The sequence below is a fragment of the Pseudoalteromonas sp. XMcav1-K genome (assembly GCF_044005875.1).
GTDB lineage: Bacteria > Pseudomonadota > Gammaproteobacteria > Enterobacterales > Alteromonadaceae > Pseudoalteromonas > Pseudoalteromonas spongiae.
The window spans coordinates 1-57,671 of sequence record NZ_JBIPJE010000025.1; the positions used below are offsets into that span (position 1 = coordinate 1).

Sequence of the window (57,671 nt, forward strand, 5' to 3'; positions counted from 1 at the left end):
AAAACGCTTAGAAATTGGCGGCACATCACCTGTTATACTTGCTGAAGTAGAGTTGATTACAATATCGTAGTCAATGTCAGGTTCGTGCTCGAAGCCATAGGCATCGATATCACCATATTTCGCAAATTCGTCTCTTAAGGTTTGCGCTTTCGCTTTTGTTCTATTTATTACTGTTAGCTTAGCTGGATGTTGTTGTAATAGAGGTAGCAATGCACCTCTTGCTGCACCGCCTGCACCAATTACCAATACTCGTTTTGATTGCAGCGTAAAGTTATTACTTAAAATGTCGTTTACTAAGCCAATACCGTCTGTGTTATCACCTAGTAACGAACCATCTGAGCTAACCTTTATTGTGTTAACTGCGCCCGCACATTTAGCTCGTTCCGAAAGCTCATCTACTAACGCAAATGCTTGCTCTTTGAATGGCACAGTCACATTTGCTCCTTTGCCACCACGTGCGACAAACTGCTCTACCGATTCCTTAAAGCCGTCAATCGGTGCTAAGATTGCGCTGTATTCGATTTGCTGATCTAGTTGGCTAGCAAACTCACTGTGAATTTTCGGTGATTTTGAATGCTCTATCGGGTTTCCGAATACCGCGTATTTATCCATTAGTTTTCTCGCATTGAGTTAGAGTTATGAAACAAATTTTAAGACGTATGTTTGGCACGACACAAAAACAAGATGAATCTCATCAATCTCCCTCTCCTGAAAAAACACCTTATGAGTTAATAGGACAAGAACAGGGTGCCCGCGCGCTAGCTAATCGATTTTACGACATTATGGCTGAAGAGGAATACGCAAAACCATTATATGATATGCATCCTCAACCTTTAGATAGAATTAGACAAGTATTTTTCGAGTTTTTATCAGGTTGGCTTGGTGGGCCTGATTTATTTGTAGAGAAGTACGGGCATCCTATGTTGCGAAAGCGTCATATGCCCTTCCCTATTGATCAAGACTTAAGAGATCAATGGATGTTTTGTATGAACAAAGCACTTGATATTGAAGTTGATAACCCCGTATTGCGCGAAGGGCTTAAACAATCACTAGCGCAACTTGCGACACATATGATTAATCAGGGACGTTAACACTCACCATTAGATTGCGTTAAATCAATGCAGCTTCGTTGATAATTGCGCATACTCAGTTTACTTAGTGCTTGAGAAAACTGTTATGCGTCACCACTCTATTCAACACAAAATTTTTGCATTACTTACGGTTACGGGTATTTTGGTACTTGTTGCTAGCTTGCTTACTGGGCAAAAGCAACAAAGCGAACTTGCTCATCAAACCATTGAGCAAAATATAAAAATACTTGCCGACAACTATTTTGACTCGATAAACACCATGATGCTTACTGGCACTATGGCAAACCGAGAGATTTTGCGTCAAAAAATACTCAGTGAAGAACAGATAAAAGATATTCATATCATTCGCGGAGATAAAATAAATAAATTTTTTGGCCCCGGCGAAGCAAATCAAGCACCACAAAACCAACAAGAAAACGAAGCTTTAAATGGCACCGAACAAATTCACTTTAGCAAAAGCGAAGACGGCAGTAATTTAATTACATACTTAAAACCAGTTGTTGCCAGTGAAAATTATCGCGGCACTAATTGTTTAGGTTGCCATCAAGCCACTGAAGGCGAAATACTCGGTGCGGTGAAGATCAGTTATTCACTTGATAAGGTAGATGCGGCAGTCACTCGTAATTCATGGATTAGCTTTGCCATTCTGACAACAATATTCGTTATTACCTTTGCTACACTTGGCTGGTTATTTAGAAAATTCTTAATTGAACGTCTTCGTGTAATTGGCAAATCAATGCGCTTAGCATCGCAAAATAACGATTTAACCATTCATGTGGAAGATAAAACCAATGATGAACTTGGACGTTTAGCGAATAACTTTAATCTTATGATGGCTGCGTTTAAAGGAAATATTAGTCAGTTATCAGAGTCGTCCAAGGTGCTTATTCACAGCGCCGAAAAGATTTATGCATCAGCTGAAACAACAGAGCAAGCTATTAATCAACAAAAACAAGGCACAGACTCAGTTGCCGCTGCAATTAACGAGTTAGAATCTTCGTCTTCTGAAGTACGCAATACCACACATTTTGCATCGGAGCGTTCGGATACCAGCAATCATTTAGCAGAAACTAGTTTAGAAATAGCAGAAAGTACCGAAGAGAGCATTAACGGCCTTGCGTTAGAAGTGCGTACTGCAGCAAAACAAGTCAGTGAGCTACAAAACCGGACATTAGAAGTTGGCAAAGTACTGGAAGTGATCAGTAACATTGCTGAACAAACCAACCTACTCGCGCTTAATGCAGCTATTGAAGCTGCACGGGCAGGTGAAGCTGGCAGAGGATTTGCCGTTGTTGCTGATGAAGTACGCACACTCGCAAATCGTACCCATGACTCAACCGATGAAATAAAGCGCACCATTGAGAATTTGCAGTCTGAAGCGTTGGACACTGTAAATACCATGAATCGCTCTAGTGAAGATGCGGATAAGCGTGCTGAGCAAGTAAAAAAAGTTGCGTTGGCGCTGAAAGATATTTCAGAGCATATGAAAGAAATTAACCAACTGAATACGCAAATTGCTGATGCAACAGAACAGCAGAACTTAGCAGCAGAAGAAATTAATCAGAGTGTGATTGCAATAAGTGATAACGCAGAGACCTCGCTTGTGGATGCCCATGAAAGCAAACAAGTAAGTGAAAGCTTATTATCGCTGGCAAGAGAGCTTGATCAGCAAGTACGTAAATTTAAATTATAAGCACAAAAAAAGCCGCAGAATTGCGGCTTTTTATTAACCTCTTATTTTTATGAAAAGTTATGAGGTTATTATTAAATTTGCAACCAATCCTTTGGCGACAAGTAATTCTCGTAAAGGTTTGCTTCTAAGCTATTTGGCTCAGGTTTAAAGTCATACTCCCAACGCGCAAGCGGCGGCATCGACATTAAAATAGACTCAGTACGACCGCCTGTTTGCAACCCAAATAGCGTGCCTCTATCCCATACCAAATTAAATTCCACATAACGACCACGACGATAGAGCTGGAATTCACGTTGCTGCTCGGTGTGTGGGAAGTCTTTGCGTTTTTCTACGATTGGTAAGTAAGCATCTAAGTAACCATTACCTACGGCACGCATAAAAGCAAAACAGCGGTCAAAGCCCCATTCATTTAAGTCATCAAAGAACAAACCGCCTACGCCACGGGTTTCACCGCGGTGCTTTAAGTAAAAGTATTCGTCACACCATTTTTTGTAGTCATCATATACGGTTTCACCGAATGGCAAACATAATTTACAGGCTTCTTGGTGCCAATGTTTTACGTCTTCAAGCACAGGGTAAAAAGGTGTTAAGTCAAAACCACCACCAAACCACCAAATCGGGTCTTCACCTTCTTTTTCAGCAATAAAGAAACGAACATTGGCATGTGATGTGGGTACATGAGGGTTTTTTGGGTGAATAACTAACGATACACCGCATGCATGAAAACTTCGACCAGCAAGTTCTGGGCGATGTGCAGTAGCAGAAGCTGGCATTGATTCACCATACACATGAGAGAAATTCACTCCGCCTTGCTCTATTACGGCACCATCTTTGATCACTCGTGTGCGGCCGCCACCACCTTCTTCGCGTTGCCAAGCGTCTTCGACAAATTTAGCGCTACCATCAGCTTGCTCTAAAGCATCACAAATTTTGTCTTGTAAGGCCAATAAAAACTCTTTTACTACTTCTAAGTTAACGTGCGACATAATTACTCTCTAAACAACTTACCTGTAAATGCATCTTTAATCTGGCTTGGTTTGGTGTTGCCACCAAGTGGACCTTCAACATAAGCTGATACCTTATTGCCAAATGCACTTTTTGCTTCTTCTAATGTTAAAACAGGCTCTTGTCCCGTTAGATTTGCGCTTGTTGATACTAATGGTTTACCAAACTCTTGGCATAACTGTTTTACTACTGGATGAGCTGTAACCCGAACTGCGATTGTATCAAACTGCCCCGTTAGCCATTTTGGTGTACTTTTTTTCGCTGGCATTACCCAAGTTACTGCTGCAGGCCACGACGAAAATATATCAGCGCGTTTATCCATGGGTATTTTATCATCATCGACATACTCTAACAGTTGACCATAATTATCAGCGATAAGGATTAACCCTTTTTCTACTGGGCGTTGTTTTATATCTAATAGATTCATTACCGCAGTTTCGCTGTCAGGGTCACAACCCAAACCGTAAACGGCTTCTGTAGGGTAAACAATTACACCGTCACTTTTAAGTACAGAGACAATTGGGTTTTCTAATAACTCGTTACTCACAACTCACTCCAATTCATAACGAGACTTTGTGGTTACAATGCTTTTGTGGGCACTGTAACATTAAGCCTTTTGCTGTTTTTTTCTCAACCATCACTTGCCAACCACATTCAGGGCACGATTGTGCAACTGGTTTATTATTTAAAATATATTTGCATTTGGGGTACCCCCCACAGGAGTAAAATGTTTTACCCGATTTATTGCTGCGCTCAACTAGTTCAGACTTATTACAGCTAGGACAAGTAGGTAATGACTCTTTAGATTCTTCTTGTGCGACATAATGGCACTCAGGAAAGTTAGTGCAGCCAATAAACATGCCAAAGCGGCCATTTTTTACTGCTAAAGGCGATTCACAAAGAGGACATTCGCTGTCATCAAGCACTTTAAGAAGTGTTTCATGGTGTTCGACTAATGGGCGAGTATAATCACAATTAGGATAGTTATTGCATCCGACAAACGCACCTTTTTTACTGTGCTTCACACTCGTTTCAGAGCCACACTTCGGACACACTTCATGCTCTTTTTCTAAAGCATGTTCGTGAACAGAAAATAAAGAATGATCAATTTTGCTCATAATTGTCAAAACGCAGGCGTAAATTTCGCAGAATTATACCATGCAAGCCTTGGCAAGATACAAATTTAAACATTCTCGCTAGTGAATGGTACCGTTTTGCTCCTCAAACAATAGGTCTTCCATTTGCGCATAGGCAATTTCTTTGCCTGGCACGTTAAACAACACCATTAGCACAACCCACTTTAAATCATCTAACTCGATAATTTCTTTATCAAGCGCAAAAATACGATCGATCACCATCTCACGCGTGGTTGTGTCGATAACCGAAATTTGCTCCAAAAACATTAAAAAGCCGCGACAAGTCAGATCCAGTTTGTCGCATTCTTGCTGCGTATAAATACGTACTGACTTGCCAGGAACGCGATTTAAGTAAGGGCATTCATCGCTGTGTTGTAGATCTGCTAATTGCTCAAGCCAATCGAGCGCTTTATAAATTTCTCGATGATTAAACCCGGCTCGTAATAATTCATCTGTTAATTCACTTTGTTCAACGAAAATTTCTGTTTCACTGTGAATATAGTTCTCAAACAAGTACATGAGGATATCAAACATTTTCAACTCCTCCCTATTCGGGTGTAACCATCTAGTACACGAACAACTTGACCAGATAGCTCTAGATCTAATAATCGGGATAGCAATTCATCCATTTGAATCCCTGAAAGTTGTTGTAATTTGTCTACTGACGTCACTTCAAAAGTTAGGTGCTCTAAAACAGAATCTGAAATCACATTTTTTTCAGTCTCATCTACTTTATATAGACAACTTTTTGGTAAAACGCTTAATTCTGAAAAAATATCATCGCAATTCTCTATTAATTTAGCGCCTTGTTTTATTAACGCATGACACCCTTTTGCTAATTCGTTATACACAGAACCTGGTACAGCAAAGACTTCCCGATTTTGCTCTAGCGCATACTTTGCGGTAATCAGTGAACCGCTCTTTTGCTCTGCTTCAACTACAATGGTTCCCATGGAAATCCCTGAAATAATGCGATTTCTACGTGGAAAGTTTGCCGCTTGTGCGAGAGTTCCTGGTTTATACTCTGAAATTAACAAGCCATGCTCTGAAATGTTCTCATACAATTTACTCGCACGTTTGGGGTAGCATAAGTCAACGCCAGTACCGAGAACTGCAATAGTTTTACCCTTTGCTTGCAATGCGCCTCGGTGCGCACAACTATCGATACCTCGGGCCATACCAGAAACAACACAGAATTCATTAATCGCAAGACTATGTGCTATATCAAAGCTGACTTGCCTGCCGGTTTCAGTTGCATTTCTAGAACCAACAATTGCCAACTTAGGTGAGTCAAGTAATTGGATATTACCTTTACAAAAAAGCACCAAAGGTGGAGCGGGAATTTCTTTTAGTAATGCGGGATAATCAGAATGAGATAAATGGATAATTTGAATGTTCAACGCTTTGCATTGTTGAATAATTGATTCAACTTGCTGCCATTCAAAAGTCTTAATTGCGTTGGCTACTGCAGATTTGAGTCCTAATTCGCATAGTTCGTTACACGAGCGAGAGAAAAGCGCGTCGAAGCTTGTACGCGTTAGTAACTGTTTAGCAGTTTGAAAGCCTATTCCTTTAATCAAATAAAAAGCGAGCCAATATTCAAGCTCGCTTCTTCGTGTAGTTCTTTGCATCTTCCCTCCTTAGAAGACGCGCCAAATATTTTTAGTTATCTACATGGATTGTGTCGCCAACACGAACAGGTTCTAATGTTTTAGTAACGATCGCATAACTTACTTGATCGTAAACTTTAAACACCATTAGCTCGCCTACTTTCTCTTTTGGCATCTCCCATTCGCGACTATCTTCTCCGTCACCAAAAATACTCATTGCTCGTTCATATCGTGAAGCAGAATCTTTATATTTAGGTCCATCTTTGCCTACTACAACTGTAGGTGATGCTCTGCGAATGTCCAATATATGACCAGGTTTAAGTGAATTAACTTCACCGCGGTTAATTACAACCACATCCATCGTACTAAATTCACGTAGCTTAGAAGTAGTATCAATAATCGTTCCCGAGATTGCAGAATCGGGACGTTGCATCATAAAGAAGGCTGGTAAGGTTTGCCCTTCTAACGCTGGCATTAAGAAGTCACCTTGGCGAACTTCTCGTTTTACATTTTTTACACGAACAGATGCAGGTACGGCACTTGCTTCATCACCGGTTCTAAACGCACGGCCTGTACCAACTAAAATAGCTTCGTGACCTAGCACTTCGTCTGTATCTGGATCAATATAAGAGTCACCTTGACGATAGATGCCATAGTACTGTGAACGCTCTAAATTGCCTTTCACATAAATAATATGGTCTGTCTTCATATTTTTTACGCTGTGGTTTGCACCTAAAACAACTGGCCTTGCATCGATATCTTCTTTATCTAACGCTTGCTCATAGGTTAAGAAAGGACGAATCACTTCCAAAGGTAACGTTGGAATAGCATCACCTTTTTTCATAGTTTTACGAACACCCGGAGACAATCGCTTAAACTTTTGATTAATCACAAGCATAGGACGACCCTGTGAATCATAAACTAATGAAAGTTTATCACCTGGGTAGATAAGGTGAGGGTTATCAATTTGTGGATTAAGGCGCCATAGCTCAGGCCATAACCATGGCTGATCAAGATAAATGGCTGAGATATCCCAAAGGGTATCGCCTTTTTCTACAACATATTCTTTTGGGGCGTCCTTTCTGATCTGAAGCACATCAGCAAGAGTTGGAAACGCCATAGTTAATGCGACTATCGCAGCTGTCAGCTTTTTGACCATAACTAGCTTCCTTGAGCTGTTTTTTATTATTATTTACTTAAACCTGTAAAAGGTGAAGACAAATGGCTAAAATAAAAACATATCATAATTTGATGATTTTCGCATAGTTAAAATTAAGGTAAATATGGCTATTTTAGAAGTTTTACGCTTTCCAGACGAGAGATTACGCACAGTCGCACAAGAAGTTGCGCAAATTAATGATGATACTAAGAAAATTGTATCAGACATGCTTGAAACCATGTATGACGAAAACGGCATTGGTTTAGCCGCAACGCAAGTCGACATCCACCAGCGCATCGTTGTTATTGACGTATCAGAAGAAGGTAATGAGCCTCTAGTGCTCATTAATCCAGAAATCATCAAAAAGGATGGCAGTAAAATTAGCGAAGAAGGCTGTTTATCAGTACCAGGTTCTTATGCAAAAGTAGACCGCGCAGAAACGGTTACAATTAAAGCGTTTGATGAGAATGGCAACCAATATGAAAAAGATGCTGATGGCTTGCTTGCTGTATGTATTCAACATGAATTAGATCATCTAAAAGGCGTACTTTTCATTGATTACCTTTCACCTTTAAAGCGTCAACGTATTCGTAAAAAGCTAGAAAAAGAAGCAAAATTAGCAGCGCGTGCTGGCTAACCTACCTTGGAGTTAAAACTTGAGCAAGCCTTTAAAAATTGTATTTGCGGGTACCCCTGATTTTGCCGCGCAGCACCTCGATGCTTTAATAAAATCGCACCATGATGTGATCGCTGTTTACAGTCAGCCAGACCGCCCTGCTGGACGCGGAAAAAAGCTAAAAGCAAGTGAAGTAAAACAACTAGCTTTAACCCATGACATTCCAGTGTACCAGCCAGAGAATTTTAAGTCAGACAATGCCAAGCAGCAGTTAGCTGATTTGAATGCAGATATTATGGTAGTGGTTGCGTATGGCCTACTACTACCAAAAGCAGTTTTGGAAACACCTAAACTAGGCTGTATCAATGTGCATGGTTCAATTTTACCTCGCTGGCGTGGTGCTGCACCGATTCAACGCGCTATCTGGGCTGGTGATGCCGAAACAGGTGTAACCATTATGCAAATGGATGAAGGTTTAGATACCGGTGATATGATTTCCATAGCCACCTGCCCAATTGAGGCGGCAGATACAAGTGCAAGCCTTTACAGCAAGCTTGCTGAACTTGGTCCCACAGCACTCATCGACACGTTAGCCACTATTGCCGATGGCACTGCAACTCCTGAAAAGCAAAATGATGAGCTTGCCAACTATGCGAAAAAGCTAAGCAAAGAAGAAGCGAATATCGATTGGCACATGCCTGCCCAACAAATCGAACGTAATATACGCGCATTTAACCCTTGGCCAATTTGTTTTACGCAAATGCAAGGAAACACTGTAAAGATATATGCTGCTGAATTAGTTGAAAGCGCTGGTAACCCGGGTGAAGTATTAGCAGCTGATAAAACAGGCATTACGGTTGCGACCACTGAAGGCGCACTAAAGATCACGCAGCTTCAACCACAAGGTAAAAAGCCAATGTCGGCACAAGATTTTTTAAATGGTCGTGCTGATTGGGTAGCGGTTGGTTCAACTTTAGGTGACAACAATGAGTAGTGTTCGCGCTTATGCAGCTGAAACACTGCATCTTGTGGTTGATAAAGGCCATTCATTGTCGCAAATATTGCCAAGGTACTCTGATAAACTACCTCCAAAAGAACGCCCGCTTTTACAGCAACTTTGCTATGGCGTATTACGCTACTTACCAAGCTTAGAAAACTACTGTTCTCACTTGCTTGAAAAACCACTGAAAGGCAAACAGCGTCCTTTCCAATTTTTGCTTTATGTGGGTATTTATCAACTTCAGCACATGCGTATTCCAGCACATGCGGCACTTGATGAAACAGTAAATGCGGTTAAAACAATGCGTGCACCAGGCCTTAAAGGCTTAGTAAACGCAGTGCTGCGTAACTTTCAGCGCCGCCAAAGCGAGCTGGAAAATTTAGCCGACCAAATTGATGCCTGTAAATACAACCACCCTGGTTGGTTCTTGAATAAGCTAAAAACTGCTTACCCAAATAACTGGCAAGATATTGTTGAAGCAAACCAAGTGCAAGCACCAATGTGGCTGCGCGTTAATGGCAACTACCATTCGCCTAAAGAGTACCGAGAACTATTGCTTGATGCAGATATTGAAGCACATTTAGTTGATCAATTTGATGATGCACTGGTACTTGAAAATGCAGTAGATGTGTTTAAATTACCAGGCTTCGAATTAGGCCACAGCTCAGTACAAGATGGTGCAGCGCAACTTGCAGCTAGGTTACTCGAGCCAAAAGATGGCGAAAAAATTCTTGATGCTTGCGCAGCGCCTGGTGGTAAAACATGCCACATTTTGGAGCTAGCGGAGTGTGATGTTACCGCCCTTGACCATGACGCAACCCGTCTTGAACGCGTACAACAAAACCTAGAACGTATTGGCCTAAGTGCAAAGCTAATTAGTGCCGATGCCAGTCAACCCGACGACTGGTGGGATGGCGAGCAATTTGACCGTATTTTGTTAGATGTTCCCTGCTCTGCAACTGGTGTAATTCGTCGTCACCCCGATATTAAGTGGTTACGCCGAGCGTCTGATATTGAGCAACTTGCACAATTACAAAAGCAAATACTTGAGCAAATCTGGCCATTATTAAAATCTGGTGGCACATTGGTGTATGCAACATGTTCTGTTTTACCGGAAGAAAATACCGACCAGATAAAACGGTTTTTAGCACAGCATGCTGATGCTAAGCATATCGCACTCAATTTAGCAGATACCATCGAACAACCAGGCTGGCAATTACTGCCAGATGAGCATGATGGCTTCTTCTACGCGAAAATTGAAAAATTATAATTAAGGCGAAGCTCGCCAACTAAGCGATTGACAGTATGAAAATTATCATTTTAGGTGCCGGACAAGTTGGCGGCACCTTAGCAGAAAACCTTGTCGGTGAGAAAAACGAAATCACCGTGGTTGATATTAACCGAGAAAAGCTACGCGTATTACAGGACAAATATGACCTGCAAGTCGTATCAGGCCACAGCGCCCACCCTGAAATCTTACGCCAAGCAGGTGCTGAAGATGCCGATATGATTATCGCCGTTACTAGCTCTGACGAAGTTAATATGATTGCCTGTCAAATCGCTTACAGTATTTTTAATACGCCAACAAAAATAGCGCGTATTCGCTCTGAACAATACCTCAAATATAAAGAGCAGCTATTCCATAATCATGACCTACCAGTTGACCACTACATTGCACCAGAACAACTTGTGACCCGTTACATTCATCGCTTAATTGACTACCCAGGTGCACTGCAAGTACTGCAATTTGCCGAAGGTAAGCTATCACTAGTAGCGGTAAAAGCGTATTACGGTGGTTTACTTGTTGGTTATGCACTATCAGCACTAAAAAAACACATCCCTAATGTGGAAACACGCGTTGCTGCAATTTATCGAAAAGGTAGACCAATTAAACCACTTGGTACTACCGTAATTGAAGCCGATGACGAAATCTTTTTCGTTGCAGCAACTAAACATATTCGTGCGGTCATGAGCGAACTGCAAAAGCTTGAACAATCGTACAAAAAAATAATGATTGTAGGTGGTGGTAATATAGGTGCGGGTCTCGCTCGCACGCTAGAAAAAAGCCATAGCGTAAAACTAATTGAACGCAACCCAGAACGAGCAGAATACTTATCAGGCAGACTTGATCGTACCGTGGTTTTTTGTGGCGATGCATCAGACCAAGAACTGTTATCAGAAGAGCATATCGAACAAGTTGACGTATTTATTGCCGTTACTAACGACGATGAAGCAAACATCATGTCTGCCATGCTAGCAAAACGCATGGGCGCACAAAAAACCATGGTGTTAATTCAACGTGGCGCATACGTTGACCTAGTGCAAGGTGGTGAAATTGATATTGCTATTTCTCCACAACAAGCAACTATTTCAGCCTTATTAACGCATGTCCGACGCGGTGATATTGTTAACGTATACTCGCTGCGTAAAGGCGCTGCAGAAGCAATTGAAGCGGTTGCGCATGGTGATGAAAACACATCAAAAGTTGTCGGCAGAGCGATTCAAGACATTAAATTACCAGCAGGCACAACCATTGGTGCAATCGTACGAAACGATGACGTGTTAATTGCACATGACGATACAGTGATCCTCTCTGGTGACCACGTCATTATGTTCCTTATCGATAAAAAGCAAATTCACGTAGTTGAAAAGCTCTTCCAAGTAAGTGCTATTTTCTTATAAATTTAAAGTAAAAATAGCACTTCACTGCAAAGGTTTATTTATAAGCATTTCATTATAATTTCTGTTTATTTATTAACCTTTCGTTACATTATTGACTATTTACTCTAACTTGGAACTAATATAGGTACACATGAATGTGTAATACTACTATTGGAGACAAGTGAATGAATAAGAAAATAAAATCGTTACTACTGAGTGCACTCGCACTACCATTTGTTAGCGCTGCAGCAATGGAAACGACAAGCCAAGAGCGTTCAGTACAAATCGCTGAGCAAAAACGCGCTCTAGCACTGTCATTTGCAGAAAGCTACGCAAGGCTAAAACCAAGCATTTTAGCATCAACATCAAGTTATGATTTAACCATTGAGACCTCTGAGCTGTCGTTAGCAAACAAAGAGATTCAAACTCTTAAACAAGTTGAAACTCGCATTCGATCGGCAAAAGGTCTACCGTATAACCCTAGCTCAATTACCCAGCTAAGAGTTGCTGACTCGAGCATGCTTAACTCATTAATGTCTGAAACACCTTTATTTGCATGGGCTCCAGCGGGTAATGAGAAATCATGGCAATTTATTGAAGCATTTGATACCCAAGGTAACACCTATCACTTACCCGTAAATGAACTACCTGAACGCCCTGTGTTAATTGTTGAGCTAGACAACAAACAAGCGTTATCGGAAGGTATTTCAGTACTAAAAAAAGCGCTGAAACCATTTAGCAGCGAACCAAAATTAGCATTGAATTCAACAACTCAATCAACAACAAATCCAATTCAAACCTCAGTGCTTAAATCCATTCATTTACAAGATGATGAAGAGCCATGGGTATCAGGTAAAGCGGAAGTGTATAGCATTGTTACTGGTGTGAGTCCGTCTCGTGATGAGCCAGTGCTAGATATTGTCGATATGCCTTATCTTGATTACGATGGCACGACCTATAACCCTAATCAAATTATCATTTATTGGGACCGCTACCGTTGGCAAGCTGCTGATATTTTAATGATGGAGCAGGATGACAACACGAACTATAAAGAACTAGCGAGCCGCTTGCTTGACGTTGCGACCGAGATTCTAAAAGCGATTCCAGACCCTGAAGTACAAGGCTATGCCATCATCCCACAGTTAACCAATAAAGTACTGGCAGCAATGCCTGACTCATGGTTTACCAATGATGATGACTATGTGGATGTGTATTACACTTTGTTTGAAGGTCAACGCTATTCAAATCACAAAGGCGCTAGCTCAAATGCAACCATCACACTTGAGCCATTAACGATTCAGCCGCGTTAATTAACAGAGTAGATTTAAACCAGAATCAAAGAGCGCTAAATGCGCTCTTTTTTGTTTTTTTGCGAGAATTCAAGTAAATCATTCTGACGTTTAGAAAGTGCTTCAAAATTCGTCCTTGAAGAGATATTTCGTGCGCGGTACGCAGTAATTTTCACCCCTAAAAAGCGTTCGCGCCTAGGGATGCTTAGTTTCGGTCTAGAAGATACGAGCGGTATATTAAGTCATCCTGAAGCAATATTCCGGCTCGAAATCCATTTCTCGCGTTCGACCAGCTGTGACGTACAGGATGTACTAATGCCGCAATTACATGGATGTAAATGAGCGGACTAAATTTCGTTAGGTCTGGAAGAGGCGACCTATATACTAATTCATCCTAGAAGCGATATTCCGGTTCGCCCGTCCAAGGGCTCACATTCGGCTCTAGTCTTGCTGCGCGCACTCGCAAGCCTCAAGACGAGCCTTATCCACGCCAGAATGTTGGGGTGAATAATACGAGTAATGTGAAGATTTCGAGTCGGCCAAATACCATGGCGAGCGTTAGTATCCATTTAGCGGTATCGGTGATATCACCAAAGTGCGCCGCTACATCGCCTAAGCCCGGGCCTAAATTATTTAAGCATGCAGCAGTTGCTGAGAATGCCGTAATGTTATCCATTCCCGTTGCTAATAAACACAGCATAATGATGACAAATACCAAAGCATAAGCAGAGAAAAAGCCCCATACAGCTTCGACTACTTTATCAGGTAACGCTTTGCGACCAAGCTTAATGGAATAAATTGCACGTGGGTGAACCAAGCGGTTTAGCTCGCGAATACCCTGTAAGTACAGCAGGAATACACGCACTACTTTCATGCCGCCACCCGTCGACCCCGCACAGCCACCAATAAAGCTCGAAAAGATCAGCAAAATTGGTAAAAACAACGGCCACTGCGAGAAGCTATCGGTGGCAAAACCAGCCGTCGTACTAATTGAAACCGCTTGGAAAAGGGCTTGGTCGAATGCCTGATCGGTCGAGGTATAAATACCAGCAGAAGTAAGTACAAAGAAACACAAAAGCACTAAACATGTTTGAATAAATAGGAATACTTTGAGCTCTGGATCACGCCAATAAACGCGAAAGTTTTTATTAGCCACTGCCGCATAATGCAGTGAAAAGTTCACGGCCGCGATTAATAAAAACACCACACAAATAATATTAATTAGTGGACTATTAAAGTGGCCAATTGACGCATCATAGGTCGAAAAGCCCCCTATCGCGATAGTCGAAAAGGCATGACAAATAGCATCAAACCAATTCATACCTGCCGCCCAATACGCCAAAGTACAGGCCGCGGTAAGTGATACATAAATGTACCAAAGGTGTTTTGCTGTATCGGCGATGCGCGGGGTCATTTTCGAGTCTTTCACAGGCCCTGGTGTTTCTGCACGGTAAAGCTGCATGCCACCTACACCAAGCATCGGCAGTACAGCAACGGCAAGTACGATGATACCCATACCACCTAGCCATTGCAGTTGCTGGCGATAGAACAAAATTGCTTTCGGTAAATATTCAATACCCGTTAGAACAGTCGCCCCTGTGGTGGTGAGACCGGAGAATGACTCAAAAACAGAATCCGCTATAGATAGATTAGGTTCTTCTAAAAAGATCAGTGGTAACGAACCAAAACTGCCCAGTACCAACCAAAATAAAACCACAATTAAGAAGCCTTCACGGGCTTTTAAGTCCCCTCGTTGTTTGCGGTTTGGGTAGTAAGCTATTAAGCCAATAATAATACTGAAGACAAATGCCAGAACAAACGGCACACCACCACCATCTTTATAGATAAGCGAAACGAGCGCAGGTGGGATCATGGTGATACTGAATAAGGCAACTAACTGCCCTAAAATTTTAATTATTGTTCTGTATTGCATTGCAAGAGTAAGAAACGAGCTATTTTAAGCTATTCTCTTACTGTTTTACTTTTAACTCAACAGCGCCATTGGATATTTCATAAATATCTTTTATTGCTTGCTCTGCATTTCGCTCATCAATAGCAATTTGCCATGCAATATTGGCGGAAAATTCTTTTTCAATATTACTGCCACTAAACTGGCTATTAATATGCTGTTCAATGACACCTTGCAACGCATAGCTTGATTCACCAAGTAACGTCACCATAGGTACGCGAGTTAAGAGCTCTATGTCACTTAACGCATTATTAAGCGAGCCACCATAAGCTCGCACCAAGCCACCCGTGCCTAACTTTATGCCACCAAAATAACGCGTAATTACCGCGGTAATTTCACCAAGCCCTGAGCCCATCAAAACATTCAACATTGGTTTGCCCGCCGTGCCATTGGGTTCACCATCGTCAGAAAAGCCCAATACATGGCTACCGCCAGGCTCGCCCGCGACATGTGCCCAACAGTTGTGACGTGCATCTGGGTATTCTAGATTGATACGTTTAATAAACGCTTTAGCATCGGCAATGGTTGGCGTATGCGCAATATGCACAATAAACGTACTTTTTTTTATTTCTTCACGATACAAGGTTCGTGTTGCTGGGTACTGGTATTCTTGAGTCATAATTTACAAAATAAAAAGGAGCCGAATGGCTCCTTAAAGTGTATCACTTGCTAATTAGATTAAGCTAAACCTAAATCGCGTGTCATATTTTCATTGCGGTCTTGGTGCACAATCACATTATCTTCAATACGAATACCACCAAATGGCTTAAACGACTCAACTGTTTTCCAATTGATATACTGATTGCTATCTGTTTGCGCTAAGTCTGCTAACAATGAATCAATAAAGTAAAGTCCAGGCTCAATGGTAAACACTTGGTTTGCTTCAATTAAGCGTGTACAACGTAAGAATGGATGACCTTCAGGTGGCGCTTGATGCGTACCGCGCGCATCTGCCATAAAACCACCCATATCATGAACTTGTAAACCTAAATGATGGCCTAAACCATGTGGGAAGAAGGTCTTTGTGATGCCTTTTTCAACAATGGCATCAGCCGATAAGTTAACAATATTAAAGTCACTTAGAACTTGCGCTACTCGCTGATGGCAGTCTAAATGAAGCTCACCATACTTGATGCCCGGCTTTAACCCTTCACATAAAGCTTGTTGATGCGTATTCAACGCACTCACTAACTCTGCAAACTGACCTTGCTGTTTAAAGTCATAAGTACGCGTAATATCAGCCGCATAACCGTTGAAATTTGCACCCGCATCAATCAAAAATGATAAATGTTGATCGGGCTTCGCAATATCTAAGTGAGTGTAATGTAAAATCGCGCAGTTTTTGTTAAGGGCAACGATATTGCCATAAGGCATTTGATTTTCAGTATGTTGCGTTGCAACAAGATACGCATGCTGAATATCGTACTCCGAACCACCTGCAAAAAATGCATCGCGCGCCGCTGTATGGCCAAGTACTGCTAAACGGTTTGCTTCGCGTAAACATACTAGCTCGTAATCTGTTTTATAAGCACGGTGATAGTGTAAGTAGTTTAAAACACCTTCAGGGTTAATTGCGTTAAACCCTAATGCTTTCGCTACTTCAATGTATTCACCAATATAAGCAAACCTTTCTTTATCATAAGGCAGTAATTGCTCAACTTGTTCTGGAGATTTTAATAAACAAATATCAAAGTATTCAGCCCAGAAGTCACTTGGCTCGTCTGGCACTTTATGCCAGAAATCTACAGGACGATAGAAAATCAATTTTGGCTTATCAACGCCGTTTACCACTAACCAGCAATGAGGATTATCAATCACAGGTAGCCAAGCTTTAAATTGCGGATTTACTTTAAACGGGTAATCCATATCATCTAAGAATTGGCGTTTTGCTTGACCTGAGTGAATGATCAGACCATCAAGTCCTTCACGCGCTAAAACATCTTTGGTACGTGACTGTAAGGTTGCTATATGCGCTGCATAAGTTGTTGAAAGTTTATCCATTATTAATCCAGTTCAGTGTGTTCTAAAAACAAGTGTATCATCTTGGCCCACCATTCTTAAGGGGTGGACAAAAATCGAGAACATTTACTCTGTAAATTGATTAGCAATATATTTGCCAAAACTACCTTTTGATTTTCATTGAAATGAGTTCATCAAATAGGTTTTCTTTGTTGCCTGAGCGCGTTGCATACACTTGACGATAAGCGTAAACATTTTTTACGTACTCACGTGTTTCACGATACGGTATTGCTTCAACCCATAGATCAAAATCGACCGCTTCTTGAGGTAACCAGCGTTTCACTTTGTGATAACCCGCATTATATGAGGCTGTCGCAATCACCTCGTTACCTTTACTTTTTTTCTTTAAATACTTGAGATACTGCGTACCCAAGCGAATATTAATATGAGGCTTTTTAAGTTGATTACGGCTGACGCTGCCTTTATTTACGTAGCGTGCGGTGCTTGGCAATAACTGCATTAAACCAATAGCCCCCGCGCTTGAATGAGCATCTGAGGCAAATGAGCTTTCACGTCGTGAAATCGCATAAGCCCATGTTTTATCAACCTTACTACGGCTACTAAAACGCTCAAACTGATCGCTGTAAGGCGTAGGAAAACGGTAATCAAGCATATTGTAAGCCTTTAGTTGGCTCATCACGCGAATAACACTATCATGCCACCCCATATCATTCGCTAAACTGGCTGCCGCTAGCTTTTCATCATCGGTAGAGCCTGCTATTAGCGAATTCCATTCACGGCGCGCTGAATAAAAACGATCTAATTCATACAATGCTTTTGCTCGTTTAAAACCAGGGCTTTCACTAACAAGTTTTTGCTTTTGAGGATCAACAACCACAGGTTGGTATTCAAGCGAAACCGCTAAATCTAACCGTGATGCCGCTAAAAAGCCGTAGTAATCGCGCTTTTGGGCCAACTCTTTCCACAACTGACTAGCTCGCTGTGCGTCACCAATCTTATGATATGCATATGCCAACCAGTAGCGATAACCGTTATTCAGTGTTTTACCCGTTGAATAGGCAATAACCCCTTGCCAGTCTTGCTCGCGCAACATATTACTAAGCTGCCATTGCATTAGCTTGCTATCGTGTCTTTCTGGCGCCACTTTATTTAAGTAAAACTTTGCTTCTTTATGTTTTCCCGACGCCAACGAAAGCGCAAAAATATAATACAACGACTGTTTTTGTTGCTCGGTATAATCGAACATGGTTTCAAGCTTTTGCCATGCACGAATAGCTAAATCACGGTCGCGCCACACCAAACGCTTAACGCCATAAAGTGCTATTTGGCCTTCCTTGTCGGTACGTTTTTTAAAGCGATAAAGCCCGGCGGCGGCGGATGGATCTCGTCTTACTGTTTTATACAAATCAGCCAAGTAACGCTCGTTCTTCGGCAGCAAACGACTCAGGTAAGCCAGCAAACTAGTATTGCCTTTCTCCGATACTTTGGTAATACGTTGCCACACCAGTTCTTGATTTAAATGCCCTGCTTTTTTCCATTTTGAAAAAAGTACATCACATTCTTTAGGCTGTGATTTAGCAACGCTCCAAAGCTCATCCACTTGGTTAAAAATGGCCTCTTTGGGTGCACCAAGTTGTAACTGATAGTTTAGGTAGGTGCATTGATACTCCGCTTTTCTGGTCGGACGGTAAGCGTCGATATAAAGTGCTTTTTTATTGCTTTTCTTTAAATTATCTAACCATGCGTAACGCACTTTCCACTCAAGTGGAGTGCCTTGATAGGTATCTAAAAACTTTTTAATTTCTTGCTGGTTAGCAAGCCATGGGGAATTAGCAAGATAAGTGGCCTCAGCATAAGGCGCTAGCGGATGTGACGACTGTTTTAACGCGCGATAAAAATCGCGCTTATCATTTTTCTTGGCGAGCTTTTCAAGTGCCAAGAAGTCTTTGTGCGCGGCTTTATCCGCGCTTGCGTTCAACGCTGAAGAAGAAAGTACCAAGCTAACAAGCGCTGTTAAAATCACCGATTTTTTCACTGTTTTGCTCTCTTTACCACAGAAATAAAAGGCGCTGTGGTTATCTATTTAAATAAATTTAAAAATGCGCTGCATAATTCTAGCGTTTACGCTAACTGCAGTAATGCCATCTTAATCAATGCAAACCTAAACGTCAGCCTTTTAAGCTTAATCCCCTTATTGATACGACCACTGACAACACTTACGTTAATTTTTTTGTCCAGTTTTTAATCTTATGTAAAAAGCCAACTAAAATTTTAATTGCAATTTAATCGCAAAGAAGCGACACTGCGTAAAAACCAAACTCATCGTACCAGTTATAGTGCGAGAAATTAGGGAGCAATAATATGCTATTTCAAAGCGAATCTTTTCAGGTTGCTTTTGTTAAAGACAACATTGCTGAGTTTAAGTTCTGTGTTCCAGGCTCAGTAAATAAGCTTTCTCAGCAAACTCTTAGCGACTGTGGCGCTGCATTAAAAGAGCTAGCTGCTAACAAAGACATTAAAGGTATGATTTTCACCAGTGACAAAGATCACTTTATTGTTGGTGCTGACATTTTTGAATTTTTACCTACCTTTAAAAAATCTGAAGAAGAACTAACTCAGTGGATTAAAAATGCTACTGACGTTTTCGACCTACTCGAAGATTTACCTTTCCCAACGATTTCAGCAATCAATGGCATGGCCCTTGGTGGTGGTTGTGAATGGGTACTTGCTACTGACTTCCGCGTAGCAAGTGAAGAATTAAAAATGGGCTTACCTGAAGTTAAACTAGGCATTATGCCGGGCTTTGGTGGTACAGTTCGTCTACCACGTATTATCGGTGCTGATAATGCCATGACGTGGATTACAACAGGTAAAGAACACCGTGCTAAGCAAGCGCTTGTTGTGGGTGCTGTTGATGCTGTTGTAGCAAAAGACAAGCTGGTTGATTCAGCAATTAAAATGGTTGAACTAGCAGCAAACGGAAAACTAGATTGGCAAACAAAACGCCAAGCGAAGTTAGACCCGCTAGCTATGAACCAAATGGAACAAGGCATGAGCTTTGCGACAGCGCAAGGCATGGTATTTGGTAAAACAAAAGGTCATTACCCTTCTCCGCTGATGGCTGTTGCAACAATTAAAGCTGCTGCAAACCACGGCCGCACTGAAGCAATGGCAATTGAGAATATGAACTTTGCTAAGCTGGCTAAAACTGATGAAGCAGCTGCGCAAGTGGGTATTTTCCTAGCAGACCAATTTATTAAGTCTAAAGCACGCAAACTTGCTAAAAACAGTTCAACTGATATCAAGCAAGCTGCTGTATTGGGTGCAGGTATTATGGGTGGCGGTATTGCATACCAGTCTGCTTATAAAGGCACGCCAATCATTATGAAAGACATCAACCAAGCTGCCCTTGATCTTGGTATGCAAGAAGCATCAAAACTGCTTGGCAATAAAGTTCAACGCGGTCATATGAAGCTTGAGCAAATGGTTGCAACTTTAGGCGCAATCAAACCAACGCTAAGCGATGACGATGTTAAAAAAGCTGACATCATTGTTGAAGCGGTTGTTGAAAATCCAAAGATTAAACAAGCAGTACTTTCTCAACTAGAAAAAGACATGCCTGAAGGCACAGTACTAACATCAAATACTTCAACAATTCGTATTGATGAATTAGCAAGTGCACTTGAAAAACCAGAAAATTTCTGTGGTATGCACTTCTTTAACCCTGTGCACCGTATGCCACTGGTTGAAATTATTCGCGGTGAAAAAACATCTGACGAAACCATTAATGCCGTTGTTGATTACGCATTAAAATTAGGTAAGTCACCGATTGTTGTAAATGACTGCCCTGGATTCTTTGTTAACCGTGTGCTTTTCCCTTACTTTGCCGGCTTTAACCAGTTAGTGGTTGAAGGTGCAGATTTTGCGAAAGCGGATAAAGTAATGGAAAACGTGTTTGGCTGGCCAATGGGCCCTGCTTACCTGCTTGATGTTGTTGGTCTTGATACAGCAAATCACTGTACAGGTGTAATGGCAGACGGTTTCCCTGAACGTATGGCTGAACAAGAAAAAGATCCAGTTGCTCTGCTTGTTAAAGAAGGTCGTTTTGGTCAGAAAAATGGTAAAGGTTTCTACCAATACGCACCAGACCGTAAAGGTAAACCTAAGAAAGCAAAAGATGCAGATGCAATTGAGCTACTAAGCACGATTTGCGATGCACCAAAAGAGTTTAGCAAAGAAGAAGTCATCGACCGTTGTATGATCCCAATGCTGAATGAAGTGCTTCTGTGTTTACAAGAAAACATTGTTGCTTCACCACAAGAAGCAGATATGGCACTTATTTACGGCTTAGGCTTCCCTCCATTCAGAGGTGGTGCTTTCCGTTATTTAGACCAGATTGGTTTAGCTAACTTTGTAGCAAAAGCGGATCAATACGCACACTTAGGTGCGATTTACCAAGTTTCTGATATCACGCGTCAGTGGGCAGAAGAAGGTCGTCAATTTTATTCAGTAGAGGGTGCATAATATGAAAACACCAGTAATTGTTGATTGTATTCGTACCCCTATGGGTCGTTCTAAAAACGGTGTTTTTAGAAACGTACGTGCCGAAGATTTAAGTGCACAATTAATGAAAGGGTTAGTTGAACGTAACCCCGCTTTAAATCCAGCTGATATTAATGATATCTACTGGGGTTGTGTACAACAAACGCTAGAGCAAGGCTTTAATGTTGCGCGTAACGCGCAGCTGTTAGCAGGTATTCCTCACAGCGTACCAGCAACTACAGTTAACCGTTTATGTGGTTCATCTATGCAAGCCTTACATGATGCAGCACGTGCAATTATGACCGGCTGTGGTGATGTTTACCTGGTTGGTGGTGTTGAACACATGGGTCACGTACCAATGAACCACGGTGTTGACTTTCACCCAGGTTTATCAAAGTCAGTAGCACAAGCTGCAGGCATGATGGGTTTAACTGCTGAATACTTAGGTAAGCAGCACGGCATCTCTCGTCAGCAACAAGATGAGTTTGCAGCGCGTTCTCATGCTCGCGCTCACGCAGCAACGGTAGAAGGTCGTTTCAAAAATGAAATCTACCCTATTACTGGCCACGATGCTGACGGTGCAATGATTTTAGTTGAAGACGATGAAGTAATTCGTCCTGAAACAACTGTAGAAGGCCTGTCACAGCTTCGCCCAGTGTTTGACCCAGCAAATGGTACTGTAACAGCTGGTACATCATCAGCGCTTTCAGATGGTGCATCTGCAATGCTTATTATGAGCGAAGAAAAAGCTAACGAACTTGGCTTAACCATTCGTGCAAAAGTAAAAGCCATGGGTGTTGCTGGTTGCGATCCATCAATCATGGGTTACGGCCCTGTTCCCGCTTCGAAAAAGGCTTTAAAAGCTGCTGGCTTAACTATTGATGATATTGATGTAGCAGAGCTTAATGAAGCATTTGCAGCACAAGCTTTACCGGTACTGAAAGACTTAGGTTTAACCGATGTGGTTGACGAAAAAGTTAACCTAAACGGTGGTGCAATTTCACTTGGACACCCACTAGGTTGTTCAGGTACGCGTATCAGCACAACACTTATTAATCTTATGGAAGACAAAGACGCAAAATATGGTCTTGCAACCATGTGTATTGGTTTAGGCCAAGGCATCGCAACCATTTTTGAACGCCCGTAAGATTTAAACAAGAACCGATTTATTCTTGGTGATAAGGCGCTGTCTCGAAAGAGCAGCGCCTTTTTTATGCACGACGGTTTACATCACACGCTTAGCCACCTACAATTCCGCCTCTACTTTTTAACAGGGCTAAATTTTCCATGACTGATTTTTCAAATGCAGATCACACGCTTGATGCAATTGGCTTACGTTGCCCTGAACCGGTGATGATGGTGCGTGGTGCAATTCGAAAAATGCAGCACGGTGAAACTTTAGTAGTGATTGCAGATGATCCATCAACAACCCGCGATATCCCGTCTTTTTGTCGCTTTATGGATCACACCTTATTGGCACAAGAAGTAGAAAATGAACCGTATAAATATTTAATAAAAAAAGGGCTTTAAACGCCCTTTTTTATTGCTTACCGGTAAGACAAGAGCTTGTTTAATTTAGCTCAATTGCCTACTCAAAAATTTGGTTAATCGTAACCAGTGGCGTACTTTTGTTGCGGAAGTTTATTGATACTTCATACCAGCCAGCCTCATAAGGCGTAAAACTAAAATAGTTATACACACTGTCGCAGTTTGCTTGTACTGGAATACCAACTTCTAAAAACTTATCTAAGTCTTCATTTTTAAAACCACAGTTATACCCTTGCGTCCAATTAGCGTCAGCTACTTTAAATTCGTATGCTTTACCAATTGAGCCAAACTTAACTTTTGTGCTGTAAACATTGGCTGTTTGCTGTGTTAATTGATAGGCTTTTTGCGCTTCCCATAAAGTAAAGTCACCACGTAGATATAGTGTGGTATCAACATTACCCACATTACTTGTTTGATCTAATAGGCTATCGTCTGTGCTTGAGCAACCAACTAGTACTAAGCTAGCAAGTGCCATAATTGAAAGTGATGCTCTTTTCATTGTTGTTATCCGCGATTTTCTAAGCTTAATTACTATACTAAATATCGTATAATTTTATGCAAGCGGCTTTTGTACCTGTTGCGAATATTTCCGCTATAACTAAGCTAAATACAGAATAAGTGGCTTTAAAATAAAAAAGCCGGTGATTACACCGGCTTTTTCTGTGCGTTTTGCTTACTTTTGTAACAGTGAAATATCCGCTACCTGTAAGAATAAACTTCTTAACTGACTCAGCATTGTTAAACGATTTAGTTTCACGGCTTCATCGTCAGCCATTACCATTACGTTATCAAAGAAGGTATCAACTACTCCACGTAAATCTGCAAGACTCGTCAAAATAGTTTGGTAATCATGTGCTGCAAATGCCGGAGCTAATTCCACTTGGTAGTGCGCAATTTTCTCTGCTAATTGCTTTTCAGCGTCTTCAGCTAATAGGCTCTCATTAACAGTCTCTGTAAGTTCTGCTTCATTCTTAGCTAAGATGTTACCTACGCGCTTATTAGCCGCTGCGAGCGCTTCTGCTGCGTCTAATTCACGGAAGTTAGATACCGCTTTAACGCGTTGATCAAAGTCCGCTGGCTTAGTTGGGCGACGTGCCAACACTGCTTGAATAATGTCAACACTAAAGCCTTCGTCTTGATACCAAGCACGGAAACGACCAAGCATAAAATCAATTACATCAGATTCAACATTGTCATTGCTAAGCTTATCGCCAAATAGCGATTTTGCTTTTGCAATTAAATCTACTAAGTCTAGGTTATAGCCCTTTTCAACAATAATACGCAATACACCTAGTGATGCACGGCGTAGCGCAAATGGATCTGAACCTTTTGGTGCTTGACCAATACCGAAGATACCCACAATCGTATCGAGCTTATCAGCCATCGCAACTGCAGCGGATACACCTGAGCTTGGTAACTCGTCACCTGCAAAACGCGGCATGTATTGTTCGTAAAGTGCTTTCGCCACTTCCGCATCTTCACCGTCGTGCGTTGCATAGTGCATACCCATAACACCTTGCGTATCGGTAAATTCAAATACCATTGATGTCATAAGGTCACATTTTGCCAGTAGACCAGCACGCTTAGATTTTTCAACGTCTGCTTCGATTTGTTCAGCAATGTAACCAGCAAGCTCGGTAATGCGGTCAGTTTTATCTTTAATGGTACCAAGCTGTTTTTGGAAAATAGCTTGGTCTAACTCAGGTAAGCGATCGATTAACGGGCGCTTACGGTCGGTATTAAAGAAGAACTCAGCATCAGCCAAACGAGGACGAACAACCTTTTCATTACCTTCAATTACATAACGAGGTTCTTTTGATTCAATGTTTGAAACAAAGATAAAGTTAGGTAATAACTTTTTGTTTTCGTCGTAAACTGGGAAGTATTTCTGGTCACCTTTCATGGTGTACACAAGAGCTTCTGAAGGTACTTTTAAGAACTCTTCTTCAAACTTAGCCGTCAGTACAACAGGCCATTCAACAAGCGAAGTTACCTCTTCAACTAAGTCATCTTCTAAGTCCGCAATACCACCTACAGCTTGCGCTGCTTTTTGTGCATCGGCAAGAATAATCGCTTTACGTGCTTCGTAATCTGCCATTACTTTACCGCGCTCTTCTAAAATCGCTGGATATTGCTCGGCAGAATCAATGGTAAACTCTTGTTCACCCATAAAGCGGTGACCACGAATAGTTCTATCTGATGCGACACCTAAAATCTCACCCGCAACTAACTCGTTACCCATTAACATTGTTAATGTTTTAACTGGGCGAATAAATTGCGTTGTTTTATTACCCCAACGCATTGGCTTGGCGATCGGTAATTTAGCAAGCGCTTGCGCTGCAAGCTCAACGATAATTTCGCTAGTCGCTTTACCTTTTACTTCTTGTTTGAATAAAAGCCACTCGCCTTTTTCTGTTTTTAAACGGTCAGCTTGCTCAACGGTAATACCATTACCGCGCGCCCAACCTTGTGCCGCTTTTGTCGCATTTCCGTCTTCATCAAATGCAACTGAAATTGCTGGGCCACGTTTTTCAACGACTTTGTCAGATTGAGATTCAGCAAGTGCCGCTACTTTTAGCGCTAAACGACGCGGTGCAGCGAACCACTTTACGCCTTCATGACTTAACTCAGCAGCTTTTAATTCTGCTTCAAAATTTGATGCAAAGCTTTCAGCTAGCGTACGAAGCTGTGTTGGTGGTAGTTCTTCAGTGCCTAATTCAATTAAAAATTCTTTTGCCATGATTACTTCTCCTCACCACTTTTTTTACACATTGGGAAACCTAACGCTTCACGCGATGCGTAATACGCTTCAGCAGTTGCTTTAGTAAGGTTGCGAATACGAAGAATATAGCGTTGACGTTCTGTCACTGAAATTGCTTTACGTGCATCTAATAAGTTAAATGCGTGCGCCGCTTTTAAGATGCGCTCATATGCCGGAAGTGGTAACGGTGTTTCTAGCGCTAATAATTCTTGTGATTCTTTTTCACACTGGTCAAAGAAACTAAATAAGAAATCAACGTCGGCGTGTTCAAAATTATAAGTCGATTGTTCAACTTCATTTTGATGAAAAATATCACCGTAAGTAACCTTGCTACCATCTGGCGCATGGTTCCAAACTAGGTCATATACTGAATCTACTTCTTGAATGTACATCGCTAAACGCTCAATACCGTAAGTGATTTCACCTGTTACAGGCTTACACTCAAGGCCACCTACTTGCTGGAAGTAAGTAAACTGAGTCACTTCCATACCGTTTAACCACACTTCCCAACCAAGACCCCAAGCACCTAGCGTTGGGTTTTCCCAGTTATCTTCTACGAAGCGTATATCATGTACTAGAGGGTCAACACCTAATACTTCTAAAGAGCCTAAATAGAGCTCCTGAATGTTATCTGGCGACGGTTTTAACGCAACTTGGAACTGGTAGTAATGTTGCAGACGGTTCGGGTTTTCACCATAGCGACCATCAGTTGGACGACGTGACGGTTGAACGTATGCAGTAGACATTGGCTCTGGGCCAAGTGCACGCAAACATGTCATCGGGTGCGATGTACCCGCACCTACTTCCATATCGAGTGGCTGAACGATAGTACAGCCGTTTTGTGCCCAGTAATCCTGTAATGCTAGGATCATTCCCTGGAAGGTTTTGATATCGTATTTTTGCATTGGCTTTAGCTGATATTTTAATCTGAAAAATTACGCCACAGTATACCGCGGCAGCAAACAGGTTTTAAGCGATTTGTTGATTTACGGCCAATAAAAAAGGGCCATTTAGGCCCTTTTATGAAAAATATTCACTATATTCTAAACATCTAAGTTCACAACTTTAAGCGCGTTTTGTTCGATAAACTCACGACGCGGCTCAACTTGGTCACCCATTAACGTCGAGAATAATTGGTCAGCTGCAATCGCATCTTCAATAGTTACTTTCAACATACGGCGTACTTCAGGGTCCATTGTAGTTTCCCAAAGCTGATCTGGGTTCATCTCACCAAGACCTTTGTATCGTTGAATGTATAAACCACGTTTAGATTCAGCAATTAACCAGTTAAGCGCTTCAACAAAGCTTGAAACCTGTAAGGTCTTTTCACCACGTTGAATATAGCCACCTTCTTCAATTAGGTTGCCAATTTGCTCACCCGTTTTCGCAATTGCTAAATAATCGCGAGACGTTAGGAATTCGTAATTCAGTACATGCTCACGGTCTACACCGTGCTGACGAATTACAATATTTGGATAGAATAAGTTACGCTCTTCATCTTTCTTCACTTGTGCCGTGAATATAGTTGCGTCGGTATCTTTTTCCGTTAAGTAAGCAACAAGATTATCCGTCCACTCACGCACGTGCGCTTCGTTCGCTAAATCTGCTTCATTAATTTTAGCTGAGTAAACCAATGAGTTAAGCACACTTAATGGATACTTACGTGTTAGGCGCGTGATAATTGTTTCGGTCGCTTGATAATCTTTAACTAACGACTCTAACGCCGTATCTTTAATTGCAGGCGCATCTTCATTAACGTATAGCGATGAGTTATCTAACGCCAATGTTGTTAAGTATTCAATTAACGCTGGATCATCTTTGATGTAACGCTCTTGCTTGCCTTTTTTCACTTTATATAGTGGTGGCTGAGCAATATATACGTAACCACGCTCAACAATCTCTGGCATTTGACGATAGAAGAAGGTCAATAGTAACGTACGAATGTGCGAACCATCGACGTCGGCATCGGTCATGATAATAATACTGTGATAACGCAGTTTTTCTGGGTTATATTCATCGCGGCCAATACCACAACCTAATGCTGTGATTAGCGTTGCAACTTCCTGCGAAGATAGCATCTTATCAAAACGTGCTTTTTCAACGTTTAGAATTTTACCTTTCAGCGGTAGAATCGCCTGATTCTTACGGTTACGACCTTGCTTAGCCGAACCGCCCGCTGAGTCACCCTCCACTATATATAGTTCAGAAAGTGCTGGGTCTTTTTCTTGGCAGTCCGCTAATTTACCTGGTAAACCTGCCAGGTCCATTGCACCTTTACGGCGTGTCATTTCACGCGCTTTACGTGCTGCTTCACGCGCACGCGCTGCATCAATAATCTTAGTAACTACTATTTTTGCATCTTGTGGGTTTTCTAATAAGTATTCACTTAATTTTTCACCCATAGCTTGCTCTACAGCCGATTTAACTTCACTTGATACAAGTTTGTCTTTCGTCTGAGATGAGAATTTTGGATCAGGTACTTTAACAGAGATAACCGCAGTTAAACCTTCACGGGCATCGTCACCTGAAGCACTGCTTTTCTCTTTCTTATTAAAGCCTTCTTTTTCCATATACGTATTTAATGTACGCGTTAAGGCGCTTCTAAAGCCCGCTAAGTGCGTACCACCATCACGTTGTGGAATATTATTTGTGAAGCAGTAAATACCTTCTTGGAAACCATCGTTCCACTGCATTGCTACTTCTACACTAATACCGTCTTCTTCACGTGTTGAAGTGAAGTGGAAAACATTTTGGTTAACTGGTGTTTTATTGGTATTTAGGAATTCAACAAACGCTTGAATACCACCTTCATATTTAAAGTGGTCTTTCTTCTCATCACGCTCATCTGCAAGAATGATACTTACACCTGAGTTTAGGAATGAAAGTTCACGTAAACGCTTTGCAAGAATATCGTAATGGAAGTTTACATCACTGAATGTTTCTGAGCTTGGCCAAAAACGAATTTCAGTACCATTGGTCTCTGATTCACCCACTACTGCTAATGGCGCAGCAGGTTCACCCATATTATAAATTTGTTCGTGAATTTTACCTTCACGGCGAATGGTTAGTTTTAGCTTTTCAGAAAGTGCATTTACTACTGAAACACCTACACCGTGTAAACCACCCGATACTTTATATGAGTTGTCATCGAATTTACCACCAGCGTGAAGTACCGTCATAATAACTTCAGCTGCAGATACACCTTCCTCTTCGTGAATTTCTGTCGGAATACCACGACCATTATCGCGTACCGATACAGAACCATCAGAATGGATAGTTACATAAACATCATCACAGAAGCCTGCTAATGCTTCATCAATTGAGTTATCAACGACTTCAAACACCATATGATGAAGACCCGTTCCATCATCCGTGTCACCTATGTACATCCCAGGACGCTTTCTTACTGCATCCAGTCCTTTTAGTACTTTAATACTCGACGAATCGTAATTTTCAGACATGGTTTCTTCCAATTAACTTGTTATTAGTTTGCCATGTTTCACGTGGAACACTTTCATATTTTTATTTAGAGGTTCCACCACAGCTGAAATACTGTCGTAATCAATAGCGCTTATAAACAGCTGTGAATTTGAATGAGCGAGTAACTCACTTACAGCTTGTTTTGTTTCACTGCTTAATTCAGACGGTAAATCATCAATTAAAAAAAGTGATTGTTTATCTGTTTCACTTTCAATCAGGCTATTTTGACAAATCTTTAGCGCATACATTAAAAGCTTCAACTGCCCCCGTGACAAAAAATTATCAACTGCGATACCGTCAATTAAAAAGTTGATATCGGCTTTATGAGGGCCTTTACTGGTGTAACCCAGTTTTGCGTCTCTTTCGAAGTTTTTACCCAGTTGCTCAGCTAAATCATCTTCAGCTTTCCAACCTGGAGAAAAATCAAAAGTAAGACTTTTAAATAATTCAATCTGACTAGCTATCTTATCAAAAAACAGGTTAGATAACCTAGTTATATATGTGGTTCTAAGTGTATTTATCTTTGTCGCGATTGTTACAAATTCTTTATCCCAGAACTGAATTTGTTGCTCAAATCCATGTGGTTTTTGCTTTAACAGCGCATTGCGTTGTTTCAATAATTTATTAAAACGATACCAATGATAATAAAACTCTTGTTCCACGTGGAACAATCCTAAATCTAAAAAGCGACGGCGCTCTTTTGGACCACCAAAAAACAGCTCAAAACTTTCTGGGGTAATCACTTGCACAGGAAGCACTTCTGCAAGCTGTGCCATGCGGTCACAGCGCTTTCCATGAACTTTTGCCAGCGTATCACCAGAGCGTTCTTTTTGCAGCCCTACAGGGATTTGTAGGCTGTTAAATTGCTTTTTACCATGCAGTACCATGGCATTTTTTTGATGTTGAATTACAGCTTTAAATTTAGAAGTGCGGAAAGATTTACCGTGAGACAGAAAATAAATGGCTTCAAGTAAACTACTTTTACCGCTGCCATTCTCTCCAATAATCACATTAACTTCAGGAGAGGGTTCAAAGCTTAGCGCTTCAATATTACGAAAATTTGAAACATTAAAGGTAACTAAGCTCATTTAATTATACTTACTCCAACCACTATAAACGCATCGGCATTACAACGTACATGGCGCCTTCGTCGCCCTGTCCTTCAATTAATGCACTACTATTTGAATCAAGTAAGGTAAATAAAACGTCTTCGGTTTTAATGGTATTTAATACTTCTAATAAGTACGACACATTAAAACCAATTTCTAAATCAGGGCCTTGGTACATTACTTCTACGGTTTCTTCCGCCTGTTCTTGCTCTGGGTTATTGGCAGAAATCGTTAACTCGCCTGAAGTAAGGTTTAACCTTACACCGCGGAATTTTTCGTTTGAAAGGATCGATACTCGGGCAAATGCGCTGCGTAACCACTCGCGATTAGCCACAATTTGTTTGTCACCACCACGTGGTAATACGCGACGATAATCAGGGAAACGACCATCAACTAATTTAGATGTAAAGATAAATGCTTGGTCGATAATACGAACATGATTAGCGCCTAACTGAATTTCAACAACTTCATCGTCAGCAATCAATAAGCGCATAATTTCTTGTACGCCTTTACGTGGAATAATTACCTGTCGTTGAGTATTAAGTGATGCTTCTAATGGTTTTTGCGCTAATGCTAAACGGTGGCCATCGGTTGCAACCGTTTTAACTACATCGTTTTCGATTTCCAGTGACATACCATTCAGATAGTATCTAACATCTTGATTTGCCATAGAAAAACTTGTACTCTCAAGTAACTTTCTAAGTTCTAAACGCGTTAGGTTAAGGGTTACTTCGCTATCCCAGTTTTCTAAATTAGGAAAGTCTTCCGCCGCTAATGTCGCTAATGAAAAACGACTTTTTCCAGACGTAAGTAACACTTGTGCGTCTTGAATCGTTAGCGTGATATCAGAACCATCAGGCAAGCTCTTACAAATGTCCAATAGCTTTTTAGCCGGTAATGTAAGCTTACAGTCTGCTACTGGTTCGGCTAATACCACACTTGCTACAAGTTCTATTTCAAGATCGGTACCTGTGAAATAAAGTACACCTTCTTTTACCTCTAACAACACATTAGATAGAATCGGTAACGTATGTTTGCGCTCAATCGCCCCTGAAACCTGCATTAAAGGTTGTAAAAATTGCTCGCGCGAAATAGTAATTTTCATGCTGTACTCGTCCTAAGATGACAAAGTTCTAATCAAGTTTTGATAATCTTCTTTTACTTCGTGAGATTCTTCACGAAGTGACTTCACTTTTCTACATGCATGTAGCACGGTTGTATGATCTCGTCCGCCAAACGCATCGCCGATTTCAGGCAAACTGTGATTGGTTAATTCTTTTGATAATGCCATTGCAACTTGGCGTGGCCTTGCAACTGAACGACTGCGACGTTTTGATAATAAGTCAGAAACGCGAATACGGTAGTACTCTGCGACTGTTCTTTGAATATTATCGATCGTTACCAGTTTATCTTGTAATGCGAGTAAATCACGCAGCGCTTCTTTTACAAAGTCGATAGTAATTGGCCTACCGGTAAAATTAGCATTGGCAATTACGCGGTTTAATGCCCCTTCTAGTTCACGTACGTTAGAACGCAAACGCTTGGCAATAAAGAATGCTACTTCTTCAGGTAATTTAATTTGGCTTTGCTGCGCCTTCTTCATCAAGATGGCGACGCGCGTTTCAAGCTCTGGCGGCTCAATCGCAATAGTTAAACCCCAGCCAAATCGCGATTTAAGGCGATCCTCTACCCCTTCAATTTCTTTTGGATAGCGGTCTGAGGTTAAAATAATTTGTTGGTTACCTTCTAATAATGCATTAAAGGTATGAAAGAACTCTTCTTGTGAACGTTCTTTATTAGCAAAAAACTGAATATCATCGATAAGTAATGCGTCAACGCTACGGTAATAACGTTTAAATTCTTCAATCGCATTATTTTGCAGCGCTTTTACCATATCTTGTACGAAACGCTCAGAGTGCATATAAACAATTTTTGCATTCTCTTTTTTATCTAAGATGCCATTACCGACAGCATGTAATAAGTGGGTTTTACCTAAACCTGTGCCACCATAAATAAAAACAGGGTTAAAGGCCGAACCAGGGTTATCAGCAACCTGCGTTGCTGCAGCTTTTGCTAGTTGGTTCGATTTACCTTCAACAAAGCTATCAAAGGTATAGTTTTCTTTGATATTTGATTTAGGCATGTTTTTAGGTGCAGGCTCAACAGGCGCTTTGTTTTCTTTTTTAACGGGCGCTTCAACTGCTGCTTTTTCTTGCGCTGGTGTTTGTGGTGCTGCGGGTTTGCTAATATTAACCGTACTGCCAACTTCAAAACGTAATTCCGGCGCTTCGTCACCACAAATCTCAATTAATAACTCGTTAATACGGTTTAGGTATTTTTCACGCACCCAATCAAGCACAAAGCGGTTAGGCGCATAAATAGTGAGGGTATCTTCAGTGCTTTCTGCCTGTAGCGGACGCACCCACATACTAAATTGTTGTGATGGCAGTTCATCTTGTAAAACGTAAAGACAGCTTTGCCAAACCGACAAATACACGGCAACCCCCAATAATATTCCCGCTCACCAAAATGGAGCAGAAATTAAGCATCAAATCCAAGTTAAGACTGCCATTATGAAGCTAGTTTATCCACAACATCAACATTGATTTTTATATTTTTTATGATCTGACACAGGTAAATATATAACTTATTATTTTTAAATGCTTTTTAGTTAAAAAATAATGTGGATAAATTATTAATAAAAAGCTTGATCAAAATGATTAAAGTAGATCTATAAAAGTTTTCCAAAGAAAAGTCGCAATTTTTACACTATCATTGTGGAAAACTTTATTTTAAAATTGATCCTCACTGGATCAACAGAGAAATACAGTACGATCTCTCCTTATATAAAGGTAAATGTAACTACCTTGTTAAGATTAGAACGGCTTTTATTCAATGCTTATAATTAACGCGACTATTGTGTGTTTTTTATTGACTTTGTGTGTGCTTCTCTATAACATCTCGCGCTCGCAATGGCACCTGTGCCAGGATCGCGACCTGCATAGGATGTTTTAACTTTTAACCGATCGGATGGAATATAGTTATGAAAAGAACTTTTCAACCTAGCGTTCTTAAGCGTAAACGTACTCACGGTTTCCGTGCACGTATGGCGACTAAAAATGGTCGTAAAGTTTTAGCACGTCGTCGTGCTAAGGGCCGTAAGGTTCTTTCTGCTTAATATAGTGGAAGACTTTCGCTTTGGTAGGGAGTTACGTCTGTTAACTCCCTCACACTACTCCCGCATCTTCAATGAGCCTGCACGCGCAGCAAATCAACACTTTACTCTTTTAGCAAAACGAAATGATTTAGACCATCCACGTCTTGGTTTAACCATAGCTAAAAAACGCGTTAAAAAAGCAGTACAACGTAATCGCATTAAACGACTTGCCCGTGAAAATTTCCGCTTAAACCGCCATCAACTCGACAATATTGATATTGTTTTAATGGTTAAAACTGGCGTTGATGAATTATCTAACGAAGAGTTGCATAAGCAATTAACTAAGCTTTGGCGCAAAATTAATGAGCGTTGCCAACCTGGCTATAAGCCAAAACCACGCCCTAATCACTGGCAAAAAAACAAAAACGCAAAAAAACCGAATAACAAAGCCTAATAAACCTGTTGTTGCATAGCAAAACTAGGCAAATTTAGGTAAAGTTAGCTCACCTTTTAATCAGGCACTTTTTCATTAAATGCACTTTTTATTTGCTCTGCCGAGTAATCTGATGATCTTAATTATTAAGGTATATCAAAAACTACTCAGTCCACTGCTTGGCCAAAACTGTCGTTTTACCCCGACATGCTCAAGTTATGCGATAGATGCAATAAAAATACATGGATTTGTAAAAGGGAGTTGGTTCGCAGCGAAACGCATTATAAAATGTCACCCTTTGCATCCAGGTGGGGATGATCCCGTGCCTGATAAACAAAATTCACTTAAACAACACCGCGAGAAATAAGAGCTGTTATGGAATCACAACGCACGTTTTTATTTATCGGTTTTCTTTTGGTAAGTTTTCTTTTATTCCAACAATGGAATATGGATAACAACCCACAAGTAAATACCGAGACAAGTGCTACAACGCAAACATCTACAAACCAGTCTGCCAACAATGACTTTGTTCCACAGTCATCAACTGGCGACTTACCTGTAGCGAACGTCGCAAACTCACGTCAAATTATTGATGTAACAACCGATGTATTTTCTGTAAAACTTGATACCTTTGGTGGCGATATCATCGAAACCAAGCTATTAAATTTCAAAGAAAAAATCGATAGCGATAACCCATTTATGTTGCTTGGCGTGTTAGACGGCAATCAATATTTCTCACAAAGTGGCTTAATTGGTTTACACGGACCAGATGCATCATCTGACGGTCGTCCAACATACCAAGCAGCACAAACAAGTTACCAGCTAAAAGGTGATGAGCTACGTGTACCACTTACATTTGTTAAAGACGGTGTTAGCTATACCAAAACATATATTTTCACAGCGGGTCGTTACGATGTTGCCGTTGAATATCAAATTGCTAACAACACAGCTGAAACAAAGCAAGTTCAGTTATTTACGCAAATTAAGCGTTCGATCACCGAAAAAGGTGGCATGATTGACCAAACATATTTAGGTACAGCTTACGGTACAGCAGAAGAGCCTTACGAAAAGTACAGCTTTGATGACATTAAAGAGCGTGACCTAAATATTAACACTACAACGGGTTATATCAGTTTTATCCAGCACTACTTTGTAAGTGCATGGGTACCAAACCAAGAGCAACAAAACAACATTTACACTAAGGCTCGCAGCGATAATTCAGTTATTATCGGTTTAAAAGGCCCACTAGAAAACGTTGCAGCAAATAGCACGCATACAATTAGCTCTACGTATTATATGGGTCCTAAAGATTCTGCTACGCTTGAAGCGTTACAAACAGACTTAGACCTAACCGTAGACTACGGCTGGTTATGGTTTATTTCACAACCTCTACACTCATTACTAATGTGGTTATACGGCTTAATTGGTAGCCTAGGCTTAGCAATCATCGCGATTACCGTTATCGTGAAAATGGTGCTTTACCCACTTACTAAAGCCCAGTACACCTCAATGGCTAAAATGCGTAACCTTCAGCCAAAAATTATGGCGCTGAAAGATCGTTACGGCGATGACCGTCAGAAGATGGGTCAAGCAATGATGGAAATGTACCGCAAAGAAAAAGTTAACCCTATGGGTGGCTGTTTCCCACTATTGCTACAAATGCCAATCTTCCTAGGTTTATTCTATGTATTTATGGAATCAGTAGAAATTCGTCACACTGAATTCTTATACCTAAATGACTTAGCAGCGATGGACCCATACTTCATCTTACCAATTCTATTTGGTGCAAGTATGTTCCTTATGCAAAAGCTGCAGCCAATGACGGTTACAGATCCAATGCAGCAGAAAATGATGACTTGGATGCCGGTAATGTTCTCAGTATTCTTTATCTGGTTCCCATCAGGTCTTGTAATGTACTGGTTAGTATCTAACTTAATTTCAATTGCTCAGATGCTATACATCTACAAAGGCATGGAAAAGAAAGGTATCTCGGTTAAATCATAAACCGAACTAAATAAATGAAAGGCGACACAGTGTGTCGCCTTTTTTATGCGTGCCAGTTACAATATAAGTAACTAAAGCTATCAATTCATCTCTATGTTCAATCAAGATACCATCGTTGCTCAAGCAACGGCGCCCGGCAAAGGCGGTGTAGGCATTATTCGCGTTTCTGGCAAACTATCACAACAAGTTGCTGAAAAAGTCTTAGGCAAATGCCCAAAACCGCGCTATGCCGATTATCTATCATTTAATACCTTGCAAGGCGAACAACTCGATCAAGGTATTGCGCTGTACTTTAAAGGTCCTAATTCTTTTACTGGTGAAGACGTACTTGAGCTTCAAGGTCATGGTGGCCCAGTAATTATTGATATGCTGCTGCGCGAAATCACGCAAATTGACGGTGTGCGTTTAGCTAAACCCGGTGAATTTAGTGAGCGTGCATTTTTAAACGACAAGATGGATTTAACCCAAGCTGAGGCGATTGCTGATTTAATTAATGCAAACTCAGAGCAAGCAGCTAAAAGTGCCCTACACTCGCTGCAAGGTCAATTTTCTAAACATATCGACACGCTAGTAGAACAAGTTATTCACCTGCGTATGTATGTTGAAGCTGCCATTGATTTCCCCGATGAAGAAATCGACTTTTTATCTGACGGTAAAGTCGCGAACGATTTAAATGCGATTATTGAACAACTTGATAACGTAACCGCACAAGCCAAACAAGGTGCGATTATGCGTGAAGGTATGCGCGTAGTAATTGCTGGCCGCCCTAACGCGGGGAAATCAAGCCTGCTTAATGCCCTTGCTGGCCGTGAAGCAGCCATTGTTACAGATATTGCCGGTACTACCCGTGACGTACTACGTGAACACATCGATATTGACGGTATGCCATTGCATATTATCGACACCGCAGGTCTGCGTGAAAGCCCAGATGTAGTTGAACAAATTGGTATTGAGCGCGCTTGGCAAGAAATTAATCAAGCCGATCGCGTATTGTTTATGGTTGATAGCACCGAAACAAACGAAACCGATCCTGCAAAAATTTGGCCTGAATTTGCTGAGAAATTACCACAAGGTATGGGCATCAGCGTTATTCGAAATAAAGCCGATCTATCAGGTGAAAACATCAAAATTGATGACTCTGCTAACACACCTGTACTGAGCGTGAGCGCTAACAGTGGCGAAGGCGTTGAACTGGTTAAATCACACCTTAAACAAATCATGGGTTTCCAAGGCGCTACTGAAGGCAGCTTTATGGCACGCCGCCGTCACCTTGATGCATTAGAAAGTGCAGCGTATCACCTAGCAACAGGCAAAGATCAGTTAGAAATGCACATTGCCGGTGAAATATTAGCAGAAGAGCTGCGTTTAACCCAACAATATCTCAACGAGATCACCGGCGAATTTACCTCTGATGATTTGCTTGGCAAAATCTTCAGCTCATTCTGTATTGGTAAATAAATAGCGTCAAAATGTTAAAAGGCCAGCAATTGCTGGCCTTTTATATTGTTCTAACTAAGCTCTTGATGAGCTGCCACTTCACCTTTTTGCCAATAAACACTAAAACGCTGATCGTACTTATTAAATTGAGCATTTTGCTTAATACATTTACGCACAATTTTAATCATGCTTCCCTCACCTGCAACCCACACAAGCCCGTCTCGCATCATGGTTTGCTGTGCTTGCAATGCGATTACTAATTTATGTACTGAATCAAAGTTAAACACATCAACTTTTGCAGTTAAGTGGTTGTTTAAGTACTCGGTGCTGCCATTAAGCAAGTAAACATGTGTTTTAACAATGCTAGCGGACTCTTCTATTCGCCTTGCAATAGCGGGCAGTGCTGTATTATCACCTATCAATATTTGATGCGCGTAGCTGTTATCGGTGGTAATCGATGATCTGGGTCCTGCAACAATTAAGCTATCCCCCAACTTTGTATTGCAAGCCCAATTACTTGCAACACCGCCAGAATGCTTTTCAAAATCTATGGTTAACCGGTTAGTAATATGAGAGAAATAACGCGGCGTGTAATTTCGCATAATGGTTTCACCGTTAATCTCGTCAAAAACAAGCTTTACATGATCATCAAAATTAGGTGACACAAAATTACTTAGTGATTCTCCACTAAATACAATTCGTATAAATTGCTCACCAATATGCTGAATATCCTCTACAAAAACATCGCGAAAAAGCACATCAAGAAATACCCGCTCACCATTACTAACAACGTCTTCCAACTGCATTACTACTCCTTAGTTATTTTGCCCGTAGATGAGATAAAAAAGTGTCGCTGTCATAACTGTTATGAAAGACACCTCGATTAATAAGCTCTGGTACCAATTTATCGAGCGCTAAATTTAACGAACTGGTAGCGCCTCCGGGTAATAAAATAACGCCATCTATCGCGCCATCATTAAACCAATCCGCTATTTCGTCTGCTGCTTGTGATACGGTACCGATAATTTGCCAATGAGATGATGCAGCCACTTCAGGCGATTTAAGCAGTTCATCTACCGTGATCGGTTGCTGCTCTATTTTGTTACGTAATAACTGTGCATGTGTGCGACTGCGAGGTGCAACTGATACTGGCTGTAACATTGCTGCACATATCACGGCATCGCTCGCCAGTGTCGATACATCAATTCCTGTTGCTTGCTTAATAAAGCCAATACGTTTACTTAAGCTTTTGCTTGATTGTGTCTCGCTATAAAGCTGTTTAGCCTGAGCCTCAGATTCTGCTAAAAACAAACTTACTCCCGATAGCACACGAATATCTGACTCATCACGTCCAAGCTTGTTCGCTCTTTGCCTTAGCTCATTCCTGAGCGAAATAGCGACTTGTTTATTTGGTGTTGCGGCGAATATGGCATGAGCCACTGTTGCAGCAAATTCTTTACCTGTATCCGATGCGCCCGCTTGTACAATAGGCAAGGTTTCATCTTTAAATGCAGGTATTGAAAGCGGTCCCGCCACCTTAAAGTAATTACCATTGTGGTTTATCGGCTGAATTTGCGTACTGTTCGCGTACTGGCCTGTATCACGATTGAAACACAGTGAATGATTGGGAAAGCTTTGCCATAATGATTTTACAATCTCTGTGAATTCTGCCGCTTGTGTATACTTTTCGTCTGCTGGTGGCATCACCTCAAGACCAAAGTTTTGCTGACCATCCAATGCAGTAACAATATTCCACGCGATGCGCCCTTTGCTGATCCAATTTAAAGACTGTAGTTGACGAGCAACATGAAATGGCTGATTAAATGTAGTGGAAGCGGTCGTTATCAGACCAATGCGCTGCGTATGAGTCGCAACCGCGGTTAATAATAACGTCGGATCAAGGCCACTAAATCCCGGTGAGTTTTCTAGCTCAGCATAATCAACAAATAACGAATCTGGTCGAAACACAAAATCGAGTTTGAGTGCTTCTGCACGCTTTGCTAAATCAATGTAATAGTCGATATCGTAAAAGGCTTCGATTTGTGAATCGGATTGCCGCCAACTTGAACCAGAAACCCAAGTAGGCGCCAATGACAGCCCGATGATCATTGATTTATTAGTCATTTCCCAACTCCATACTAAGTTTTGATGTACTGTGTAACGGCACGATCAAAGGGGATTGTGTAGTTTCATCAAAATGCACATGAGCTTTAATGCCGAATACGTCTTGCAACAGCTCGCTTGTAATAACGTCTATTGGCGACCCAGTTACAACTATTTTTCCGGCTTTCATCACAATTAAATGATCAGCAAAGCGTGCAGCCTGATTTAAATCGTGCAGCACCATTACTATTGTATGCTTATGCATATGATTAAGGGTTTGGCACAGCGCTAACACATCTAGCTGATGTGAAATATCAAGAAAAGAGGTAGGCTCATCCATCAAAATAGTCGCCGCAGATTGCGCTAATACCATTGCAATCCATGCACGTTGGCGCTGACCACCAGAAACGCTATTGAGCTGTTTATCAGCAATATCGAGTAAATCGGTTTGCCGCAGCGCATGAGTAATAGCTAATTGGTCTTGCTCACTGTTGTTCTGAAACCAGTTTTGATAGGCATAACGCCCCCGGGATACAAGTTCTTTAATTGTTATACCCGACGGCGAATGCGGGTTTTGTGGTAAAAAAGCAAGTCGCTTCGCCCGTGTTTTAGGCTTCAATTGCGCCAAGTTTTCTTCTTCAAAAATCACCATGCCGTTATGCGGTGTGGTTACATTTGCCAGTAAGTTAAGTAATGTCGACTTACCACACCCATTTGGGCCAACAATCATAGTAACTTTGCTGGCGGGAATGGTGATATTTAAGTTTTTAATAATAGGTGTATTGCCGTAGTTAAACGACAAGTTAGCCGCTACAAATTTATCTGCTAAGTTAAAATCGATCATCTCGCTAACACTTCTCTTAATTAATGCTGTTTGCGCGTTAGCAACATTAGTAAGTACACCCCACCAAATACACCAACAACCCGACCAACAGGTAAAACATAAAAATCCGCTAGCAATAAGCCAATTAAATCGGATAACACAAGTAACAAAGCACCAATCAGTGCACTGGTAAAAATGGGTAGTGTGCGTTTAGCAAGCAACAGACGTTTTGCAATATGAGCAGAAGCTAAGGCAATAAATGCAATTGGCCCGACAGAGCCAGTCGCGAGAGCAGCTAAAATAATCGCGATCAGCAATAAACAGTTATTGGTAACACGTACGTTTACACCCAAACAATGAGCGGTTTGCATGCCCATTTCAATCAAGCTTGCTGCACGGGAAAAATACACCGCAATCGGAAGTAATATAAACACCGCGAACATCGGCATTAAAGCGTGAAACCAAGTACGTGCAGAGAGTGAGCCAGCTAACCAAATATTTGCATGAGCGGTATTGTCTAAATTCCCTTTAACCAATAACAAACCATTTATTGCGCTTAAGGTTGCACCAACGCCAATACCAATTAACACCAACTGATTGCGATCAAAACCATGATCTTTTTTTGCCAATAGAAAAACCAATAACGCAACGCTCAACCCACCCAAAACAGAAAACAAAGCAATACCAAGTAAGTTATGTTCAAAGAAAACAAAATGAGTAATCGCGCCAGTCGCTGCCCCAGTGGTGAACCCAATAATATCTGGTGAACCCAGTGGATTTTTTGATAACGATTGAAAAATAGCGCCCGAAATAGCGAGTGCGCCGCCGGCGAAACATGCCGTTAAAGCGCGGGGTAAGCGAATATCGAACACTATTTTCTCAACAAAGGGAGAATTAGATTGATTCAACAACACCTGCAAAAGAGTTGCAAAATCAAGTGTCATTTTACCTTGCATCAAATGCAGTAGCATGGCGCAACATAACAAAACGATTAAACCAAAACACAATAGCCAATCGCGTGGCACAATTAACCAAGACATGTTTGCTAACGTAAAAGTAAACTCTTTATTAATCGCAGTCATAGCTTGGCCAAAGTGCGATTGCGCACCAATAAAACGAAGAATGGGCCGCCAATTAGCGATAACATAATACCCACGCTTACTTCAGCAGGATAAACAAGCACACGTCCAAGAATATCGGCGAGCAACGTTAACAATGCCCCCAGTATTATTGTTACCAAAAGCAATTTATTAATATTGTTGCCGACAAAATATCGCGCTATATGAGGCGCACATAAACCAATAAACGACAAGGGCCCCGCGGCTACCGTTGCAGAGCCGCTAAGTAATACAATCACTGCAAAAGTCGCTAACACGGTTTGTTTAACGTCAACACCATTGGCAACCGCTGTTTCATTTCCCAACATCAACATATCAATGTCTTTTGCAATGCGAAAAGCAATTACTAAACAGACTAACGTGAGTATTAAAGTAAGTACTAAGGTGCTGTAACCACGCCCAGCTAACGAACCAACGATCCAATGACGATACTGATCAAACACAGACAAATCGCTATTAACGGTGATGATTTGTGTTACTGAAAAAAACATCGCTGTGAGTGCTACACCAGCCAGAATCAATTTAAGTTTATCGCCATTAGTTTGCTGCCTGATGGCAAATATATACACTAGGTATGACGCAACGCCTGCACCTAGCATTGCCGCAATGTAACGAATAAAAATTGAGTGACTTTGTAACACCGCAATAACCAGTGCAACCGCTAAACTGGCACCAGCATTTATGCTTAGTAATCCAGGTTCTGCTAATGGATTACGCGTAAGTACCTGAATGAATAATCCGGCAACCGCAAGTCCTGCCCCTACCGTTAATGCCAGAAAAGTGCGTGGAATACGCAAGTGGAAAACCAATAAATGATCGGTATTTGATGCATCAAAGGCTAACAAGGTATTCACCATATTTGCGATCGTAACGGTCTGATTGCCAACACATAAGCTGATTACAACAAGCAACAAGGCAAACATCAGCCAAACAACTGATAACTTAATTTTCATAACCGTTTATTTATCAGAGAGGTTTAGTCGCAAAGTCGCGTTTAATTTGGTGTATAACTTCAAGTGCACTGTAATAGTCGATGCGAAAAGAGTTCGCACCTAATGCATATACTTGTTTGTTTTTGATTGAATTGAGGTTTTGTAATACAGGATCATTCAATACCCGTGATACCGCGGAAGAATCGACTCGTAGTAAAAAGGTGGTATCGCCCTTTAATTGACTCAATTTTTCATACTCTGCGCGAACAAAATCACCTGTGGCTTTTGTTCCTGAGTGCCAATCTGCATTAGGCTCTTCCAGTTTAAAACCAAGAGATGCTAAAAGCTGACCGTGTGCACTTTTTACCGTCGCAATGGGATTGGTAATACCCGGCCCATTGTAGCTAATGATATTGACCAGTCCTGATGGGATCGTTATTTCATTTTTTGCTTGAGTTAATACACGTTCAAACTGCTGTATTACAGCATCAGTTTGAGATTCTACCCCTAACCCTTGTGCTAATTGCTGCGCCAATTGTTGCCAAGTAAGCACGCCATAATCTACCGTTATTACTGGCGCAATCATTTTAAGTTCATCAATATGAGCGAGCGCTGAGTCAGCGCCATTTACGGATACAATAATTAAATCGGGTTGCTGTAAAAATGCTGCTTCTAAGTCAACTTGTCCTGCGGGCCAAAGTGGCGCTACTTTCTTTGCTTGAGCAACGTTTTGCCATTGCGCAAAGAAATTGGCCGTTGCAGTTTGAGCACTCGCAATCACTGGTGCATCCATCGCTAATAAAGTGCCGGTAACAGTAACCGAAGTGGATAAAATACGTTTTGGCTTTGCAACTATCTCAGTTGTTGAGCCATCCGCATTAACAAAATAGCGAGGAAATTCAGTTGCAAATACAATATTACAAAATTGACCAAAGACTAGAGAACCAATAAAAAGATAACGGAATAAACTTACACAACGACTGAGAAACATAGCATTTATTTTAAATGATAATTATTCTCATATTTTTACAAATAATTCTGCTTACAACATTCTTTTAAATGGCAAAAACATTCGTAAGTGTGCCAACTTATACTTTCTTTTTAACCGATTTAGGTGAAACACCAAAATAACGTTTAAACGCTGTTGAAAAGCTATTAGGTGTTGAATAACCCGCAACTTCTGAGGCTTTACTCACATTTCCTTGCCCATTTTTAAGCATTTCATAGGCCATTTCGAGTTTAGCCTGCACAACAAAGTCTGAAATTGTAACGCCAAAGGCTAACTTAAAATGTCTTTGCAAGGTTGTTTTAGATAAATGAAATTGCGCTGCGATAAGATCGTTAGTAAGTGGTGTTGCTAAGTTTTCAAATACCCAGCGCTTTACTTGTTGCATTTTAAGGTAGCTATCACTTGAAAGAGTACGATGCATCGCTTCATTATGATTATTACGCTTCAAGTAAGATAAGCCTTCTAATAGCAGCTCAATAGCGCGACTTTCTAAATAAAGCCCCGTTAGATCCGCGCTAATCGCTGGTGGGTCGATCATTTGATTCACTATGGCAATAGCATGATCGGATAACGGCCAATGACAATGAGCTAAATGCGGTAAATAGTCGTTTAATGCCAACCCTGAATGATCAAGCCATGCGGCACTAAAACCAATAGTTATACGCTTGGTGTAACAGTTTAAATGAGAATTCCGTGTAAATTGATCTGCTTGATTTAGATAAACAGCCGCAGCACACACTTTAGCGTTATCTCGATTATCAAGTTCTAGATGATGAGAACCAAAATGTAGCGACAAACGCCCTTCTAATACAATAAACAATCGCAATCCAGCATCAAGTGATGCAAACCAGGTGCAATCATGTTGCTCATGTTGTGCACCAAAATGAAAACTTAAACCAGGCCGTAAGTTATAGTTTTCATAAGGCCTCATAACCAATGGCTTTGCTGCGCTGGATTTAAAATGACCCATACTTTACTTATTATTCCGTACTTGAAAATTACTTTGACCTAGCTTTTTTAATAATAATGCAAGGCGATCTAAACGCCATGATCTGAGCTCATCTACCCTCGCTTGACGAATGGTATAGCCCTTTCCTGTTTGCGTATTAATCGCAAATAAGTGATACTTATTCGCCTCTAGGTTTGATTCTTGCGCTATAAAATCTGTCATAGAGCCAGTTTCAACCAAACGAACAAACTCACCTTCTTTGATCCGATAAAAATCAATCACTACATATCACCAATATAGATATTACATATTGCCATTTTGTCACAAAGCGATCGAAAAAACAGATCAAACTCCGTTTTGCCATGCTAAAAGACCGACATTTTTTAGAATATTTGGATCTTAAAACCAATTAGTTAGATCTAATAAAAAAGCCGATCTCGCGCCGCATTGAATAGATCTATCCACAACGTGATTAAACTTGATGTTTTAATCAATGCTAAATGAATTTATATAGCCTTTGCTAAGGAGTAATAAAGAGGTTAACAACGAGTTTTACACAGATTGATCGCAAATTTATCAAAACATTCTAAATAATAAAAAACATTAAATAACAACAACCTAAATAAAATACGCTGATTAAACAAACAAACTATTTATATCCACTGTGAATAAGATCTTTTAACTAAGCTATTTATACCTTAAGATCGAGAAAAATACCTGATCAACTCATCATGAAAAATCTAAGCATTATTGTTGGTAGCCAAATGGGTTCAGCGGAATATGTCGCTGAACAGATCAAAGAGGCGTTAGTAGAACATGACATTCATGCCACTGTGCACGAGCATCCTGTGCTTTCAGAGGTCAAAGATAATGCTTGGTTAATATGCACTTCAACTCATGGTGCAGGTGAGTTACCAGATAACATTCAAAGCTTTGCGTCTGATTTAGCTGAAGTAGAACAACTTACACATCTAACATATGCGGTGATAGGTTTAGGCGATTCTAGCTATGATCAGTTTAATCAGGCAGCAAAAGACCTAGATCAACACCTTGCTAGTAAAGGCGCTGTAAAGCTTGTTGATCGCTTAGAAGTTGACGCCCAATCGGAAGAATTGCCTGAAGATATTGCACTGGCTTGGCTTCCGCAGTTGTTAGCCAAGTTATAATCACTGCACTAGACTATTGATCATATAAAAAGGTTATTCACAATTTTTAATATATTTAGATCGAAATGTGGATAACCCTTGATCTAACCTTGTATTTATAGATGATTATGCATTGGATAGAATTTTCACTTAATCGAGATGTTGATAACTAGGTAAGTTGATCAGCGCTTTTAAAGTACTTGATCCGATCATATCAACACCAATTGATCTAACTTAACTTACTGAAAGTAAAGTTTTAGTTAGAGTTATCAACAGAAACAGGGCTACTATATAATAGAAATAACAAGATCTTTCTAAAGATCATTTATTTTATATTAGATCAGTTCTTTAGATCGTGTTCATTATTTAATCGTTTCACTTCTTAGAATTTCTAGGTAGAATACGCATCCTTTCAAAATCTAACTCGGATATTACGCAGGATCCTTTACATGCTATTTCATGAACAATTTGACGTTATTGTTGTTGGTGGTGGACATGCTGGTACAGAAGCAGCACTTGCTTCTTCACGCATGGGAATGAAAACATTACTGTTGACTCATAATATTGATACTTTAGGTCAAATGTCATGTAATCCTGCGATCGGTGGGATCGGTAAAGGCCATTTGGTTAAAGAAATCGATGCACTTGGTGGCGCTATGGCACAAGCGATCGATAAAGGTGGCATTCAATTTAGAACGCTTAATTCTTCTAAAGGCCCAGCGGTACGTGCTACACGAGCACAAGCTGATAGAAAGCTTTACAAAGAAGCGATTCAGCAAACCTTGCAAAACCAAGAAAACCTCACCATTTTCCAACAATCGTGTGATGATCTCATCGTTGATGGCGATACCGTAAAAGGTGTTGTGACACAAATGGGGCTTAAATTTGAAGCGCCAAGCGTGGTTTTAACTGTTGGCACTTTCTTAGGTGGTACAATTCACATTGGTATGGAAAACTTTAGCGGTGGTCGTGCTGGTGATCCACCTTCTATTGCCCTTGCTAAACGCTTACGTGAATTGCCATTCCGTGTTGATCGTTTAAAAACAGGTACGCCGCCACGTATTGATGCACGTACTGTTGATTTTTCGGTAATGCAGCCTCAACCTGGTGATACGCCAACACCTGTATTCTCATTTATGGGTAAACAATCGGATCACCCAACGCAGATCCCGTGCTATATCACTTACACTAATGAAAAAACGCATGACGTTATTCGCAATAACCTTGATCGTTCACCAATGTATGCTGGTGTAATTGAAGGCATCGGCCCACGTTATTGCCCATCGATTGAAGATAAGATCATGCGTTTTGCAGACAAAGACAAGCACCAGATCTTTGTTGAGCCTGAAGGCCTTACTACACACGAATTATATCCAAATGGTATTTCGACAAGTTTACCGTTTGATGTGCAAATGCAGATCGTAAGATCGATTAAAGGCTTTGAAAATGCCCATATTTGCCGCCCAGGTTATGCAATTGAATATGATTTCTTCGATCCACGTGATTTAAAGCAGTCTTTAGAAACTAAGTTTATCAACGGCTTATTCTTTGCTGGCCAAATTAACGGTACTACTGGTTATGAAGAAGCTGGTGCTCAGGGCTTAATTGCAGGTATGAATGCTGCGTTACAAGTACAAGGCAAAGATGCTTGGACACCACGCCGTGACGAAGCATACACAGGTGTACTGATTGATGACTTAGCAACGCTTGGTACAAAAGAACCGTACCGCATGTTCACAAGCCGTGCTGAATACCGTTTATTATTACGTGAAGATAATGCCGATCTACGTTTAACAGCGAAAGGCCGTGAACTTGGCTTAGTTGACGATGCTCGTTGGCAGGCATTCAACGAAAAGATCGAAGTGATGGAGCTTGAGTCTCAACGCTTAAAAGATACGTGGATCCATAAAGATCACCCAGCACTTGAAAATGTTAATGCCTTACTAAAAATGCCATTAACGCGTGAAGCAAGTCTTGCTGATCTGGTTAAGCGCCCTGAAGTAAATTACAACGATCTGGTTGCGATTGATGGCTTAGCACCTGAAACGAATAATGCACAAGCTCACGAACAAGTTGAGATTCAAATTAAGTACGCAGGTTATATTGCACGTCAGCAAGACGAAATTGATAAGCAATTGCGCCATGAGAATACCTTATTGCCAGCTGATTTTGATTACAGCAAGGTATCGGGTTTATCAAATGAGGTTGTTGCCAAGTTAACTGATGTACGACCAACCACTATCGGCCAAGCATCGCGAATTTCAGGTATAACACCTGCGGCAATTTCGCTATTATTAGTGTACTTAAAAAAACAAGGTTTATTACGCAAATCAGCTTAGTGCTGATTTGCTGCTTTCTGGGTTCATTACGTGATTCGCAATAAATTAGATGCCTTATTGGCAAAAACATCCATTTCATTATCTGAAACGCAAAAACAGCAATTGGTTAGTTATGTTGAGATGCTTGATAAGTGGAATAAAGCTTACAACTTAACTTCTGTTCGTGATCCACAAGAAATGGTGGTTAAACACATTCTTGATTCACTGGTTGTGGCACCGCATTTAGACGGCAATCACTATATTGATGTTGGTACGGGCCCTGGCTTACCGGGTGTGGTATTAGCAATTGCTCATCCTGATAAACAATTTGTGTTATTAGATAGCCTTGGCAAACGCATTCGTTTTTTAAATCAAGTTAAGCTAAATTTAAAGCTTAAAAATATCACTCCGGTGCAATCTCGCGTTGAAGAATATCAACCAGAACAACCATTTGATGGCGTTTTAAGTCGTGCCTTTGCATCTTTGCAAGATATGGTAGACTGGTGTCAGCACTTAGTGGATCACTCTGGTCGTTTTATTGCGCTAAAAGGGCAATTTCCTGAACAAGAAATTGACCAATTACCGGCCTCGATTGAATACCAAGATAAAGTAGTATTAACAGTGCCTGAGCTGGATGCCGAAAGGCATTTAATAATTCTAAAAAAGAACTAATTTGTTAGGGGACACCGTGGCTAGAATCATTGCAATTGCAAACCAAAAAGGTGGGGTTGGCAAAACCACCACTGCGGTAAATTTAGCAGCGTCAATGGCTGCTACTAAGCGTAAAGTGCTGTTAATCGACCTCGATCCACAAGGTAATGCGACTATGGGTAGCGGCGTCGACAAATACGATGAAATTGCCACTACTTACGATCTGCTTGTTGAAGAAAAGCCTTTCGATGAAGTTGTTATTAAAGAAACCTCTGGCGAATATCACTTAATCGCAGCAAACGGCGACGTAACTGCTGCTGAAGTGAAGCTAATGGAGATGTATGCGCGAGAAATTCGCTTGCGCAACGCGCTTGAAAAAATAGCCGACCAGTACGAGTTTATCTTTATTGACTGCCCTCCTTCGCTAAACATGTTAACGGTAAATGCAATGGCCGCAGCAGACTCGGTACTTGTGCCGATGCAATGCGAGTATTTTGCATTAGAAGGTTTAACTGCGCTGATGGATACCATTACGCAGCTTGCTAAACTAGTAAATCCAAAATTAGAAATTGAAGGCATCTTGCGAACCATGTACGATCCGCGTAATCGTCTAGCAAATGACGTGTCTGACCAATTAAAACAACATTTTGGTGAAAAAGTATACCGCACGGTAATCCCTCGTAATGTACGCTTAGCTGAAGCGCCAAGTTTTGGTGCACCGGCAATGTACTACGATCGCGCATCAAGTGGTGCTAAAGCATATCTTGCATTAGCCGGAGAAATGCTGCGTCGTAAAGAGAAAAAAAGTCAGGCCGTTGCTTAATTTCTGAGGAATATGAATGTCTCCTAAAAAACGTGGTTTAGGGCGCGGCTTGGATGCCCTGTTAACATCTGCAAAACCAAAAGCGCAAGATGTTCAAGGTCAATCAGTCGTGCAAACTGACGGTGTAAATGAATCTGCGAAAGCGACGCCGCCAAGTGAGCTACAAAAACTCCCGATTGAATTCTTACATCCAGGAAAATATCAACCGCGTAAAGACATGTCAGAAGAGGCGCTCGAAGAACTGGCCTCTTCAATCCGCGCACAAGGGGTGATTCAACCAATTGTGGTGCGTCCAATTGCACATAATAGCTACGAAATTATCGCCGGTGAACGTCGCTGGCGTGCGGCACAACTTGCTAAATTGGAAGTTGTTCCTTGCTTAATCAAAGAAGTGCCTGACGAAGCGGCTGTTGCCATTGCATTAATTGAAAATATTCAACGTGAAGACTTAAATGCGATGGAAGAAGCGGTTGCTCTTGACCGTTTATTGAACGAATTTGAGCTGACACATCAACAAGTTGCTGATGCTGTTGGTAAATCACGTACAACCGTGACTAATTTGCTGCGTTTAAATAATCTCAATGAAGATGTTAAACGTTTACTCGAGCACGGCGACATTGAAATGGGTCATGCCCGCTGTTTATTAGCACTTGACGGTGAAGACCAGTCGGCCACTGCGCGTATCGTAGTCGCAAAAGCACTTACTGTGCGTGAAACAGAAAAACTAGTGCGTTCAGTACTTGAACCAAAGTCTGAAGCGCAACCAAAAGAAAAAGATCCAGATGTATTGCAGTTAGAACAGCAGCTTGCTCAAAACTTAGGGGCTAAAGTTGAAATTAACTACAATCAGAAAGGAAAAGGTAAACTGGTTATTTCGTATACCTCTCTTGATGAACTTGACGGTATTTTAGAGAAAATTAATTAACGTTATATTAATTTTCGATATACATTTCATTAATATTAACTAATAGTCTAAAAATACCTTAAATTTTGCATAAAAATCACGGTTTAAAGCCTGTTTATGCACCTTCCAAAAGCCTATAAATAAACGGCTTTCAAGTTGCAAATCTGGCAAAAATAAGTATAATTTTGCCAGTTTTTTGTACCCTGTTTCATTGTGTATCGTGAAGGTTGATTATTTTTGTGGCAAATTCTTTAGCAAAACCTTTACGAACCAAAGCACTGAAGTTTATTTATTTGCAGGGCGTAGTAGCACTTGTGAGTGCGTTAGTAGTTTGGCTTGGTTGGGGAGTGTTAGCGGGTAAATCGGCGTTAATTGGCGGATTTGTCGCGTTGCTTCCCAATTTTGTATATACCCTTTATGCGTTTCGCTTTGCAGGGGCCAGACAAGTACAACAAGTATATTCCTCGATTAAACGAGGAGCTGGATTAAAGTATTTATTAACCATTTTGCTATTCGCATTGGTACTTAAGTCGTCAACAGTGGTGTTGTTACCATTTTTCTCGGTTTATGTGTTGGTGATGATTGTGAGCTGGTTTGCACCGATTTTTTTTCATTAACTTTTGGGATAAAACATGGCTGAAGAAGTAACTCTATCGAGTCACATTCAGCACCACTTAACAAATGCTAAGATGTGTTCGACCGATGCTGGTCTTGCCTTCAACAAAGCATGTGCTGACAGTGGTTTCTGGACGTGGCATATCGATACCCTTGCTTGGTCTATCGGATTAGGGATCTTATTTTTATGGATCTTCCGTAGTGCAGCAAACAAAGCAACTACCGGTGTACCGGGTAAATTTCAATGTTTCATTGAAATGATTGTTGAGTTTGTTGGTGACAACGTACGTGACACTTACCATGGTAAGAGCGCGTTAATTGCACCACTTGCATTGACCATCTTTGTTTGGGTTTTCTTAATGAACCTAATGGACTTAATTCCTGTTGACTTCTTACCTGCATTTGCTGGCTTTGTTGGCGAAACGGCATTTGGTATGGATTCACATGATGTCTACATGAAGATAGTACCAACCACAGATATTAATATGACTGCTGCATTAGCATTAGGCGTATTCTTCCTGATGATTGGCTACTCAATTAAAATTAAAGGCATCAAAGGTTTCATCGCTGAACTTACGCTTCACCCTTTCAGCACTAAGAACAAGATCGGTATGTTGTTCTTAATCCCGTGTAACCTTTTATTAGAAACAATCGCACTAATTGCTAAGCCGTTTTCACTAGCACTGCGTTTGTTCGGTAACCTGTATGCAGGTGAGCTTATCTTCATCCTAATCGGTGCAGTTGGCTTAATGCAGTTACCATTACACTTTATTTGGGCAGTTTTCCATATCTTAGTTATCGTTCTTCAAGCATTCGTATTTATGATGCTGACGATTGTTTACCTAAGCATGGCAAGCTCAGACAACCACTAATTTATACACTTTTTTAATTTAACTTTTAATTTACATTTTGGAGATAAAAATGGAACTAATGATTGGTCTTAAGTACATCGCTGTGGCTCTACTTATCGGTTTCGGTGCTATCGGTACTGCAATCGGCTTCGGTAACATGGGTGGTAAATTCCTAGAAGCATGTGCTCGTCAGCCTGAACTAGCGCCTTCACTACAAGTTAAAATGTTCATCCTAGCTGGTCTTATCGATGCGGTAGCAATGATCGGTGTAGGTATCGCAATGGTATTGTTGTTCGTACTTTAATTTTATTAATCGTTGAACAGCAAACTATTTAAGGAGGAGCGGTCGTGAACTTAACTGCCACTCTAATTGGTGAATTAATTGCGTTTACGGTTTTCGTACTTTTCTGTATGAAATATGTATGGCCACCGCTAAACGGCGCAATTGAAGCTCGCCAGAAAAAAATTGAAGAAGGTTTAGCTGCTACAGACAGAGCTGAAAAAGACTTAGAGCTTGCTCAGCAGAAAGCAGCTGACCAGCTTAAAGAAGCGAAAGCGCAAGCAGCTGACATTATTGAACAAGCTAAAAAGCGTGCGACACAAATCGTTGATGACGAGACATCTCGTGGTCAAGAGGAGCGTCAAGCTATCATTGCTCAAGGTCACTCAGAAGTAGAAGCTGAGCGTAACCGTGCTAAAGAAGAACTACGTAAACAAGTTGCTACTCTAGCAGTTGTTGGCGCAGAGAAAATTTTAGAGCGCGAGATCAATGAAGCGGCACATAGCGACATCGTTGAAAAACTTGTTGCGCAGCTTTAATAGGAGGGTATGAGCATGTCTGAATTGACTACCATCGCTCGCCCATACGCGAAAGCGGCTTTTGACCTAGCGGTTGAAAAAGGTGCTGTAGAAAGTTGGAATGAAATGTTGTTCTTCGCTGGCGCATTAGCTAGCGATGAGCAGGTTAAAGCCCTACTTTCAAGCATCCCATCTGCAAAAGAGCAAGCTGATGTAATCATCAAACTTGGTGCTGAGCAGATCAACGAACTGGGTCAGAATCTTATCAAGCTAATGGCCGAAAATGAGCGTTTAGCCGCTATTCCTGCTGTTGCTAAGTTATATGCTGAGTTTAAATCAGAATATGACAAAGAAATCGACGTTGATGTGGTTTCTGCAACTGAGCTTTCTGCAGAGCAGAAAGCTACTCTTAGCGCAGCATTGGAAAAACGCTTCGCACGCAAAGTTAAGCTGAATTGTAGTGTTGATGCTAACACTATGGGCGGTCTAGTGATTAAAGCTGGCGATACTGTGATTGATGGAACAGTACGCGGCAAGCTAAATCGTCTTTCAACAACACTACAATCGTAATTGGGAAGAAGAGCATGCAACTTAATTCCACTGAAATTTCAGAACTAATCAAAAAACGTATTGAGCAGTTCGAAGTTGTAAGTGAAGCACGTAACGAAGGTACGATTGTATCTGTTACTGACGGTATCATCCGCATTCACGGTCTAGCTGACTGTATGCAAGGTGAGATGATCGAGCTTCCAGGCAACCGTTATGCTATCGCACTAAACCTTGAGCGCGACTCAGTAGGTGCAGTAGTAATGGGTCCATACGCAGACCTTAAAGAAGGCGTAAAAGTACAAGCAACAGGTCGTATCCTTGAAGTACCAGTTGGCCCTAAACTACTTGGTCGTGTTGTAAACACACTAGGTGAGCCAATTGATGGTAAAGGCGCTGTTGAAGCTGCAGGTTTCGAACCTGTAGAAAAGATTGCACCAGGTGTAATCGAGCGTCAATCAGTAGACGAGCCAGTACAAACTGGTTATAAGTCTATCGATGCGATGATTCCAGTAGGTCGTGGTCAGCGTGAGCTAGTAATCGGTGACCGTCAGACTGGTAAAACTGCACTAGCAATCGATGCGATCATCAACCAAAAAGACACAGGCGTTAAGTGTGTGTACGTAGCGGTTGGTCAAAAAGCATCTACAATTGCTAACGTAGTACGTAAGTTAGAAGAGCACGGTGCACTTGAAAACACTATCGTTGTTGTTGCATCTGCTTCTGAATCAGCTGCGCTACAATTCCTAGCGCCATTTGCTGGTTGTACTATGGGTGAATACTTCCGCGACCGCGGTGAAGATGCATTAATCGTATATGATGACCTGTCTAAGCAAGCTGTTGCTTACCGTCAGATCTCACTACTACTTAAGCGTCCACCAGGCCGTGAAGCATACCCTGGTGACGTATTCTACCTTCACTCACGTCTTCTAGAGCGTGCATCACGTGTAAACGCTGATTATGTTGAGAAGTACACTAACGGTGAAGTGAAAGGTAAGACAGGTTCATTAACTGCACTTCCAATCATTGAGACTCAAGGTGGTGACGTATCTGCGTTCGTACCTACAAACGTTATCTCAATCACGGATGGTCAGATCTTCCTAGAAACTGACCTATTCAACGCAGGTATCCGTCCAGCGGTTAACGCTGGTATCTCGGTATCTCGTGTAGGTGGTGCAGCACAAACTAAGATCGTTAAGAAACTAGGTGGTGGTATCCGTCTAGCGCTAGCACAGTATCGTGAACTAGCAGCGTTCTCACAGTTTGCGTCAGACCTTGACGATGCAACTCGTGCTCAATTAGAGCATGGTGAGCGTGTTACTGAGCTAATGAAGCAAAAGCAGTACGCTCCAATGTCTGTTGCTGAAATGTCTCTGTCATTATTCGCTGCTGAAAAAGGTTATCTAAAAGACATCGAAATCAACAAAGTACTTGATTTCGAAGCTGCGTTAATCTCTTTCGCTAACAGTGAATATTCAGCGCTTATGACTGAAATCAACGAAACGGGTAACTACAACGCCGAGATCGAAGCTCAACTTAAAGAGCTTTTAGAAAAGTGTAAATCTACACAAACTTGGTAAGTTATTAATGGTGACTTCGGTCACCACTGATTCGGAGATAAGTCATGGCCGGCGGAAAAGAGATAAAATCACAGATCGGGAGTATTAAAAATACTCAGAAGATCACCAGCGCAATGGAGATGGTTGCCGCTTCTAAAATGAAGAAGGCACAAGATCGCGTGGCATCAAGCCGCCCATACGCTGAAAATATACGCAAAGTGATCGGTCGTGTTGCTCAGGCTAACTTAGACTTTAAACACCCGTTTTTAGAAGAACGTGATGTAAAGAAAGTTGGTTACATTATTGTTTCTACTGACCGCGGTCTATGTGGCGGCTTAAACTCAAACGAGTTTAAGAAAGTTGCACTAGACGTTAAAGCGTGGAAAGAAAAAGGCGTTGACGCTGAATTTGCTGCCCTAGGTAGCAAAGCAGCAGGCTTTTTCCAGCGTTTTGGCGGTGAGTTATTAGCAAGCAGAGCAGGGCTTGGTGATGCTCCTTCAATTCAGGACGTAATTGGTCCTGTAAAAGTGATGCTTGATGCATACTCAGAAGGAAAAATTGACCGCTTGTTTGTTGTTTACAACAACTTTGTAAACACGATGAAACAAGAGCCAGTGATCGATCAGTTATTACCTTTGCCTAAAGCTGACGAAGAAGTTTCTAGCCACTCTTGGGATTACTTATATGAGCCAAACCCAGAGGCAATTTTAGAAACTCTTATTAAACGCTTTATCGAGTCTCAGGTATATCAGAGTGTTGTTGAAAACGCTGCATCTGAACAAGCTGCACGTATGGTTGCGATGAAAGCTGCAACAGACAACGCAGGTGACTTAATTGATGAGTTACAACTGGTATACAACAAAGCACGACAAGCCGCGATTACACAAGAAATTAGTGAAATCGTGTCAGGTTCAGCAGCCGTTTAACGGTTGGCAAAGTTAACGAGAGGAATAGACATGAGTTTAGGTAAGGTCGTCCAAATTATCGGCGCCGTTGTGGACATCGAGTTTCCACAAGACAACGTGCCAGCCGTATATGACGCACTAAAAGTAACAAGCGGTGAGCTTGCTGGTTTGACTTTAGAAGTTCAACAGCAGCTTGGCGGCGGTGTGGTACGTGGTATCGCACTAGGTACTACTGACGGTTTACGTCGTGGTACTGAAGTAGACACAACTGGCGAGCCTATCAAGGTTCCAGTTGGTACAGCGACACTAGGTCGTATCATGAACGTACTTGGTGACCCAATTGATGAAGCGGGTCCAATCGGTGAAGAAGAGCGTTACTCTATCCACCGTGAAGCTCCAAGCTACGAAGATCAGAGCAGCTCAGTTGAGCTTTTAGAGACTGGTATCAAGGTAATCGACCTTGTATGTCCATTCGCTAAAGGTGGTAAAGTTGGTCTATTCGGTGGTGCGGGTGTTGGTAAAACAGTAAACATGATGGAACTTATCCGTAACATCGCAATCGAGCACAGCGGTTACTCAGTATTCGCAGGTGTTGGTGAGCGTACTCGTGAGGGTAATGACTTCTACCATGAAATGAACGAATCAAACGTACTTGATAAAGTATCGCTTGTTTACGGTCAGATGAACGAGCCACCAGGTAACCGTCTACGTGTTGCACTTACTGGTCTTACAATGGCTGAGAAGTTCCGTGACGAAGGTCGTGACGTACTTTTCTTCGTTGATAACATTTACCGTTATACACTAGCGGGTACAGAAGTATCAGCACTTCTAGGTCGTATGCCATCAGCGGTAGGTTACCAGCCTACACTAGCTGAAGAAATGGGTGTACTTCAGGAGCGTATCGCATCAACTAAGACTGGTTCAATCACGTCTATCCAAGCAGTATATGTACCTGCGGATGACTTAACGGATCCATCACCAGCGACTACGTTCGCTCACTTAGATGCGACAGTTGTACTTTCTCGTGATATCGCGTCACTAGGTATTTACCCAGCGATCGATCCACTTGATTCATCATCTCGTCAGCTTGACCCATTAGTAATCGGTCAAGAGCACTATGACGTTGCACGTGGTGTTCAAACAGTTCTTCAGCGTTATAAAGAACTTAAAGACATCATCGCAATCCTAGGTATGGACGAGCTATCTGATGAAGATAAGCAAGTTGTATCACGTGCTCGTAAGATCCAGCGTTTCCTATCTCAGCCATTCTTCGTAGCTGAGGTATTCACAGGTGCACCTGGTAAATACGTATCACTGAAAGATACTCTTGAGGGCTTCAAAGGCATCCTAGCTGGTGACTATGACGATCTTCCAGAGCAAGCGTTCTACATGGTTGGTTCAATCGACGAAGCGATCGAAAAAGCCAAAGACATGTAATTAGGGGGCTGTTATGGCAATGACTATACATCTTGACGTAGTAAGCGCAGAAGAGACAATTTTCTCTGGTCGCGTTGAATCACTTCAAGTAACAGGTAGTGAAGGTGAGCTAGGTATTTTACATGGCCACGCACCACTACTAACACCCCTAAAACCTGGTATGGTTAACTTTGTTAAGCAACACGGCGAAGAAGAAATGATTTACATCGCGGGTGGTACATTAGAAGTACAACCAGGCACTGTAACCGTTCTTGCTGATGTTGCAACACGTGCAGAAGACCTAGATGAAGCAACTGCATTAGAAGCGAAGCGTCAAGCTGAAGAGCACATGGCGAACGCATCTGCTGCAGACTTCAACTATGCTGAAGCTGCAATTGAGCTTTCAAAAGCGATTGCACAAATCAAAGTACTTCAGTCTATGCGCAAGAAGTAACCAAAACCTTACATGGTTTAGTAAAAAACCCGCCAATTGGCGGGTTTTTTGTTTTTTCATTTTCTAAATTGA

Annotated in this window: 55 protein-coding genes; 29 read left to right on the top strand and 26 right to left on the bottom strand. The window is 41.3% G+C overall.

What is annotated here, in order from left to right:
• A partial coding sequence (gene aroE, locus ACHSBP_RS02885) for a shikimate dehydrogenase (protein WP_395388121.1) occupies positions 1 to 612 on the bottom strand: 612 nt, incomplete at its 3' end.
• A gap of 47 nt (positions 613 to 659) precedes the next feature.
• Between aroE and ACHSBP_RS02890 the strand changes: the two genes are divergently transcribed.
• Both ACHSBP_RS02890 and ACHSBP_RS02895 read left to right on the top strand, forming a co-directional pair.
• Positions 660 to 1,091 carry a group II truncated hemoglobin gene (locus ACHSBP_RS02890; RefSeq protein ID WP_394227686.1) on the top strand — a complete coding sequence of 144 codons (432 nt, stop codon included), beginning with the start codon at positions 660 to 662 and terminating at the stop codon, positions 1,089 to 1,091.
• An 85-nt stretch (positions 1,092 to 1,176) separates the two neighbouring features.
• A complete protein-coding gene (locus ACHSBP_RS02895) occupies positions 1,177 to 2,784 on the top strand; it encodes a methyl-accepting chemotaxis protein (protein ID WP_010561285.1) in 1,608 nt (535 codons plus the stop codon).
• A 71-nt stretch (positions 2,785 to 2,855) separates the two neighbouring features.
• Here ACHSBP_RS02895 and hemF read toward each other — a convergent pair whose 3' ends face one another.
• From hemF to ACHSBP_RS02925, 6 genes are all read right to left on the bottom strand, one after another.
• Positions 2,856 to 3,770 (bottom strand): oxygen-dependent coproporphyrinogen oxidase, encoded by a 915-nt coding sequence (hemF, locus tag ACHSBP_RS02900; RefSeq protein WP_010561286.1) that lies wholly within the window; start codon positions 3,768 to 3,770, stop codon positions 2,856 to 2,858.
• Between the two features lie 2 nt (positions 3,771 to 3,772).
• Positions 3,773 to 4,336: an L-threonylcarbamoyladenylate synthase gene (locus ACHSBP_RS02905; protein WP_010561287.1), complete on the bottom strand. Its 564-nt coding sequence runs from the start codon at positions 4,334 to 4,336 to the stop codon at positions 3,773 to 3,775.
• 13 nt (positions 4,337 to 4,349) lie between these two features.
• Positions 4,350 to 4,907, bottom strand: coding sequence for a topoisomerase DNA-binding C4 zinc finger domain-containing protein (locus ACHSBP_RS02910; protein ID WP_010561288.1), 558 nt, complete (start codon positions 4,905 to 4,907; stop codon positions 4,350 to 4,352).
• Positions 4,908 to 4,985: 78 nt separating this feature from the next.
• Positions 4,986 to 5,459 (bottom strand): DUF494 family protein, encoded by a 474-nt coding sequence (locus tag ACHSBP_RS02915; protein ID WP_010561289.1) that lies wholly within the window; start codon positions 5,457 to 5,459, stop codon positions 4,986 to 4,988.
• Between the two features lie 2 nt (positions 5,460 to 5,461).
• On the bottom strand, positions 5,462 to 6,556 hold the full coding sequence (dprA, locus tag ACHSBP_RS02920; protein ID WP_010561290.1) for a DNA-processing protein DprA: 1,095 nt from the start codon (positions 6,554 to 6,556) through the stop codon (positions 5,462 to 5,464).
• A gap of 31 nt (positions 6,557 to 6,587) precedes the next feature.
• Positions 6,588 to 7,694: a LysM peptidoglycan-binding domain-containing protein gene (locus ACHSBP_RS02925; protein ID WP_010561291.1), complete on the bottom strand. Its 1,107-nt coding sequence runs from the start codon at positions 7,692 to 7,694 to the stop codon at positions 6,588 to 6,590.
• Positions 7,695 to 7,818: 124 nt separating this feature from the next.
• Here ACHSBP_RS02925 and def point away from each other — a divergent pair, with 124 nt between their 5' ends.
• The 5 genes from def to ACHSBP_RS02950 all read left to right on the top strand — a co-directional run bounded on the left by def (position 7,819) and on the right by ACHSBP_RS02950 (position 13,281).
• On the top strand, positions 7,819 to 8,331 hold the full coding sequence (gene def / locus ACHSBP_RS02930) for a peptide deformylase (RefSeq protein WP_010561292.1): 513 nt from the start codon (positions 7,819 to 7,821) through the stop codon (positions 8,329 to 8,331).
• A 19-nt stretch (positions 8,332 to 8,350) separates the two neighbouring features.
• Complete coding sequence (gene fmt / locus ACHSBP_RS02935; protein WP_010561293.1) at positions 8,351 to 9,304, top strand: methionyl-tRNA formyltransferase; 954 nt, start codon at positions 8,351 to 8,353, stop codon at positions 9,302 to 9,304.
• Entirely contained in the window at positions 9,288 to 10,580 is a 1,293-nt protein-coding gene (gene rsmB / locus ACHSBP_RS02940; RefSeq protein ID WP_040642367.1) for a 16S rRNA (cytosine(967)-C(5))-methyltransferase RsmB, read from the top strand. The genes fmt and rsmB overlap by 17 nt, the downstream gene beginning before the upstream one ends.
• 35 nt (positions 10,581 to 10,615) lie before the next feature.
• Positions 10,616 to 11,992, top strand: coding sequence for a Trk system potassium transporter TrkA (gene trkA / locus ACHSBP_RS02945; RefSeq protein WP_010561295.1), 1,377 nt, complete (start codon positions 10,616 to 10,618; stop codon positions 11,990 to 11,992).
• Between the two features lie 164 nt (positions 11,993 to 12,156).
• Entirely contained in the window at positions 12,157 to 13,281 is a 1,125-nt protein-coding gene (locus ACHSBP_RS02950; RefSeq protein ID WP_395388122.1) for a DUF3103 family protein, read from the top strand.
• 460 nt (positions 13,282 to 13,741) lie between these two features.
• Here ACHSBP_RS02950 and ACHSBP_RS02955 read toward each other — a convergent pair whose 3' ends face one another.
• The 4 genes from ACHSBP_RS02955 to ACHSBP_RS02970 form a co-directional block, all read right to left on the bottom strand.
• Positions 13,742 to 15,193: a TrkH family potassium uptake protein gene (locus ACHSBP_RS02955; RefSeq protein ID WP_010561297.1), complete on the bottom strand. Its 1,452-nt coding sequence runs from the start codon at positions 15,191 to 15,193 to the stop codon at positions 13,742 to 13,744.
• A 37-nt stretch (positions 15,194 to 15,230) separates the two neighbouring features.
• Complete coding sequence (locus tag ACHSBP_RS02960; RefSeq protein WP_395388123.1) at positions 15,231 to 15,848, bottom strand: YigZ family protein; 618 nt, start codon at positions 15,846 to 15,848, stop codon at positions 15,231 to 15,233.
• Between the two features lie 59 nt (positions 15,849 to 15,907).
• Positions 15,908 to 17,230: a Xaa-Pro dipeptidase gene (gene pepQ, locus ACHSBP_RS02965; protein WP_395388124.1), complete on the bottom strand. Its 1,323-nt coding sequence runs from the start codon at positions 17,228 to 17,230 to the stop codon at positions 15,908 to 15,910.
• A 121-nt stretch (positions 17,231 to 17,351) separates the two neighbouring features.
• Positions 17,352 to 19,244, bottom strand: coding sequence for a transglycosylase SLT domain-containing protein (locus ACHSBP_RS02970; protein WP_010561300.1), 1,893 nt, complete (start codon positions 19,242 to 19,244; stop codon positions 17,352 to 17,354).
• A 326-nt stretch (positions 19,245 to 19,570) separates the two neighbouring features.
• Between ACHSBP_RS02970 and fadB the strand changes: the two genes are divergently transcribed.
• The 3 genes from fadB to tusA all read left to right on the top strand — a co-directional run bounded on the left by fadB (position 19,571) and on the right by tusA (position 23,281).
• Entirely contained in the window at positions 19,571 to 21,733 is a 2,163-nt protein-coding gene (fadB, locus tag ACHSBP_RS02975; protein WP_395388125.1) for a fatty acid oxidation complex subunit alpha FadB, read from the top strand.
• Between the two features lies 1 nt (position 21,734).
• Positions 21,735 to 22,898 carry an acetyl-CoA C-acyltransferase FadA gene (fadA, locus tag ACHSBP_RS02980; RefSeq protein ID WP_105173025.1) on the top strand — a complete coding sequence of 388 codons (1,164 nt, stop codon included), beginning with the start codon at positions 21,735 to 21,737 and terminating at the stop codon, positions 22,896 to 22,898.
• A gap of 140 nt (positions 22,899 to 23,038) precedes the next feature.
• Complete coding sequence (gene tusA, locus ACHSBP_RS02985; protein ID WP_010561303.1) at positions 23,039 to 23,281, top strand: sulfurtransferase TusA; 243 nt, start codon at positions 23,039 to 23,041, stop codon at positions 23,279 to 23,281.
• Between the two features lie 58 nt (positions 23,282 to 23,339).
• Here tusA and ACHSBP_RS02990 read toward each other — a convergent pair whose 3' ends face one another.
• The 7 genes from ACHSBP_RS02990 to dnaA all read right to left on the bottom strand — a co-directional run bounded on the left by ACHSBP_RS02990 (position 23,340) and on the right by dnaA (position 33,146).
• A complete protein-coding gene (locus ACHSBP_RS02990) occupies positions 23,340 to 23,798 on the bottom strand; it encodes a hypothetical protein (RefSeq protein ID WP_021033062.1) in 459 nt (152 codons plus the stop codon).
• A gap of 174 nt (positions 23,799 to 23,972) precedes the next feature.
• Entirely contained in the window at positions 23,973 to 26,039 is a 2,067-nt protein-coding gene (glyS, locus tag ACHSBP_RS02995) for a glycine--tRNA ligase subunit beta (protein WP_010561305.1), read from the bottom strand.
• 2 nt (positions 26,040 to 26,041) lie between these two features.
• Positions 26,042 to 26,965: a glycine--tRNA ligase subunit alpha gene (gene glyQ / locus ACHSBP_RS03000; protein WP_010561306.1), complete on the bottom strand. Its 924-nt coding sequence runs from the start codon at positions 26,963 to 26,965 to the stop codon at positions 26,042 to 26,044.
• 138 nt (positions 26,966 to 27,103) lie between these two features.
• Entirely contained in the window at positions 27,104 to 29,521 is a 2,418-nt protein-coding gene (gene gyrB / locus ACHSBP_RS03005; protein ID WP_010561307.1) for a DNA topoisomerase (ATP-hydrolyzing) subunit B, read from the bottom strand.
• Between the two features lie 12 nt (positions 29,522 to 29,533).
• Entirely contained in the window at positions 29,534 to 30,628 is a 1,095-nt protein-coding gene (recF, locus tag ACHSBP_RS03010; protein WP_010561308.1) for a DNA replication/repair protein RecF, read from the bottom strand.
• 22 nt (positions 30,629 to 30,650) lie between these two features.
• Positions 30,651 to 31,754, bottom strand: a complete 1,104-nt coding sequence (dnaN, locus tag ACHSBP_RS03015) for a DNA polymerase III subunit beta (RefSeq protein WP_010561309.1) — start codon at positions 31,752 to 31,754, stop codon at positions 30,651 to 30,653.
• Positions 31,755 to 31,766: 12 nt separating this feature from the next.
• Positions 31,767 to 33,146: a chromosomal replication initiator protein DnaA gene (dnaA, locus tag ACHSBP_RS03020; RefSeq protein WP_040642370.1), complete on the bottom strand. Its 1,380-nt coding sequence runs from the start codon at positions 33,144 to 33,146 to the stop codon at positions 31,767 to 31,769.
• Positions 33,147 to 33,692: 546 nt separating this feature from the next.
• Here dnaA and rpmH point away from each other — a divergent pair.
• The 5 genes from rpmH (at position 33,693) to mnmE (ending at position 37,701) form a co-directional block, all read left to right on the top strand.
• Entirely contained in the window at positions 33,693 to 33,827 is a 135-nt protein-coding gene (gene rpmH, locus ACHSBP_RS03025) for a 50S ribosomal protein L34 (protein WP_010376846.1), read from the top strand.
• A 4-nt stretch (positions 33,828 to 33,831) separates the two neighbouring features.
• Positions 33,832 to 34,260 carry a ribonuclease P protein component gene (gene rnpA / locus ACHSBP_RS03030; RefSeq protein ID WP_010561311.1) on the top strand — a complete coding sequence of 143 codons (429 nt, stop codon included), beginning with the start codon at positions 33,832 to 33,834 and terminating at the stop codon, positions 34,258 to 34,260.
• A 79-nt stretch (positions 34,261 to 34,339) separates the two neighbouring features.
• Complete coding sequence (yidD, locus tag ACHSBP_RS03035; protein ID WP_010561312.1) at positions 34,340 to 34,606, top strand: membrane protein insertion efficiency factor YidD; 267 nt, start codon at positions 34,340 to 34,342, stop codon at positions 34,604 to 34,606.
• 8 nt (positions 34,607 to 34,614) lie between these two features.
• Positions 34,615 to 36,243 carry a membrane protein insertase YidC gene (gene yidC, locus ACHSBP_RS03040; protein WP_010561313.1) on the top strand — a complete coding sequence of 543 codons (1,629 nt, stop codon included), beginning with the start codon at positions 34,615 to 34,617 and terminating at the stop codon, positions 36,241 to 36,243.
• 93 nt (positions 36,244 to 36,336) lie between these two features.
• The gene (gene mnmE, locus ACHSBP_RS03045) at positions 36,337 to 37,701 is read left to right on the top strand and encodes a tRNA uridine-5-carboxymethylaminomethyl(34) synthesis GTPase MnmE (RefSeq protein WP_010561314.1); all 1,365 of its coding nucleotides are present in this window, start codon (positions 36,337 to 36,339) and stop codon (positions 37,699 to 37,701) included.
• Positions 37,702 to 37,751: 50 nt separating this feature from the next.
• Here the strand turns inward: mnmE and ACHSBP_RS03050 are convergent, their stop codons facing one another.
• The 8 genes from ACHSBP_RS03050 to ACHSBP_RS03085 all read right to left on the bottom strand — a co-directional run bounded on the left by ACHSBP_RS03050 (position 37,752) and on the right by ACHSBP_RS03085 (position 44,896).
• Positions 37,752 to 38,486: a siderophore-interacting protein gene (locus tag ACHSBP_RS03050; RefSeq protein ID WP_010561315.1), complete on the bottom strand. Its 735-nt coding sequence runs from the start codon at positions 38,484 to 38,486 to the stop codon at positions 37,752 to 37,754.
• Between the two features lie 13 nt (positions 38,487 to 38,499).
• Positions 38,500 to 39,804 (bottom strand): NtaA/DmoA family FMN-dependent monooxygenase, encoded by a 1,305-nt coding sequence (locus ACHSBP_RS03055; RefSeq protein ID WP_010561316.1) that lies wholly within the window; start codon positions 39,802 to 39,804, stop codon positions 38,500 to 38,502.
• Entirely contained in the window at positions 39,797 to 40,627 is an 831-nt protein-coding gene (locus tag ACHSBP_RS03060; protein WP_010561317.1) for an ABC transporter ATP-binding protein, read from the bottom strand. Before ACHSBP_RS03060 ends, ACHSBP_RS03055 begins: the two co-directional genes overlap by 8 nt.
• Before the next feature lie 20 nt (positions 40,628 to 40,647).
• Positions 40,648 to 41,688, bottom strand: a complete 1,041-nt coding sequence (locus ACHSBP_RS03065; RefSeq protein WP_010561318.1) for an iron chelate uptake ABC transporter family permease subunit — start codon at positions 41,686 to 41,688, stop codon at positions 40,648 to 40,650.
• On the bottom strand, positions 41,685 to 42,677 hold the full coding sequence (locus tag ACHSBP_RS03070; protein ID WP_395388126.1) for a FecCD family ABC transporter permease: 993 nt from the start codon (positions 42,675 to 42,677) through the stop codon (positions 41,685 to 41,687). Before ACHSBP_RS03070 ends, ACHSBP_RS03065 begins: the two co-directional genes overlap by 4 nt.
• A gap of 13 nt (positions 42,678 to 42,690) precedes the next feature.
• Positions 42,691 to 43,647, bottom strand: coding sequence for a Fe2+-enterobactin ABC transporter substrate-binding protein (gene fepB / locus ACHSBP_RS03075; protein ID WP_010561320.1), 957 nt, complete (start codon positions 43,645 to 43,647; stop codon positions 42,691 to 42,693).
• Between the two features lie 97 nt (positions 43,648 to 43,744).
• A complete protein-coding gene (locus ACHSBP_RS03080; protein WP_010561321.1) occupies positions 43,745 to 44,635 on the bottom strand; it encodes an AraC family transcriptional regulator in 891 nt (296 codons plus the stop codon).
• Between the two features lie 3 nt (positions 44,636 to 44,638).
• A complete protein-coding gene (locus tag ACHSBP_RS03085) occupies positions 44,639 to 44,896 on the bottom strand; it encodes a hypothetical protein (RefSeq protein ID WP_010561322.1) in 258 nt (85 codons plus the stop codon).
• A gap of 449 nt (positions 44,897 to 45,345) precedes the next feature.
• On the opposite strand from ACHSBP_RS03085, the gene ACHSBP_RS03090 reads away from it, so the two are divergent.
• From ACHSBP_RS03090 to ACHSBP_RS03155, 14 genes are all read left to right on the top strand, one after another.
• Positions 45,346 to 45,780 (top strand): flavodoxin domain-containing protein, encoded by a 435-nt coding sequence (locus ACHSBP_RS03090; protein WP_395388127.1) that lies wholly within the window; start codon positions 45,346 to 45,348, stop codon positions 45,778 to 45,780.
• A gap of 428 nt (positions 45,781 to 46,208) precedes the next feature.
• Positions 46,209 to 48,098, top strand: a complete 1,890-nt coding sequence (gene mnmG / locus ACHSBP_RS03095) for a tRNA uridine-5-carboxymethylaminomethyl(34) synthesis enzyme MnmG (RefSeq protein ID WP_010561324.1) — start codon at positions 46,209 to 46,211, stop codon at positions 48,096 to 48,098.
• Positions 48,099 to 48,128: 30 nt separating this feature from the next.
• The gene (rsmG, locus tag ACHSBP_RS03100; RefSeq protein WP_010561325.1) at positions 48,129 to 48,749 is read left to right on the top strand and encodes a 16S rRNA (guanine(527)-N(7))-methyltransferase RsmG; all 621 of its coding nucleotides are present in this window, start codon (positions 48,129 to 48,131) and stop codon (positions 48,747 to 48,749) included.
• Positions 48,750 to 48,765: 16 nt separating this feature from the next.
• Positions 48,766 to 49,551, top strand: a complete 786-nt coding sequence (locus ACHSBP_RS03105) for a ParA family protein (protein ID WP_010561326.1) — start codon at positions 48,766 to 48,768, stop codon at positions 49,549 to 49,551.
• 16 nt (positions 49,552 to 49,567) lie between these two features.
• The gene (locus ACHSBP_RS03110; protein WP_010561327.1) at positions 49,568 to 50,476 is read left to right on the top strand and encodes a ParB/RepB/Spo0J family partition protein; all 909 of its coding nucleotides are present in this window, start codon (positions 49,568 to 49,570) and stop codon (positions 50,474 to 50,476) included.
• Positions 50,477 to 50,694: 218 nt separating this feature from the next.
• Complete coding sequence (locus ACHSBP_RS03115; RefSeq protein WP_010561328.1) at positions 50,695 to 51,072, top strand: ATP synthase subunit I; 378 nt, start codon at positions 50,695 to 50,697, stop codon at positions 51,070 to 51,072.
• Positions 51,073 to 51,087: 15 nt separating this feature from the next.
• A complete protein-coding gene (atpB, locus tag ACHSBP_RS03120) occupies positions 51,088 to 51,942 on the top strand; it encodes a F0F1 ATP synthase subunit A (protein ID WP_010561329.1) in 855 nt (284 codons plus the stop codon).
• A gap of 49 nt (positions 51,943 to 51,991) precedes the next feature.
• Entirely contained in the window at positions 51,992 to 52,225 is a 234-nt protein-coding gene (gene atpE / locus ACHSBP_RS03125) for a F0F1 ATP synthase subunit C (RefSeq protein WP_010561330.1), read from the top strand.
• 44 nt (positions 52,226 to 52,269) lie between these two features.
• Entirely contained in the window at positions 52,270 to 52,740 is a 471-nt protein-coding gene (gene atpF, locus ACHSBP_RS03130) for a F0F1 ATP synthase subunit B (protein WP_010561331.1), read from the top strand.
• A 15-nt stretch (positions 52,741 to 52,755) separates the two neighbouring features.
• A complete protein-coding gene (gene atpH / locus ACHSBP_RS03135) occupies positions 52,756 to 53,289 on the top strand; it encodes a F0F1 ATP synthase subunit delta (RefSeq protein WP_010561332.1) in 534 nt (177 codons plus the stop codon).
• 14 nt (positions 53,290 to 53,303) lie between these two features.
• Complete coding sequence (gene atpA, locus ACHSBP_RS03140; RefSeq protein WP_010561333.1) at positions 53,304 to 54,845, top strand: F0F1 ATP synthase subunit alpha; 1,542 nt, start codon at positions 53,304 to 53,306, stop codon at positions 54,843 to 54,845.
• Between the two features lie 44 nt (positions 54,846 to 54,889).
• The gene (gene atpG, locus ACHSBP_RS03145) at positions 54,890 to 55,750 is read left to right on the top strand and encodes a F0F1 ATP synthase subunit gamma (protein WP_010561334.1); all 861 of its coding nucleotides are present in this window, start codon (positions 54,890 to 54,892) and stop codon (positions 55,748 to 55,750) included.
• 30 nt (positions 55,751 to 55,780) lie between these two features.
• Entirely contained in the window at positions 55,781 to 57,166 is a 1,386-nt protein-coding gene (gene atpD / locus ACHSBP_RS03150; RefSeq protein WP_010561335.1) for a F0F1 ATP synthase subunit beta, read from the top strand.
• A 13-nt stretch (positions 57,167 to 57,179) separates the two neighbouring features.
• Positions 57,180 to 57,599, top strand: a complete 420-nt coding sequence (locus ACHSBP_RS03155; RefSeq protein ID WP_010561336.1) for a F0F1 ATP synthase subunit epsilon — start codon at positions 57,180 to 57,182, stop codon at positions 57,597 to 57,599.
• The last annotated feature ends 72 nt before the right edge of the window (positions 57,600 to 57,671 follow it).

What these genes read in the sequence shown, in the direction of transcription:
- ACHSBP_RS02890 (WP_394227686.1), top strand. Translation starts at nt 660, where the DNA reads ATGTTTGGCACGACACAAAAACAAGATGAATCTCATCAATCTCCCTCT.
- ACHSBP_RS02895 (WP_010561285.1), top strand. Translation starts at nt 1,177, where the DNA reads ATGCGTCACCACTCTATTCAACACAAAATTTTTGCATTACTTACGGTT.
- hemF (WP_010561286.1), bottom strand. Translation starts at nt 3,770, where the DNA reads ATGTCGCACGTTAACTTAGAAGTAGTAAAAGAGTTTTTATTGGCCTTA.
- ACHSBP_RS02910 (WP_010561288.1), bottom strand. Translation starts at nt 4,907, where the DNA reads ATGAGCAAAATTGATCATTCTTTATTTTCTGTTCACGAACATGCTTTA.
- ACHSBP_RS02915 (WP_010561289.1), bottom strand. Translation starts at nt 5,459, where the DNA reads ATGTTTGATATCCTCATGTACTTGTTTGAGAACTATATTCACAGTGAA.
- dprA (WP_010561290.1), bottom strand. Translation starts at nt 6,556, where the DNA reads ATGCAAAGAACTACACGAAGAAGCGAGCTTGAATATTGGCTCGCTTTT.
- ACHSBP_RS02925 (WP_010561291.1), bottom strand. Translation starts at nt 7,694, where the DNA reads ATGGTCAAAAAGCTGACAGCTGCGATAGTCGCATTAACTATGGCGTTT.
- def (WP_010561292.1), top strand. Translation starts at nt 7,819, where the DNA reads ATGGCTATTTTAGAAGTTTTACGCTTTCCAGACGAGAGATTACGCACA.
- trkA (WP_010561295.1), top strand. Translation starts at nt 10,616, where the DNA reads ATGAAAATTATCATTTTAGGTGCCGGACAAGTTGGCGGCACCTTAGCA.
- ACHSBP_RS02950 (WP_395388122.1), top strand. Translation starts at nt 12,157, where the DNA reads ATGAATAAGAAAATAAAATCGTTACTACTGAGTGCACTCGCACTACCA.
- ACHSBP_RS02955 (WP_010561297.1), bottom strand. Translation starts at nt 15,193, where the DNA reads ATGCAATACAGAACAATAATTAAAATTTTAGGGCAGTTAGTTGCCTTA.
- ACHSBP_RS02960 (WP_395388123.1), bottom strand. Translation starts at nt 15,848, where the DNA reads ATGACTCAAGAATACCAGTACCCAGCAACACGAACCTTGTATCGTGAA.
- pepQ (WP_395388124.1), bottom strand. Translation starts at nt 17,230, where the DNA reads ATGGATAAACTTTCAACAACTTATGCAGCGCATATAGCAACCTTACAG.
- fadB (WP_395388125.1), top strand. Translation starts at nt 19,571, where the DNA reads ATGCTATTTCAAAGCGAATCTTTTCAGGTTGCTTTTGTTAAAGACAAC.
- fadA (WP_105173025.1), top strand. Translation starts at nt 21,735, where the DNA reads ATGAAAACACCAGTAATTGTTGATTGTATTCGTACCCCTATGGGTCGT.
- tusA (WP_010561303.1), top strand. Translation starts at nt 23,039, where the DNA reads ATGACTGATTTTTCAAATGCAGATCACACGCTTGATGCAATTGGCTTA.
- ACHSBP_RS02990 (WP_021033062.1), bottom strand. Translation starts at nt 23,798, where the DNA reads ATGAAAAGAGCATCACTTTCAATTATGGCACTTGCTAGCTTAGTACTA.
- glyS (WP_010561305.1), bottom strand. Translation starts at nt 26,039, where the DNA reads ATGGCAAAAGAATTTTTAATTGAATTAGGCACTGAAGAACTACCACCA.
- glyQ (WP_010561306.1), bottom strand. Translation starts at nt 26,965, where the DNA reads ATGCAAAAATACGATATCAAAACCTTCCAGGGAATGATCCTAGCATTA.
- gyrB (WP_010561307.1), bottom strand. Translation starts at nt 29,521, where the DNA reads ATGTCTGAAAATTACGATTCGTCGAGTATTAAAGTACTAAAAGGACTG.
- recF (WP_010561308.1), bottom strand. Translation starts at nt 30,628, where the DNA reads ATGAGCTTAGTTACCTTTAATGTTTCAAATTTTCGTAATATTGAAGCG.
- dnaN (WP_010561309.1), bottom strand. Translation starts at nt 31,754, where the DNA reads ATGAAAATTACTATTTCGCGCGAGCAATTTTTACAACCTTTAATGCAG.
- rpmH (WP_010376846.1), top strand. Translation starts at nt 33,693, where the DNA reads ATGAAAAGAACTTTTCAACCTAGCGTTCTTAAGCGTAAACGTACTCAC.
- yidD (WP_010561312.1), top strand. Translation starts at nt 34,340, where the DNA reads ATGCACTTTTTATTTGCTCTGCCGAGTAATCTGATGATCTTAATTATT.
- yidC (WP_010561313.1), top strand. Translation starts at nt 34,615, where the DNA reads ATGGAATCACAACGCACGTTTTTATTTATCGGTTTTCTTTTGGTAAGT.
- mnmE (WP_010561314.1), top strand. Translation starts at nt 36,337, where the DNA reads ATGTTCAATCAAGATACCATCGTTGCTCAAGCAACGGCGCCCGGCAAA.
- ACHSBP_RS03050 (WP_010561315.1), bottom strand. Translation starts at nt 38,486, where the DNA reads ATGCAGTTGGAAGACGTTGTTAGTAATGGTGAGCGGGTATTTCTTGAT.
- ACHSBP_RS03055 (WP_010561316.1), bottom strand. Translation starts at nt 39,804, where the DNA reads ATGACTAATAAATCAATGATCATCGGGCTGTCATTGGCGCCTACTTGG.
- ACHSBP_RS03060 (WP_010561317.1), bottom strand. Translation starts at nt 40,627, where the DNA reads ATGATCGATTTTAACTTAGCAGATAAATTTGTAGCGGCTAACTTGTCG.
- ACHSBP_RS03065 (WP_010561318.1), bottom strand. Translation starts at nt 41,688, where the DNA reads ATGACTGCGATTAATAAAGAGTTTACTTTTACGTTAGCAAACATGTCT.
- ACHSBP_RS03070 (WP_395388126.1), bottom strand. Translation starts at nt 42,677, where the DNA reads ATGAAAATTAAGTTATCAGTTGTTTGGCTGATGTTTGCCTTGTTGCTT.
- fepB (WP_010561320.1), bottom strand. Translation starts at nt 43,647, where the DNA reads ATGTTTCTCAGTCGTTGTGTAAGTTTATTCCGTTATCTTTTTATTGGT.
- ACHSBP_RS03080 (WP_010561321.1), bottom strand. Translation starts at nt 44,635, where the DNA reads ATGGGTCATTTTAAATCCAGCGCAGCAAAGCCATTGGTTATGAGGCCT.
- ACHSBP_RS03090 (WP_395388127.1), top strand. Translation starts at nt 45,346, where the DNA reads ATGAAAAATCTAAGCATTATTGTTGGTAGCCAAATGGGTTCAGCGGAA.
- mnmG (WP_010561324.1), top strand. Translation starts at nt 46,209, where the DNA reads ATGCTATTTCATGAACAATTTGACGTTATTGTTGTTGGTGGTGGACAT.
- ACHSBP_RS03110 (WP_010561327.1), top strand. Translation starts at nt 49,568, where the DNA reads ATGTCTCCTAAAAAACGTGGTTTAGGGCGCGGCTTGGATGCCCTGTTA.
- atpB (WP_010561329.1), top strand. Translation starts at nt 51,088, where the DNA reads ATGGCTGAAGAAGTAACTCTATCGAGTCACATTCAGCACCACTTAACA.
- atpE (WP_010561330.1), top strand. Translation starts at nt 51,992, where the DNA reads ATGGAACTAATGATTGGTCTTAAGTACATCGCTGTGGCTCTACTTATC.
- atpH (WP_010561332.1), top strand. Translation starts at nt 52,756, where the DNA reads ATGTCTGAATTGACTACCATCGCTCGCCCATACGCGAAAGCGGCTTTT.
- atpA (WP_010561333.1), top strand. Translation starts at nt 53,304, where the DNA reads ATGCAACTTAATTCCACTGAAATTTCAGAACTAATCAAAAAACGTATT.
- atpG (WP_010561334.1), top strand. Translation starts at nt 54,890, where the DNA reads ATGGCCGGCGGAAAAGAGATAAAATCACAGATCGGGAGTATTAAAAAT.
- atpD (WP_010561335.1), top strand. Translation starts at nt 55,781, where the DNA reads ATGAGTTTAGGTAAGGTCGTCCAAATTATCGGCGCCGTTGTGGACATC.
- ACHSBP_RS03155 (WP_010561336.1), top strand. Translation starts at nt 57,180, where the DNA reads ATGGCAATGACTATACATCTTGACGTAGTAAGCGCAGAAGAGACAATT.